This is a genomic window from Aestuariimicrobium sp. G57 (assembly GCF_050110855.1).
In the GTDB taxonomy this organism is placed as follows: Bacteria; Actinomycetota; Actinomycetes; order Propionibacteriales; family Propionibacteriaceae; genus Aestuariimicrobium.
Map to the genome: position 1 here is coordinate 25,352 of NZ_JBNINW010000003.1, position 55,684 is coordinate 81,035.

Below are 55,684 nucleotides of genomic sequence, written 5' to 3' on the forward strand. Positions count from 1 at the left end.
AGGGGGGGGGGGGGGGGGACACGCTCACCCTCCCCCCCCCCCCCCCTGTCCCCCCCCCCCCGCGGCGTCGTGTTCAGCGCATTACTGTGTCAGCGCATTACTGGGGGAGCTTCAGCTCCGGGTCCTTCAGACAGGCGAGCAGCGCCGTCGCCTCTTCTGCATTGAGTTCAACAACCAGTCGTCCACCGCCGTCAACGGGCACGCGCATGATGATGCCGCGGCCCTCCTTCGTGACCTCCATGGGTCCGTCACCAGTGCGTGGCTTCATTGCTGCCATGTGGCTACTTCCTTCTCTGAGCTGCGGGACTGACAGGTTCCATTATTCCGCATCGGGTTCAACGGCGCCCGTGAGGGCGGGCGGGCGGTCGAGCTGCCAGGCCAGCCGGTCGATCACCAGGTCGACCTGGGCCATGTGGTAGCCGCGCCCGACGACCGAGAAGCTGGCCTGCTGCAGGTCTGCCCCGGTCACGGGCCGAGCCAGGCTGGTGCCGTCCAGGTGGGCGGCAACCCGGTCGAGCACCTCATCGACCTGGTGCGGCGCATAGCCGCGCAGCACCTGGGCGAACCTGAGCTCGTGCACGTCCTGCGCGGTGAAGTCGCCCTCGGGCAGGCGTGGCACCGGCTGGTCCTCGACCAGTTCGGGCATCGAGCCGAACTTGTCCGAGGCCAGGAACACACCGGTCGCGATGATTGCCACCGCGATCACTCCGAGAAGCCACATCATGGGGTCAGTCTATCGGTCGGTGGCGCGAAGGCCCTGCGGTCACATGGGCCAGCGCCTCGTCCATGTCGTCGGTGACGATGAACGCGTCCAGGTCGCCCTCATTGATGTAGCCCTCGCTGAGCACCCGCTCGCGCAGCCAGTCGACCATGCCCGACCAGTACTCGCTGCCGAACAGCACCACGGGAAAGTGCCGGATCTTGCCCGTCTGGGCCAGCGTCATCGCCTCGAACAGCTCATCGAAGGTGCCGAGCCCGCCGGGCATCACGATGAACCCCTCGGCATACTTCAGGAACATCACCTTGCGGGCGAAGAAGTAGCGAAAGTTGATGCCCAGGTTGACGTGTTCGTTCAGGGACGATTCGTAGGGCAGTTCAATGCCGAGGCCGACCGAGACGCCACCTGCCTCGGCAGCGCCCTTGTTGGCGGCCTCCATGATGCCCGGCCCGCCGCCGGTGATGACGGCATAGCCGAGGTCAACGAGCCCGGCGGCCAGCTGCCCCGCGGCCTGGTACATCGGGTGGTCGGGTCTGGTGCGCGCCGACCCGAAGATCGAGATGGCGGGCCCGAGGTCGGCCAATGTGCCGAAGCCCTCGACGAATTCCGACTGGATGCGCAGCACCCGCCACTGGTCGCTGTGCACCCAACTCGCGTCGCCGCGGCTCTGCAGCAGCCGCTGGTCGGTCGTGCTCGTCTGCAGCTGGTCGGACCGGCGCAGCACCGGCCCCTGGCGGGAGCTGCGGCCGGTGGGCACGGGGGCGTTGTCGACAGGGACAGGCTGGCTGGCGGGCTGGTCGTTCATCGCATGCCTTTCGGGGGGATCAGTCGCAGAGCCAGCGGGTCAGCACGGTGTGGCACGCTGTCAGGTCGGATGCCGGGCAGGACTCGTCGTCGGCGTGGGCCTTGTTGGGGTCACCGGGGCCGTAGTTGACGGCGGGGATGCCGAGGCTGGTGAACCGGGCGACGTCCGTCCAGCCGTACTTGGCGCGGGGTTCGGCGCCGACGGCCGCGACGAAGGCCGCCGCGGCGGGGCGGTCCAGGCCAGGGCGCGCCCCCGGGGCCATGTCATCGAACACCAGCTCCCAGCCGCTGAAGTGCTCGCGCATGAGGCGCTCGGCGTCCTCGGCCGACTTCTCGGGCGCGAACCGGTAGTTCACCTGCACCTCGGCCACATCGGGGACGACGTTGCCCGCGATGCCACCGCTGATGGCAACGGCGTTGAGGCCCTCACGGTAGAGCAGCCCGTCGACCTCGATCTCGCGGGCGTCGAATTCGGTGATGCGGGCCAGCACCGGCGCAAGGTCATGGATCGCATTGTGACCGCGCCACGACCGCGCAGAATGCGCCGCCACGCCCATCGTGCGGATCGAGAACCGGCACGAGCCCTGGCAGCCGCCCTCGATGCCGGCGGACGTGGGCTCCATCAGCACCGCGAAGTCACCCGCGAGCAGGTCGGGCCGGTCACGGGCGACGTGCACCAGCCCGTTGCGTGCCGAGTCAACCTCTTCGCAGTCATAGAAGATCCAGGTGAGGTCACGGTTCGGCGCGGCGATCTCGACGGCGCACTTCAGGGCGACGGCCACCCCGCCCTTCATGTCGACGGTGCCGCGGCCGAAGATGCGCAACCCCTCGGGGGATTCCTCGACCCAGCTGGGCAGGTTGTCGGCGACCGGCACGGTGTCGAGGTGCCCCGCGATGACGACCCGCTCGGAATGCCCCAGGTTGGTGCGTGCGATCACCGTGTTGCCCAGCCGGTCGACGGTCAGGTGGTCGCAGGCACGCAACAGTGCTTCGACCTGGTCGGCCAGCACGGCCTCGTTGCCGCTGACGGATTCGATGTCGACGACCGCGCGCAGCAGGGTGACGAGGTCGGCATGGGGGTCGATGACGGTCATGGGAGCGAGCCTATCTGCCGGGCAGGCTGTCCTAGGATGGAACACATGACCGAATCGCATGACTTCGCCCGCCCCGCCTGGGGTTGGGGCCTGGCCACCGTTCACGACTCCGGACAGGTGCTCGACACCTGGTACCCCTCCCCTGCGCTGGGCTGGCCAGACCAGGACGCACCGGCCAGCCTGAAGTCAGCCGAGACCAACGACAGCCTGCGCAGGGTCGAGATGCAGGTGGTGCGCACGGTCATCGACCTGGATGCGGCTCCCGCCACCACTGCCGATGCCTACCTGCGCCTGCACCTGCTGAGCCATCGCCTCGTCGCGCCCCGCAGCATCAACCTTGACGGCATCTTCGCCGCCCTGCCGAATGTGGTGTGGACTTCGGCCGGCCCCTGCGCCGTCGAGGGCTTCGAGGCGACCCGCATCGCCCTGCGCGGCTCGCGCGGCCAGGTCACGGTCTATTCGGTCGACAAGTTCCCCCGCATGACCGACTACGTCGTGCCCTCGGGCGTGCGCATCGCCGACGCCGACCGGGTGCGGCTGGGCGCCCACCTGGCCCCCGGCACCACCGTGATGCACGAGGGCTTCGTGAACTTCAACGCGGGCACCCTGGGCACCTCGATGGTTGAGGGACGGATCTCGGCCGGTGTCGTCGTCGACGACGGTTCCGATGTCGGTGGCGGCGCCTCGATCATGGGCACCCTGTCGGGCGGCGGCAACGAGGTCATCAGCATCGGCAAGGGCTGCCTGCTGGGCGCGAACGCCGGCGTGGGCATCTCGCTGGGCGACAACTGCGTGGTCGAATCCGGGCTCTATGTGACCGCCGGCACCAAGGTCAGCCTCGACGACGACCGGGTGGTCAAGGCCCGCGAACTGTCGGGTGTCGCCGACCTGCTGTTCATGCGCGACTCGGTCTCGGGTGCCGTGCGGGCAAAGAGCCGCTCGGGTCGCACCGTCGAACTGAACGAGGCGCTGCACGCCAACGACTGAGCAACCACCGACCGAGCACCACCGACCGCAGCCGGCTCACTCCAGCAGGCTGCGGTCGGACAGTTCGGCGCCGCGCAGGCGACCGAACTCGGCCATCAGGTCTTCTGGGGTGCGCCTGGCCTTCTCGTCTGCATCGAGGTCGAGCACCACCCGGCCGTCGTGCATCATCATCAGCCGGTTGCCGTGGGCCAGCGCCTGCGACATGTTGTGGGTCACCATCAGCGTGGTCAGGTGACGGCGCTCGACGCCCTCGTCGGTCAGGCGCATGATCAGTGCCGCCCGTTCGGGGTCGAGCGCGGCGGTGTGCTCGTCCAACAACAGCACCTTGGGCGCGACGAAGGTGGCCATCAGCAGGCTCAGCGCCTGGCGCTGGCCGCCGGACAGCAGGCCGACTTTGAGCGTCAACCGGTTCTCGAGCCCGAGCTCGAGGCGGGCCAGCTCTTCGCGGAACAGGGCCCGCCGCTTGCCGCTGACAGCCTGGCGCAGGGTGCGGGTGCGGCCGCGGTCGAGCGCGACAGCCAGGTTCTCTTCGATGGTCAGGTGCGGGGCCGTGCCCGCCATCGGGTCCTGGAAGACCCGGCTGACGATGCCCGCGCGGCGGTGCTCGGCCATGCCGGTGACGTTGCGCCCGTCGATGGTGAGCGTGCCTGAATCTGGACGCATGCGCCCCGAGATGATGTTCAGCAGTGTGGACTTGCCGGCGCCGTTCGACCCGATCACGGTGACGAAGTCGCCGTCCGCGAGGGTGAACGACAGGTCGCGCAGCGCAACGCGCTCATTGACGGTGCCGGGGAAGAAGCTCTTGGTGAGGCGGTCGACGGTGATCATGCGGGCTGGCCCACCTTCGGTTCGGGCGGGACGGCCGCGCGCCGCTTCATGCGCCAGCGCCGCACGGGCGCCCACCGCGGAATCAGCAGCGCCGCGATCACGATCAGCGCAGAGATGAGCTTCATGTCGTTGGGGTTGACCCCGTTGTCGAGGGCCACCTGGATGGCGAGCCGGTACAACACCGAACCGAGCAGCGCGGCCAGGATGGCCTGCCACAGCCGGCTCATGCCAAAGATCGCCTGGCCGACGATCACCGAGGCCAGGCCGGCGACCACCAGGCCGATGCCCATCGAGATGTCGGCATAGCCCTGGTACTGCGCCACCATGCCGCCGCAGAAGGCGACCATGGCGTTCGACAGCGCCACGCCGGTGATCTTCGTCCAGGCGGTGTTGATGCCCTGGCTGGCCGCCATGGCCTGGTTGTCACCCGTGGCGCGGATGGCCACGCCGAACGCTGTGCGCAGGAACCAGAACAGCACCACCGCACCCACCAGGGCCACGGCCGCGAGGATCGCGACCGAGGCCCAGGTGCCGAGGATGCCCGCTTCGCGCAGCGGCGTGAACAGGGTGTCGTGGCGCAGCAGGGGCAGGTTGGCCTTGCCCATGATGCGCAGGTTGACCGACCACAGGCCGATCTGGGTCAGGATGCCCGCCAGCAGCGGGTTGATGCCGCCCCACGCGTGCAGGGCGCCGGTGACGAACCCGGCCACCACCCCCGCCCCCGTGCCGGCCAGCAGTGCCAGCGCGGGGGTCGTCCCGCCCACGATGAGCACCGCCGTGGTGGCGGCGCCCGTCGTGAACGAGCCGTCGACCGTCAGGTCGGGGAAATCCAGCACGCGATAGGTGAGGTAGACCCCCAACGCCATGACGGCGTAGAGGAAACCCACCTCGAGGGCGGTGATCATGCGAGCTCAGCCCACCTTCTTGTCGGCCTTGTCAAGCACGGCCTGGGGGATGTCAGTGCCCTGCTTGGTGGCTGCGGCCGGGTTGACGACCAGCTTCAGCTTCTGCTGGAACGAGACCGGCAGGTCAGCCGGCTTCATGCCGTCCTTGAGGATCTGGACGGCGAGCTTCGCGGTGTCCTTGCCCTGCTGGTAGTAGTCGATCGAGATGGCTGCGGTGGCGCCGCGGCTGACCGAGTCCTCGTCCGAGGTGACGACGATGGCCTTCTTCTTCTCGGCCTCCTGGATCAGGGCTTCGAGCGCCGAGACGACGTTGTTGTCGTTGCCGACATAGAACGCGTCAACATCGAGCGACGCAGCGGCCTGCTGCACCTCGTTCGAGTTGGTCACGGTCGCGACCTTGACCTCGAGGCCGAGTTCCTTGGCGGCCTCCTGGGCCTGCTTGGTCTGCACCTCGGAGTTCACCTCGGAGCTGGTGTAGACGATGCCGATGGTCTTGGCGGTGGGCTTGATCTCTTTGATCAGCTCGAGCACCGCCTTGGGCGGGTTGGCATCCGAGGCGCCCGTGACGTTGGCGCCGGGGGCGTCCAGCGACTTCACCAGGCCGGCGGCGACCGGGTCGGTGACGCCCGAGAAGATGACCGGCTTGTCTGTGATGGCGTTGGCCAGTGCCTGGGCGGGCGGGGTGGCGATCGCGACGAACAGGTCGTTGTCAGAGTTGGCGAACGTGCTGGCGATCGAGTTCAGCGTCGACTGGTCGCCCTGCGGGTTCTGGAAGTCGTACGAGACGTTCTTGCCCTCTTCGTAGCCGGCCTCTTTCATACCGTCCTTGAAACCGGCCCAGATGGCGTCGAGCGAGGGGTGCGACACGATGGTGACGCCACCGATCTTGGTGACATCGTCCGACCCGGCACCGTTGCCGCAGCCGGTCAGCACCAGGGCGCTGGCGACGAGTGCCGCCAGGGCTGCCTTGAAGCGCATGGGAGTTTCCCTTCTTCGGGTGTGCCCGGGCGGGTTCACCGGGCGGGGGTGCGAAGAAATCTAGTAGGGACGCACACCCGGGCCCTCGACGCGCCACGGACTGGACGGCGCGAGGCCCCACCTACACTGGGGGCGTGCGTTCCCTCCCCGGCCGAATGGCGATCCTGGTCATCTGCCTCGTCGTGCTCGTCGGCACGCTGTTCGCGGGCGGTTGGGTGCTGCGGCGCCTGCTGAGCACTGAAGAGCCGGTCATCGAGCCGCCGCCCGCCGCGCAGGGCTGCATCGCCACGTCGAACGGGCAGTCGGCCTCGCTCACCCCCGAGCAGAGCAAGTGGGCCTCGATCATCGTGGCCGAGTCCATCCGGCGCAACCTGCCGGCCCGGGCGGCGACGATCGCCCTCGCGACGGCGATGCAGGAATCCAGCCTGCGCAACATCGACTACGGAGACCGGGATTCGGTGGGGCTGTTCCAGCAGCGTCCCAGCCAGGACTGGGGCACCGTCGACCAGATCATGGACCCCTGGTATTCGAGCGGCAAGTTCTACGATGCCCTGGTCAAGGTGGACGGCTGGCAGACCGGTGACATCAACGACGTCGCCCAGAAGGTGCAGCGTTCCGGGGTTCCCGACGGCTACCGCAAGCATGTCGAGAACGCCAAGGTTTGGGCCTCCGCCCTCACCGGTCACTCCCCCACGGGCTGGACGTGCGTCTCGCGCGAGCAGACCGCCGAGTCGCGCGAGACCCTCACCCAGGTGCTCACCAAGGGACTCGCGGGCAAGGTCACCGTCGCCCAGAACGCCGGGTCGTGGACGATCACCGCCAAGGACGCCACCACCGCGTGGGCCGCCGCGAGCCTGTCGATGGCCAACCTGCGCGATGCGAAGGTCGTGGGCGTCCAGGTGGGATCGAGCGCGTGGGCACATGACCCGAAGAAGGTGGCTGCATGGACGACGACCACGCCGGGGGCGGCGGGGGCTACCGCTGTGGTGCTGAGCTTCTGAGTCGCTGGGACGCGCGCAGGTTGCCCCGCGCATGCTGACGGCCCCGCGGGCGCCTGATGGCGGCGGGGTGCTCAGCGTGGGTGCCTGGTGGTCAGGCGGCGGCGAGCTCGTTCTGGTTGGCGAGGATGCGGCCAGTGGGGTCGTCGACCATCCAGGTTTGGGATGGGGTGACCAAGTAGGTGAACCCGAGCGGGGATCGCCACAGGAACACCCCGGGGATGGGTTGGGCAAGCTGCCAGCCGCCGTGGGTTTTGGCCCGATGGACCTTCCGTGACAAGGGCCCGAGGTTCTCAACCCGAGTCGGTTTCTGGCCGTGGGGCTGATCAGCACCCCACGGAATGGTGTGGTCCAGATCGATCCCGCGACCGGTGGAGCTCTTCGCGGACCAGGGGAATACCTCAGTGGGGTTCCGCAGGGTCACCGCCCGTCGCATAGCGGCAGGGACTTCGTAGGAATCGGTGGGCTGGACCCCATTGCAGTCCAGAACCGGGCGCACCGTGATGCGGCTGTGTCCCACGAGCTCCTTGATCCAGCCGGCCAGGATGGGCCCGATCTTCTCGGCCCTCGCTACGCCTTCGCCCGTCCCTGCCGTGTCCTCCGAAAGGTGCACGATGACCTCGGAGCGCGGCAGCAGGCGATCGGGGTCGACGGTGATCTGGCCGCAGGTGTGGCCAGACATGCCCGCAGCCGGGCAGTCCTGCGCCAGCCCCTCAGGAAGTTCTTCGACCAGGGAGGCCTGCAACAGGGACAGGGCGTAGGCGGGCGACGCGAGGATCCCGAGTGCGGTGGCGCGGCGGACGTCGTGGGATTCCTCGTTGCCGCCCTGCCCGAGGATCGTGGCGATCCTGTTCAGCGCGGCGTTCAGGTGCACCCCATCAGCAGCCAGCAACCGCGCATGCACGTCAGTGACCCCGAGGTGGGGTTGCCCGATGTCAACCCTCCGGCTCGCCAGTGCCTGCTCGTGGTCGTCCTGCACCTTCCCGGTCTGCATCTGCATCACCCGTGCGCGGGCGTACTTCTCATGGCGGGAGAAATGCCCGGTGGCGATCATCGGGGCCAACTCCTCATCCAGCTGCAGGGCCTGCTCGAAGGTGAGGGGGCTGCCAATGACGGCGATGGTGGTCGCCTTGAACGCCCGCAACCTGCCCTGCATCACCATCTGCCACAACCGGGGGAACCGGTACTTCGTGGCAACCGCATGGAACAGTTCCACATGTGCGGTGTCCACGCTCATCCCCAGAGCGCCAGCCACCTCCATGGCAGTGAACTCGGCAATCTCCGGTGTCCCATCACCGCCGGCCCGCACCATCTGCTCCCCGTGCAGCACCGGTCCGTCCCCGTCTTCGGGAACCCACTGGTACTGCTCCGCCAACTCCGCGTAACAGCGTAGTTCAGTGGCTTCCGCCATGAACCTGGCTTGCCGCGCTTCGCGCAACGAGACGAGTCGCTGTCTCGCGGCGTCCTTGTCGAAACCCACTCTGATCAGCCCTTTCATGCCTCTATTCGATGACATGTACTAATCTAGGCGGGGGGTCTGACAAACTGCACGGTCAGGTCGGGCGCACGTCCGCTCCTCAGCCCCTCAACCGCTCAGCCGCCGCAGCGATGCGTTCGTCGCTGGCCGTCAGCCCGACGCGCACATGCCCTTCACCGGCGGGGCCGTAGAAGTCACCGGGCGCGACCAGGATGCCCCGCTCGGCCAGCCAGTCGACCGTGTCGCGGCAGTTCTCGCCCCGGGTCGCCCACAGGTACAACGAGCCCTGCGAATGGTCGATGCGAAACCCTGCGTCAACCAGCGCCGCAGCCAGCACCTGCCGGCGGGCGCGATAGCGCTCCAGTTGCTCGGCGACGTGCGCCCGGTCGCCCAGCACCGCTTCGAGGGCCTTCAGCAGCGGCGTGGCGACCATCATGCCGAGGTGCTTGCCCAGGCCGAGAAGTTCGGTGACCACGCGCGGGTCGCCGGCGACGTAGCCGACGCGGTAGCCCGCCATGTTCGACTCCTTCGAGGTCGACATGGCCACGAGGATGTTCTCGGCGGTGCCGCCATTGAGGTCGCGGTCGAGCATCGAGTGGTGTTCACCCTCATAGACGAACTCGGCATAGCACTCGTCCGAGGCCAGCAGGGCACCGACGCTGCGGGCGTAGTCGATCCAGGCCTTCATCAGCTCGGGTGGCATCACGGCACCGTGCGGGTTCGCCGGGGTGTTCACCCAGATGAGCTTCGGGCCCCCCGGGTCGCCGGCGGGCGGCAGCTCGGCCGGGTCGTCACAGGCGACGACCTCGACACCGGCGTAGCGGGCGCCCACGAGGTAGGTCGGGTAGGCCGTGGTCGGGATGACCACCACGTCGCCCGGTACCAGGTCAATCAGGTCGGGCAGCATCGCCACCAGCCACTTGGTGCCAATGACGGGCAGCACGCCGGTTTCGGGCAACTCGACGGCATTCCAGCGCGTGGTCAGATGGGTGGCGATCGCCTGGCGCACGGCCGGGTAACCCCACACCTGCGGGTAGCCGTGGGCATCGGCCGCGCTGATGAGTGCGTCCACTGCGACCTGCGGCGTCGGGTCAACAGGGGTGCCGACCGACAGGTCGACGATGCCTCCGGGGTGCTGGGACGCCCTCGCCTTCGCAGTGGCGAGGGTGTCCCACGGAAAGACCGGCAGGCGCTCGAGCCGGCTCACTCGCCCTGCGGGGGCAGTGCGGCGACGTACGGGTGGTCCTTGTCGATGACGCCGAGCTTGGCGGCGCCACCGGGCGAGCCGATGCCGTCGAAGAACTCGACATTGATGTCGAAGTAGTTCTTCTGGTCCTCGGGGATGTCGTCCTCGTAGTAGATCGCCTCGACGGGGCACACGGGCTCGCAGGCGCCGCAGTCGACACACTCGTCGGTCTGGATGTACAACATCCGGTTGCCCTCGTAGATGCAGTCAACGGGGCACTCGTCCACGCAGGCGCGGTCCTTGATGTCCACGCACGCTTCACCGATGATGTAGGCCACTTTCAGCTCCTCGACTTATCGCATCGCCCATGGTTTGTTGGTCGCGGGCGGTGATCGCCACCATGCTAGCGCTGTCGACTAGCCCTTGGAGCAGGTCACCTTCGGGGTGGCCGAGTACTTCCAGCTGAAGGGCTCCCGCTTGACGATCTGGCCGCCGCGATAGAACAGGCGTTCGTAGTTGACCGTGAAGCCCGGTGAGGCCGCCTGCGGTTCGCAGTTCTCGGCGTCGCTGGTGATCGGTGCAGTGTCGTAGGGGTCGGTCTTGTTCAGCGCGGTCGACTCGACCTTGTCCCAGGTCTTGGTCGACCAGATCTTGACGGTGATCGAGCCCATGGTGCCCGGGGCGGCCTTGTTCACATAGGCCTGGATGACGACGCCGTAGCTGGTGTCGTTCTGGAACTTCAGGTCGAGCGAGCCGTAGTACAGGGTGGCCTCACGGCCGGCCGGGTACCGCGAGAAGTACAACGTGTGCGGGTGGTGCTCGACGTCCTTGAGACCGGCGAAGAAGATCGCATTGAAGACGGTGGTGGCACTCTGCGAGACGCCGCCGCCCGTCTCTTTGACCAGCCGGGGGCCCTGGATGACGTAGCCGTCGACGTACCCGTTGGCGGCGGTGCGCTGGCCCAGCGTGTCGTTCATGCTGAAGATCTCACCGGGCTTGACCAGCTGGCCGTTCAGCCTGGCTGCGGCCACCGACAGGTTGGTGTTGCGGTATTCGGCATAGGGGAACTCGGTGGTGAATTCACCGATGACCTCTTTGACGCCCAGCTTGTTCGCGGCATCGGTGCTGAGTTCAGGCGTCTTCTTGGTGACCGGCACGGTCACGGTGCGCTGGGCTCCGGTGGCGGTCAGTGCGGGCTGCACGAGCTTGAGGAAGGCGTCCTTGTCGACGCCCACCCCGTCGGCCGAGGGCACCACGACCGGACGGCCGCCCTCGAAGCGGAAGCTGGCCTCTTTGCCCTTGTCAAGACCGAGGTCATCCATGGACTTCTGCGCCGCGGCCCAGATCTTCTGCATGTCGGTGGCTGCCGTGACATTGCCGTCGGCGCTCTTGAAGCTGGTGGCACCGGCGATGGTCTTGACGTCGATCGGGAACGACTTGTCACCGACCTTGACGGTGACCGGCCCCGACAGCGCCTTGTCGGCGTAGTCGGCCTTGACCTTGTTGACCTCGTCGGTGGTGACGGCCGGGTCGGTCTTGACCAGCGGGGCGGCGACGGTGTCCTGCGTGCGCCAGGCGTCGGCGACGGCCGTGGTGGCGGCCTTCTGGTCGAGCTCGACCTTCTGGGTCGACTCGGTGGTGACGACCTTGACGCCGTCGATGGCGATGGTCGCGTCCTTGCCTGCGACCGCGAAGGTCGGTGCCGCCTTGGCCACCGCAGCGGCCACCTTCGTCTCGTCCACCTCGGTGACGGGCGCCAGCGCCTGGCCGCCGGAGAGCACGTTCCAGATGTGGGCGGGGTTCCACGACTTGCCGGCCCCGGCCTTGTCAACGGTGGCATCGAAGTCGACCGTCATACCGGCCTCACTCGGCGTGATCTTGACCGATTTGCCGTCGGCGCTCAGCGTGATCGGGGTGTTGAACGAGGCACCGAGCTCGGTGTTGAGCTTGGTCACGGCCTGCTCATGGGTCAGGCCACCGATGGCCACCCCCTGCACGCTGGCATTCTTGGGCGTCTTGTCCCCCGCCATCGCATACCCCGCCACATAAGCGGCACCGGTCAGCACGATCAGGCCACCCACCACGCTGCCGATGACCAGGCCCTTGCGACCCTTCCTGGCGGGCCGCTCGCCGCCGTCGCCGGCCGCCCCATCAGCGACGATCGGGAACTCACGGGTCGGGTCGTCGGCCGACGTGCTGGGCTGGTTCGTGCTGGGCTTGTCAGTCAAGATGGTTCTCTTCCTGGCGCGAAAAGGGTGATGTGCCTCATCCCGCGCCCGAGGGGCGGGTACGGCTGGACGTGGGCACACGACGCGCCCCGATTCTACGTCACCGATGCATCCCGGCCCCATTCGCGCTGGTCAGACCGGGAAATGTTCGGCTGATCCTCAGAGTGCGACCCCTCAGGACTGCTGGGCTGCCACGATGCGGTCGACCTTGGCGAGGGTCTCGGAGATGGGCCGCACCAGCACCGGTGAGAGGTCGTCGGCCCCGGCGAGCTGGCGCAATGCCAGGCCCAGCTCGGACGAGGCATGCGACAACGGCGCAGACGCCTTGACCACCCGAGGCAGCACCCAGCCGTGGCGGGTCTCAGCCAGTGCCAGCACGCCCCGCAACCAGTCGTCGACCATGTCGGCGGTCAGGTCGTCCTGCTCGGGCAGGAACAGGTTCTCACCGATCGCATACAGCTCGTAATTGCCGAGGTCCTGGCCCGCCACCAGCAGGTTCAACGCCTCGCGCTTCGAGGTGGCGTCGGGCACCGCAGTCAACGCCCCGCGCTTCGCGACAAGACCTGTCGAGGTATGGTCGCGCGCGAACTCGTCGTTGATCAGCACCGGGTCTTCGCCGAGCATCACGAGCCGGCGCACCACCTGCCAGCGCAGGTCCTGGTCGAGTTCGAGGCCTTCAGGCAATGCCTGTCCGACCAGCAGCCGGGTCAGCGCCTCGGCGTCGTCGGTGGTGGTCAACCACGCACGCAGCGCCGACAACTGCTCATCCGACCCCGGGCCCGCCGCCTCGAGCAACTGGCCGGCCACCAGGGCCACGCGACCGCGCGCCTCGCGGCGGCGGGCGGCAGCGTGCCAGGCGCCTGACAGCTCGATGGCCACCCCCAGCACCGTGGCCGCCACCCCGGGATCGGTCTCGCCGGGCAGGCTGGCGAGCACCATGTCGAGGGCGCTTGCTGAGCCGAGTTCGGCGTGCCTCACGCCGTCCCGCACCGCGTTGTACAGCACTACGCGGGTGGCGACGTCGCTGACCTGCGAGATCACCGGCCACTCGGCGAAGGGCAGCGACGGACGCACCCGCGCCCACGTCTGGTCGCCCGCATCGGGGACGAGCATCGCCGCAGGTCGGGCATCGGGCACGGCGATGCGCCCGGCATCGACCAGCACCGGCACGCGGAACAACTCACTCCCCCGGCCATCCAGCCCGGCCACCTCAATGGCATGGGGGCGCTGCGCCGGGTGCGCCTCGGGGTCTTCACGGACGATGGCCGATGCCTCGGCCCGCAGCACGTCCATGTCCTGGGTGAGCAACCACTGCTCGGCCCAGGCGTCCAGGCCGTCGGCGCCGGCACGGGTGAAGCAGTCGAGCAGTTCGGCGGCGGTGGCATTGCCGAACTCGTAGCGGGCGAAATAGTCACGCAGCCCCGCCAGGAACACGTCGTCGCCCATGAACGCGACCAGCTGGCGCAGCGCCGACGCGCCTTTGGCGTACGAGATGCCGTCGAAGTTCTCGAGCGAGGAGTGCGCATCGTCAGCGCCATTGCCGGCCACCGGGTGTGAACCCGGCCCCTGGTCGGCCTCGGCACCCCAGTTCTTGCGGGTGATCCCGAAGTCGGTCCACAGGTCGGCCCGGCCGCTGTCGGTGATCACGCGGTGGGCCATGTATTCGGCGAACGACTCGTTCAGCCACAGGTCGTCCCACCAGCGCATGGTGACAAGGTCGCCGAACCATTGGTGGGCCATTTCATGGGCGACCAGTCCGGCGCGGCTGGCGACCTCGGCCCGGGTCGCGGCGCCGCGGAAGAGCACCTGGTCACGCAGCACGATGCAGCCGGGGTTCTCCATGGCACCAGCGTTGAAGTCGGGCACGAACGCCTGCACGTAGTCACCGAACGGGTAGCGCACCCCGAACAGCCGGTGGTAGGCATCGAACGAGTCCCGGGTGACCGAGAACAGGTCGTCGGCCGAACGGTCCAGTTCCGCGGCCAGCGAGGCTCGGGCCAGCAACTCGAGCCGGATGTCGTCGTGGTGCTGCTCGCGCGCGGCATACGGCCCCGCGACCAGGGTGACGAAATAGGTCGACAGCGGATGGCTGCGGATCAGGCGCCAACGCCGCTCGCCCAGGCGTTCGGCAGGGGTGTTGCCGCGGACGACCCAGTCATCCTCGGGCACCTCGACGCTGAACTGGTACGTCGCCTTGAGATCGGGCTGGTCGAAGCAGGTGAACCAGCGCGGGGCCGCGTCCAGGAAGCTCATCGCATACAGGTAGGTGCGCCCGTCCGAGGCGTCGACATGCTTGTGCAGCGCCTCGCCGTCGTTGGCATAGCGCATGGTGGCATGCACCTCGAGCACATTGTCGGCCGCCAGGTCGTCCAGCGCAATGCGGCCGTCGACGATGGCCTCGGGCGGCAGCGCGACCCCGTTGAGCACCGCGGTGACGTCCTCGCCACCGCAGTCGGCGAAGGTCGTCGCGCCCGGGGTCGCCGCGAAGCGCAGCACGGTGTGGCTCGAGAACTCCTGCCCCAGCGACAGCACCAGGTCGACCTCGGCGCGGATGTCACGCACGACCCCCGCGCGGTGGTTGGCTTCGTCGCGGCGCAGGCTGGTGCTCATCGGGCTCCCCAGTAGTGGTGGGTGTTGATGTCGGCGATGAAGGCATACTCGTCGGCCAGCGGGTCATCGGACGAGAGGCTGGCCAACCAGCGCCACAACTGGCCCAGCGTCGGCGCGGTGGTGGCACCACCGGGCTTGGCGACCGTGAGCGAGGCCATGGCGACGGCCAGCTTCAACCGCTGGGCCAGCGGCCAATCGGTGAGCAGGCCGGCGGCCCACCCGGCGTTGAACACGTCACCGGCGCCGGAGGCGTCCATGAGGGTGACCGGCAGCCCGGGCACCCGCACCGGGTCGCCGCTGACCAGGTCGAGCGCGATCGCGCCGTCGGCGCCCAGGGTGACGGCGGGCTCCTTGACGTAGTTCGCCAGCGCCAGGACTGCCGCCTCGGGGGTGCTGGTGCGGGTGTAGTGCAGGGCCTCGGTGAGGTTGGGGGTGAACGACCAGCAGTGGCGCAGGTCGACCAGGGCATCGAGGTCCCAGACGCCCGACTCGTCCCATCCCGAATCACCGATCACCTTCGTGCCCGCGCCGGCGGCCTCACTGACCCACGGCATCGTGAACGGCTGCAGGTGGGCGATCGAGACGCTCGCCCGCGGATGGGCCCGCTGCCGCAGCACGCAGGCACCGGGGTGGGGCGTCTCAGCCGTGACCATGGCGCGGTCATCGGCGTAGTTCAGGATCACGGTGAGCGGGGTCTGCCAGTCGCGGTGGATGAGGCAGTTGCGGGTGTTGACGCCCTCGCGTTCGAGGGCCTCGAGCATGCCTCGTCCCAACGTGTCATCGCCGACGTCGGCGACCATGCCCACATTGAGCCCAATCCGGGCGGCGGCGATGGCGGAGTTCGAAATGCCGCCGGGCACACCGAGGTAGGGCGCGGTGCGCAGTTCGACGCCGGGCTGAGGGCCGGTCGGCGGCAGCCCGGCGAAGACGAGGTCGTTGAAGAACAACCCGACGGCGAGCAGCTCGAACTCGGGGGTGACAACGTCGTCCATCAGGCCACTCCTGTGTGATCGGAGCCCGGGCTGTGGCCGGGCAGCAGGCACAACGCTACCCCCGCCCACCGACATGATTGGCCGAGGACGGGGGCAGCTGTGGAAAACCCTGTCAGCCGACGCTGACCGACATCACTTCTCGCCGCCGAAGAACGTGCTCCAGGGCAGGTCGAGCGGGGCGTCATGCTCGATGATCTCGTACAGGTAGCGGCAGAACGGGAAGTCCTCGGGCTTGATCACACCGCGCTCGGTCAGCGGCGCCAGCGCCGCACCGACCACGCGGATCGCGGCGACACCCTCGAGCGTCACGCCCAACATGTGCACGTCGCGCACCTCGCTGAACTTCACGCCCGACCCGACGAAGGTGCCGGCCTTGACGTTGCGGCCGCCCATCGAGGTGACGAACATGTCGCCGACACCACACAGGCCGGTTGCCGTCTCGCCACGGCCACCCAGCAGCTCGATGAACTGGCGCAGCTCAACCGAACCCTGCGCAAACAGGGCCGCGCCGTAGTTGAACATGCCGTAGCGGTCGTTCTCCTTGCCCGCAGCCTGCAGGATGCCCTTGGCGAAGCCCGCACCGAACGCATAGATGTTCTTGGCCGCGGCGGCCACCTCACAACCGACCCAGTCGGTCGAGGTCCACACGTGGTAGTAGTCGGTGCGGAACAGGTCGGCCAGCCAGGTCACGTACTCCTGGTCGACCGAGGTGAACACGACCGCGGTGTCGTGGCGCACGGCCAGCTCACCGGCGATCGAGGGGCCGGTGATGGCAGCCCACTTGCACGAGTCGGCCAGTTCGGCGCCGACGCGCTTCTTGATGACCTCGGGCAGGATGTGCAGGGTCCCGTCCTCGTCGGCCTGCATACCCTTCGTGATCGAGATGACATTGGTGCCGGGCTTCAGCAGCGTGGCGAACTGGTCGGCGACCCAGTCAACGCCGAAGCTGTTGACACCGCTCATCACCAGGTCTGCGCCCTCGAAGGCCTTGGCGGCGTCGGCCAGCTGGTAGGCGGTGACGCCCTCATTGACCTTGAGGTCGAGGTTCGGGTGCACCCCAGTCGTCTGGATCGAGGTGATGATGTCCTCGTCCAGGTGGGTGCCGACGAGCGCGACCTCATGGCCGTTGTCGGTGAGCGGCCAGGTGAGTGCGGTCGCCATGATGCCTGCGCCGAGGACTGCGATCTTTGCCATGGTGTTCCCTTTCGTGGGGTGTGTGCGTGGGTTACTGGTCTGGATTGGACTGGTCAAGGACTGAGGTGGCCACGTCAGTGTCGGTGATGAGCGTGGTGCACATGCCGGTGCGCAGCGCCGCGAGTGTGACCGGCACCTTCTCGGTGCCCGTCACCACGGCGATGCTGTTGGGGCAGCGCCGCAGGTCGGCGAGTTTCATCGACAGGGTGCGTGCGTCGAGGTCGGCATCGACGATGCGGCCCTCGGCATTGATGAAGTGGCTCAGCAGGTCGCCGACGACGCCGCGGCGGTGCAGTTCGGCCACCTCGTCCGCCGTCAGGTAACCAGAGTCGACCAGCACCGACGTGGACGTGGCAGTCCCCGGCGAGAAGACGAGCGCGCGGGCGGCGGAGGCCGCCGCGATGGTGGTGGCGACCGCCGGTTCGGCCATCAGCGCGGCCCCGAGCGTGGCCGACTGCACGATGGTGGGCGCAGGCATCAGCCGCACCTGCCCCGGTCCGCGTTCGGCCATGGTCCGCAGGGCCTGGCCGACCAGATCGGTGCCCGACGCCAGCCCCCCGTTGGTCTGGGCAATGGTCACCCCGGGGTTCCACCCCTTCGGCAGCTGCCGGGCTACCCGCGAGGTCGTCCGCCCCCACGACACGCCGATGACAGCCGGACGAGGCCGCAGCGAGGCGAGGTACTCGGCGGCGGCATGGGCCACGGCGTCGGCAGTGGCCTCGGCGTCAGCCTGGCTCGGCACCACGATGGCGTCACGGATGCCGAAGCGTTCACGCAGCACCACCTCGAGGTGGTGGTGGCGCGCCATCGGGTGCTCGATGCTGATGCGCACGATGCCGACCTCGCGGGCACGGTCGAGCAGGCGTCCGACAGTCCAGCGGGAGGTGCCGAGCTGTTCGGCGATCTGCGCGTGGGTCTGGTCTTCGTAGTAGTAGAGCTCAGCAGCGCGCAGCATCGACATCTCAGTGTCGACATCGTGAGCCATGCTGCCCTCCTGCACTTGTGCGCACCCTCGAGGCCTGATCCCCGGAGCTCTCACTCGATGGGATCAGCCTACGACAGCCCCGCACGCAGGTGCAGCCCTTTGCCAGCAACTGCACTTTAGTGCACTACCGACAGCCTCAGCGCACGCTGAACTGCCACGGCATCGCGAGCGCACCCACCTGCAGCCCCGACCCGCCGGACGTCAGGCCCAGCGCCGACAGCCCTGCAGCCGAGAGACAACGCGCGAGCATGGCCTCAGGTCCGACCTGGGGCAGCACCACCCCCTGCCCACCCAGCGATTCCGAGCTGTTGGCCGGCTGGAACCGGGCCAGCATCCCCAGCGCCGGCAGTTGCTTGGTCTCGGTGCCCTCGCGGCGCAGGCCGGCCAGCTCGCACGCCTGCTGCACCGCCTGCTCGAAGCCGCCCAGTTCGTCGACGAGGCCACGCTCATGGGCATCGCGTCCGGTCCAGACACGGCCGCGCGCCAGCGGCTCGAGCTCGTCGACGGCCATGCCACGGCCCTCGGCGGCCTTGGCCACGAAGTCGGCATAGACCTGGTCAAGCCAGGCATTGAGCAGTGCCCATTCCTCGTCGCTGAGGCCACGGTCGCTGGCCAACATGCCCGCATGCCTGCCCGCGTCGAGGCCCTCGTGCACCAGGCCGAGCAGGTCATAGGTGCCCGACAGCACGAACTTGCCGGCCACCACGCCGATCGAGCCCGTCAGGGTCGCAGGCTGGGCGACGATGCGGTCGGCCCCCATCGCGGCGTAGTAACCACCAGAGGCCGCCACCGGCCCCATCTGGGCGACCACGGGTCGTCCGCTGGACCGCACCTGCTTGACCGCACGCCAGATCGAATCGGATGCCACGGCCGACCCGCCGGGTGAGTTGATGCGCAGCACGACCGCCTTGATGCGGTCATCGCGGCAGGCGGCGCGCAGGTGCTCGGTGACGACGTCGGCACCGGCGTCCTGCCCGCCCGGGCCGCCGGGACGACCGCGGCCGGTGACGATGCCGCCCCTCAGAGTCACCACCCCGACCAGCGGTGCGTCGCGGTGCAGCAGCTTCTGGGCCTGGCGACGGGGTGCGGTGGCGTTCTCGTAGCGGTGCACGAACTGCAGGTCGTCGCGCGCGGCATTCACCTGGTCGAGGAAGTGCGCGTAGACCTCGTCGCGGTAGCCGATGTGGTCGACAAGACCCGCCGCCAATGCCTCGTCCGGGGTGAACATCGCTTCATCGACGAGTTCGCGCACACGGTCGGCCCCGAGGTGGCGGTTGGCTGCGATCGTCTCGACGCACTGCTCGAGGATCGAGTCGGCAAGACGCTGGGTCATCTCACGGTTGGCGTCGCTGACTTCGTGCGCCGAGAACTGCTCGCCCGCTGACTTGTACTCGTGGCGCTGGGCGAACTGCGGCTCGACGCCGCCCTTGTCGAGCAGTCCGCGCAACAGTGTGATGCCCACGTGCACACCTCCCAGCCCGACTCCGCCCGAGGGCTGCACCCAGACGCTGTTGGCGTGGGTGGCGAGGGTGTACAAGCCCATCGCGTTGCCGAGTTCACCGAACGATTCGGCCCACGCCACGGTGGGCTTGTGGGTGCCGAACTCGCTGACCAGCTGGCCGAGTTCCTGCAGTTCTGCCAGTCCCAGCCCACCATCGGTGACCCGGACGACCAGACCGGCGACGCGTTCGTCCTTGGCTGCGGCCCTCAGGCCATCACGCAGGGCGTGCATCGAGGCGGCATTGAGCATCCTGAGTGCCGCGAGCGGGTTGTCCGGCGGGGCGGTGAGCACTCCCCTGCCGAGGTCGATTTCGAGGACGGTCGGACGATGGCGACGCTGCATCATGGCATCAGCCTAATTGTCAGGGGCAACCCTGACCCACCCCCTACTGGCGGGCCTGCCCCTCGGCGACGACGGGGTCGACCGCGGCTGCCCTGGCGCGCACGTCAAGGTGCGGCGGCCACACGGGCCGCAGGCGCACCTCGAGGTTGTCGCGGCGCACCAGCACCAGTGCGACCCCGACGGCGGTCAGACCGGTGACGATGCCACCGAGGCCCAGGGCGCTGCGCGCCCCCCACTGCTCGGCGACCCAGCCCAGCAGCGTGGCACCGATGGGTGAGCTGCCCATGTTGACCGCCAGGTAGACCGACAGCACCCGGCCCCGAAACGCCGGATCGGCGGTCATCTGCACCATGGCATTGCAGTTGGTCAGCACGGTGATGGCGCACAACCCGAGCGGGATGAGCATGACCATGTAGAACGTGTAGCTGGGTGCCATGGCAGCAAGCACCAGCGAGACCGCGAACCCGGCCAGCGCCACCAGCATCACCTGGAAACGCGGCCGCGCACGACGGGCGGCGAGCAGCGCAGCGCCGAGGGTGCCGATGGCCATGGCCGAGCCGAGCAGGCCGAACTCCTCGGCACCCTTGCCGAAGACGGTGGTGGCCATCAGCGCGTTGGTGAGCGGAAACTGCATGCCGAACATCGACAGTGCCGAGACCACCACGAGCACGACCAGGATGTCCGGGCGCCCGGCGACGTACTTGATGCCGTCGAGCACCGCACCCCGCCCCCCGGCGGTCTTCGGCGACTCGATCAGTTCATGGGGTCGCATGAACGCGAGCCCCGCGAGCACGGCGGCGAACGAGATGCCGTTGATCAGGAATGCCGGCCCGATGCCGAATGCGGCGATGACGAGGCCGGCCACTGCGGGGCCGAACAGCCGGGCGGCATTGAACTGGGCCGAGTTGAGCCCGATGGCATTGGGGATGAGCCTGGCGGGCACCATGTCAGAGACGAAGCTCTGGCGCGCCGGCATGTCGAACGCATTGATGCAGCCGGTGATGAATGCCATCAGGAACGAGACCCACAGCTTCATCTGCCCGGTCTCGTAGATGCCCCAGACGGCGAACGTGGTGAGCGCCAGGAGCGTCTGGGTGACCAGCAGCATCTTGCGACGGTCGAGGCGGTCGGTGAGCGCCCCGGCGGCTGGCGCCAGCACTGCCATGGGAGCGAAGTTCAGCGCGGTGACATAGCCCAGCGCCGTCGCGGAATGGTCGGTGAGCTCGGTGAGCACCATCCACTGGTTGGCAACCGAGAACATCCAGCCACCGACGTTGCTGACCAGTGCGCCGATCCAGAACAGGCGGTAGTTGAACACACTGAAGCTGGCGAACATCGACACACGGTCGGTGGGGTTCGCAGGTTTCGGCACATGGTTAGTCTAGCTAACTTTTTTGGGCCGGGGTCAGGTTTCGCTGCCGGCTCAGAGCTGACCGATCACGTAACCCCTGGCCCGGATGCCGTCAATGACCTCGCCCAGGATCGCCACGTTGGTGCTCGAGACAGTGTGCAGCAGCAGCAACGAGCCGGGGTGCAGTTGGCCCAGGATCTTCTGCCGGGCCGCGGCGGGGTCGGGCTGGTTCGCAGTGTCCCAGTCCGCGTAGGCGAAGCTCCAGAAGACAGTGGTGTAGCCGAGGTCCTGGGTGATCTTGAGGCTGCGTTCGCTGTAGCCGCCCTCGGGTGGTCGGTAGAGCCTGGCGATCGGTCGTCCCATCATGGCGAGGTAGTCGCGTTCGAGGTTGCGGACGTCGTTGACGAACGTGTCCGTGGACGAGTCCAGCGCCAGCGGCGGGCGCAGGTGCCGCTCGCTGTGGTTGGCGACCTGGTGGCCCTCACGCAGCATGCGCCGCACGAGGTCGGGGTGGGACTTCAGGAAGCCACCGGTGATGAAGAAGGTGATCGTCACGTTCTTCGCTGCGGCGATGTCCAGGATCCTCGTGGAGTTCTGCTCGAACTCATAGCCCTCGTCCATGGTGAGGAAGACGACCTTCTGGCTGGTGGTGCGCCGCCAGATGACGTCGTAGTCACTGATCAGGTCGGCCACGTCGGCATCGATGGCGGCGGGCTTGTCCTGGCTGGTCGGGCTGCCGGGCAAGTACCACCAGCTGAGGTTGGTGTTCGAGTAGCGGGAGTAGTCGGGGGTGGTGGGCGGACGCGTGGTGGTCGGCTGGGTCGTGGTCGGGGCCGCCGACGTGGCGCGCGTGGACGCCGCGGGCGTACTCATGGGCGGGCTGGGTGGGGCGGGTGTCGCGGTCGAACTGGCCGCGGACGTCGTGGAGGTCCCGGCGGCGGGCGCGCTCGTCGTCCACGCGGGCGGGCTGACAACGCCCCCTCGGGAACACGCGGCGAGCACCACTGCGAGCGCCAGCGCCAGTGCTGGACGACACGTCACGGCCATGCCCCAGTTTACGCCCGCGGCTCGGGCCGCAACCACTCACTGTCGGTCAGGTTCCGCAGGCAGGACATGCCTTCGGGTAGCCCTGCCACCCGCACTGGCGCAACACCCGCGCCACCAGGCCGCCACGCCACACGGACAGTGCAGGATGTCGAGCCAGCCGAAACGCATCGTGCCCAGCCCCATCGCCAGGTGCTCGGCATCACGCCACGCGTCACGCACCTCACCCTCACCCCGGTGGCCCAGCTCGCCATCGAGCTCCACGAGCGTGTTCCATTCGGCATAGACGACATCGGTGCGCTTGCGTTTGCTCATCGAGCGCTGCCGTTCCCCCGCCGGCAGCGAGTGCGCTTGCTCGACATCGCGGCGATACCGCAGCTCCAGCGGGCTCTCGATGCCGCCGTCCAGCCACTCGACCAGCTGCACGACCGAGGCTCGTCCCTTGAAGCGTGTCGACCCCTCAAGTGCCGCCCGCAGCCGGGCCGGGGTCGTCCGGCGCTTCACGAGCGCACCGGTCAACCAGCCGGCCTGCTCATCGATGCCCGCCCCAGCACACAGGTCGAGCACGGTCTGTTCCACCGGCAGGCGTGCCGGTGCACCGATGCCCAGACGATCACCGCGGCGGAACACCCAGCCGGGCTGACTGCGCACAGCACTCGCCGACGGCGGCACCCGCACCTCGACGAGGTCGACGGGGCCCCGGTGCAGACCGTGCAGCTTCGCCGCTGCCAGTCCGCCCAGCGTGGCGCGTGGCCCACCGGCCAGCACCCCGGCCCAGGCCCGCTGCTGCCAGCCATCACCGGCGCAGGAGTAGACCCCGCGCAGCAACCGTTGCCACCCCCGGTCCGGCAGTCGCTGCAGCTGGGTGCGGCTCAGCCCGCCCGCCAATGCCTGGGTACGCGTCATCACCCCGTCCTGCGACTGGACGAGCTCAGCGAGTTCAGCAGGAAGCCGAGGGGCAGACATGCAGCCAGTCTGTAGTGCCCGGGGGCCAGCTGGGCTCACTGTCGCCGGGTCTGGCGCAGCATGCCCGACAGGTAGACCAAGCAGCCGATCCAGACCACCACCAGCCCGGCCCAGTAGCCGGCGCTGACATGCTGGCCGAACACGAACAGCCCCAGCAAGAACTGGCTCGTCGGCGCGATGTACTGCAGCACGCCCACTGTGCCGAGCGGCAGGCCCTTGGCAGCGATCGCGAACAGCCACAGCGGCACCATGGTGAGCAACCCGCCCAGCATGAACAGCCACCACATGTTCGGCGCGGTCCAGTGGCCCTGGCCCCGTGACTCGAGCACGAACAGGTAGATCAGGCTGGGCACGAGCATGATGCCCGACTCGACCAGCAGGCCCGGCAGCGCCGGAATCGTGAGCGACTTCTTCAACGCACCATAGGCCCCGAAGGTGCCCGCCAGCAGCAGCGAGATCCACAGGGTGCGCCAGCTGCCCGCCGCGATGATGACCACGCCTGCGAAGGCCAGCGCTGCGCCAACCTTGCCGCGGGCATCGAGCCGTTCGCCGAACACCACCCGCCCAAGCACCAGGCTGACCAGCGGATTGATGAAATAGCCGAGCGACGACTCGACCACGTGGCCCGAGTTCACCGCATAGATGAACCCGCCCCAATTGAACGAGATCACCACTGCGGCGGCGACCAGCAGCAGCCAGCTGCGGCCGCTCAGTTGCTTGACCCACCCCCAGGGGTGGCGGACCACCAGCATGACCACCAGCGCCGAGGCACACGACCAGACCATGCGGTGGGCCAGCACCTCGACCGGCGAGGCCGCATCCAGCAGGGGCCAGAACAGAGGGAAGCCACCCCAGATGACATAGCACGCGATCCCGGTGAGCAGCGCCAGGTTCGTGCCCCGCGGCAACCCGCCACCTGTGGCCGATTCAGCAGTCGTCGATTCAGCAGGGTTGGCGCGAGCTTGGGTCACCGGCACAGCCTAGACCCCGGACGCAGCGCAGGGCGCCCCCATCCGGGGACGCCCTGCGGCAGGTCAGTTCAGGTCAGCTCAGCGGTTCAGAGCACGCCCTTGGCAGTGGCCACGACGTTGTCGACGGTGAAGCCGAACTCTTCGAAGCACTTGTTGCCCGAAGCCGAAGCACCGAAGTGCTCGATCGAGACGCTGGCGCCGGCGGGGCCGACGTACTTGCTCCAGCCCAGGGCGATGCCGGCCTCGACGCTGACGCGCGCGGTGACCGCAGCCGGCAGCACCGACTCCTTGTACTCATCGCTCTGCTCCTCGAACCACTCCTGCGAGGGCATCGAGACGACGCGGGTGGGCACACCCTCGGCCTCGAGCTTCTCGGCAGCGCCCACGGCCAGCTGCACCTCAGAGCCGGTGCCGATGATGATCAGCTTCGGCTCGGCCGAGGCCTCCTTGAGCACGTAGGCACCCTTGGCGACACCGTCGGTGCTGGCGAAGCCGGCCGCACGGTCGACGATCGGCAGGTCCTGGCGCGACAGGATCAGGCCGGCCGGGCGGTCGGTGTGCTCCAGGATCGCCTTCCATGCGGCAGCGGTCTCGTTCGCGTCGGCCGGGCGCACGATGTCCAGGCCCGGGATGGCGCGCAGCGCGGCCAGGTGCTCGATCGGCTGGTGCGTGGGGCCGTCCTCGCCCACACCCACCGAGTCGTGGGTCCAGACGAAGGTGCTCGGCACCTTCATGAGCGCGGCCAGTCGGACGGCCGGGCGCATGTAGTCGCTGAACACCAGGAAAGTGCCACCGTAGGGACGGGTCAGGCCCGACAGGGTGATGCCGTTGACGATGCCGCCCATTGCGTGCTCGCGGATGCCGAAGTGCAGCGTGCGGCCGTAGGGGTTGCCGCTGAACTCGTGGCTCTGGCGCTCCTCGGGCAGGAACGAGGGCTCACCCTTCATGGTGGTGTTGTTCGAACCGGCGAGGTCGGCCGAGCCGCCCCACAGCTCGGGCAGCTGGCCGGCCAGCTTGCTCAGCACCTCACCAGACGCCTTGCGGGTCGACATCTTGGGCTGGTCGAAGACCGGCAGCTCGAGGTCCGCGGGCAGCTCGCGCTTCGACACGCGGTCGAGCAGGGCGACGCGCTCGGGGTTGGCGGTCTTCCACGCCTCGAACTTCTCGTTCCAGGCATCATGCAGCGCCTTGCCGCGGTCGGCAGCGCTCTTGCGCGAGTAGTCCACGGCGGCCTGGTCGACGGCGAACGGGGTGTCCTCGAAGTTCAGCACCTTCTTCAGCCCGGAGACCTCTTCGGCGCCCAGCTTCGAACCGTGCACCGAGTGGTTGCCCGCCAGGGTGGGCAGCGGCCAGCCGATGACGGTGGTCACGCGAATGAACGACGGCTTGTCCGTGACCTTCTTGGCCTCTTCGATGGCTGCGAAGAAGGCGTCGATGTCCTCGCGGTACTCGGTGCCACCGTGCGTCCAGTCGACGTGCTGGGTGTGCCAGCCGTAGGCGTCGTAACGGGCCTGGACGTCTTCGCTGAAGGCGATCTTGGTGTCGCCCTCGATCGAGATGTGGTTGTCGTCGTAGATCAGGATGAGGTTGCCCAGGTTCTGGGTCGCCGCCAGCGAGCTGGCCTCGGAAGCGACACCCTCCTGCATGCAGCCGTCGCCGGCGATCGAGTAGACGAAGCGGTCGAACGGGCTTTCGCCTGCGGGGGCCTCGGGGTCGAACAGGCCGCGCTCACGGCGTGCCGCCATGGCCATGCCCACGGCGTTCGAGATGCCGGAACCCAGCGGGCCGGTGGTGGTCTCGACGAACCGGGTGTGGCCGTATTCCGGGTGGCCGGGGGTCTTCGAACCCCAGGTGCGCAGCGATGCGATGTCGTCCAGCTCGAGGCCGGCACCGGCGAGGTAGAGCTGGGTGTACTGGGTCAGCGACGAGTGGCCCGCCGACAGCACGAAGCGGTCACGGCCCAGCCACAGGTCGTCGGCCGGGTCGAAGTTCATGATCTTCTGGTACAGCGCATAGGCGATCGGCGCCAGCGAGATGGCGGTGCCGGGGTGGCCGTTGCCAACCTTCTCGACCGCGTCTGCGGCGAGGATCCGCGCGGTGTCAACGGCGCGCTGGTCCTGCTCGTTCCAGCTCACTCCATTGGTGGGATTCTCAGTCACGGATGTGATCCTTCCTGTGGCGATGACGGCCCTCATGTCCGGCGGGACAGCCCGATGTCCTGCAGAGTCTATGGTGCAGGCACAGTCATGGGGTCGCCGGGTCACGGATTGGTAAAGGAAACGCCCGACGCCGCACAGATGGTCTGGCGGCGCCGGGCGCGTGTGGTCAAAGGGTCACTTGCTGCGCCTCAGCGCGATGCGACGTGGTCGACGATCTCGTGCACGGTGTCCTGCACCTTGGGGAACAGTTCGGTGTACTTGTCCAGGTAGAACTGGTACGCGTCGTTCACGTCGGCGCGCGGCTCGAGGGTCTCGCGGGTGGTCACCATGTTCTCGGCGGCCTGCTGCAGCGACGAGTAGACCCCTGCCCCGACCGAGGCCATCATGCACGAGCCGAGCACGACCGCGTCGCCCACCTCGGTGAGCGTGATGGGGACGCCCGTGACGTCAGCATGCATCTGCATGAAGTCGCGACCCCGGGTGGCGCCACCACAGGCGACGATCTCGTCCGCGTGGAAGCCCTGTGCCTGCATCACCCGCAGGTTGTGGGCGGTGCCGTAGCAGATGCTCTCCTGGATCGCGCGGTACATGTGCTCGGGGCCGTGGTGCAGCGACAGGCCATAGATGTTGCCGCGTGCCTTGCCGTCGACATAGGGCGTGCGGTTGCCCTGGAAGTACTCGTTGATGATCAGGCCATCGGCGCCGGGGGCGAGGTGCTTCGACTGGGCGTTCATCAGGTCATAGGCGTTCTGGCCGGTGCGCTCGGCGGCCTGCACCAGGTCGCGGGCAAAGTTGTCCTTGAACCACTTCATCACCGAGCCGGTCGAGACCTGGCCACCCTCGACGGTGTACTGGCCCTTGACGACACCGTCGGTGTACGAGCCGAAGAAACCGGCACCGTGGATCGGGGTGGCCGACTGGCCGGTGATCACGTGCGACGAGCCGGTGATCAGCGCCATCTTGCCCGGGGTGACCACGCCGAGGCCGATCTGGCCGGCCCACGCGTCGGCCGAGCCCTGCGAGACCGGGATGCCGGGCAGCAGGCCCATGAGCGTGGCAGCGCGAGGCGACAGGCTGCCGACGCGGGTGCCGAGGTCGAGCACCTCGGTGGGCAGCTTGTCGAAGATGTCGCCGATGCCGAGGTGCTCGTAGAAGTCGGTGGGCCAGCCGCCCTGGTCGCGGTTGTAGTACATGCGCTGCGCGGCGGTGTTGATGCTGAGCGTCCACTCGCCGGTGAGCATGTGGGTGACCCAGTCGGTGGCGTCGACGATGCGGAAGGCCTTGTCATAGGTCTCACGCTCGTTGTTCTTGAGCCAGGCGGCCTTGAACGGGAACCACTCCGCCGAGGCGGGTGCGGTGCTGTCGCCGTTGTACAGGCGCGCGACAGAGCTGGAGTGGTCGGCCTCGGCGGCCTCCTTGGTGGCGCGCACGTCCATCCACATGATGGCCGGGCGCAGGTGGCGGCCCTCGCTGTCGAGCGCCAGCACGGTCGTCGTGGTGGCGTCGTACGAGATGCCCAGGATCGAGGCGGGCGAGATGCCCGAGTTGGCCAGGGCCTTGTGGCTCGAGGCCTCGAGGCAGCTCATCCACTCGGCCGGGTCCTGCTCGGCCCAGCCGGCCCGCGGGTGGGTGGTCCTGTACGGCGTGGCGGCGAATGTGATCGGGGTGCCGCGGGTGTCAAAGATGGCGACTCGCACACTCTCGGTGCCGAAGTCGACACCCATCAAGTAGCCGTCGGCAGATGCTGGTGTGTTCGACATTGAACTGGGCCCTTTCGGAAGAGAACAGCGCGATGGCGCGCATTCGCCACACGCTAGTTCGGGGCCCCGCGGGTGTGAAGATGCTCACACCCGGTTCAGGCGAACGTGCAGCACCGCCCCCCTCCCGATGAACACTTGACCAGACATGTACAGACCTGATCAGACCAGCCCATCGCACGTGGGTTGACGCGCAACTGCCCGGACGAGCAGGCGCTCGTCCGGGCAGTCACGCAGTCAGAGCAGGGTCACTTCGCCGCTTCGTGGTCGACGCCCTTGTGGACCAGGTCGCGCAGCGCCGGGTAGGCGTCGCAGTACTGGTCGACGTAGAACTTGTACTCCTCGTGCACGTCGGCGCGGGGCTCGATGGTCTCGGTGACCTTGACCATGTTGTCGGCGGCCTCCTGGATGGACGAGTACACCCCGGCACCCACACCGGCGAGCATGCACGAACCGAGCACGACGGCGTCGCCGACCTCGGTCAGCGTGATCGGCACACCGGTCACGTCGGCATGCATCTGCATCCAGCCGCGGCTGTTGGTGGCACCGCCGCAGGCCACCATCTCGGTCGCCTTGAAGCCCTGGGCCTCCATGGCACGCAGGTTGTGCGCGGTGCCGTAGCAGACGCCCTCCTGGATGGCGTGGTACATGTGCTCCAGGCCGTGGTTGAGCGACAGGCCCCAGAAGATGCCACGGGCCTTGCCGTCGGTGTACGGGGTGCGGTTGCCCTGGAAGTACTCGTTGACGATGAGGCCGTCGGAGCCCGGCGGGATGTCCTTCGACTTCTGGTTCAGCAGGTCATAGACGTTCAGCCCGGTGCGGTCGGCCGCATGGACGATGTCGCGGGCGAAGTTGTCCTTGAACCACTTGAGCACCGAACCGGTCGAGACCTGGCCGCCCTCGACGGTGTACTGGCCCTTGACCACGCCATCGGTGTACGAGCCGAAGAAACCGGCACCATGGATCGGGTCGGCCGACTGGCCGGTCAGCACGTGGGACGAGCCCGTGATCAGGGCCATCTTGCCGGGGGTGACCACGCCGAGGCCGATCTGGCCAGCCCACGCGTCGGCCGGGCCCTGGGCGACGGGGATGCCGGGGCGCAGGCCGAGCAGGGTGGCTGCCCGGGGGGTCAGCGGGCCGATGACCTCACCCAGGTGCAGCACGCGCTCGGGCAGCTTGTCGAAGACGTCACCACAGCCGATGGCCTCGTAGAAGTCGTGGTCCCAGCCGCCCTGGTCACCGTTGTAGTACATGCGGTGCGCCGCCGAGTTGATATTGATGGTCCACTCGCCGGTGAGCTGGTAGGTGATCCAGTCAGGGGCATCGATCAGGCGGAAGGCCTTGTCATAGGTCTCGCGCTCGTTCTCGCGCAGCCAGGCGGCCTTGAACGGGTACCACTCCGCCGACGACGGCGCGGTGCCATTGCCGTTGTAGAGGCGCGCGAACTTGCCGGCACCCTCGGCACGCGCGGCCTGCTGGGTCGCGCGCACGTCCATCCACATGATGGCCGGGCGCAGCGAGCCACCGTTTTCATCCAGCGCGCACACGGTCATCGTGGTGGCATCGAACGAGATGCCCACGATTGACGCCGCAGGGATGCCGGCATTGCTGAGGGCCTTGTGGCTGGATGCCTCGAGGCAGCGCAGCCACTCGTCGGGATCCTGCTCGGCCCAACCGCCGCGCGGATGCGTGGTCTTGTAGGCCGTCGCCGCGAAGGTCACCGGGGTGCCCTTCGTGTCAAAGATGGCGACCCGGACACTCTCGGTGCCGAAGTCGATACCCATCAAGAAGCCGTCGCTGGAATCAACGGGGTTCGTCATTGAACAATGCCTTTCTGACTGCCCGGGCACCGGGCTCTACTGGTGGTGGCGCCCACGTGGCGCATCGGCCACGCGGGTGGCTGGGACGCCACCCGCCGGCCGGGTATTCAGTTGTTCAGCTCGCGAGGTGTCGCGTCGACGCTCACTCGTCGTTGTCGACGGTCCAGCCCAGTTCGTCCCAGATGTGGGCGGGGATGAGCTTGTCGATGCGGTCGAGGATGTAGGTCGGCTGCTCGGCCCCGGGAAGGGCCTGGGCCTCTTCAAGGGTCGAGTCGCCGGTCAGCACCAGCGCCGAGGTCATGCCGCCGTCCACGGCCATCTTGATGTCGGTGCCCAGACGGTCGCCGACCATCACGGCACGGTCCGGGGTGACCCCGAAGCCGCGCAGGGCCTCGGTCAGCATGATCGGGTCGGGCTTGCCGAAGTTGGCCTGGCACTTCACACCCGTCGATGCCTCGATGGCGGCAACGATGGACGCACAGTCCGGCTCACCGCGGCCACCCGGGAACGGGCAGTACTTGTCGGGGTTGGTCTGCACCAGGAAGGCACGCTTGTGGAACCACAGGGCATCGAAGGCGATCTGCAACTTGCGGTAATCGAAGGTGCGGTCGTACGAAGCGATGACGATGTCGATCTTCTCGGGGTCATCGCTCAGTTCGAAGCCCTCGTTGCGCAGGTAGTTGCACAGCGGCTCTTCGGCGATCGGGAACAGCACCGCATTCGGGTGGTTCTGCTTGAGCCAACCGGCCGTGGTGACGATCGTGTTGGCGATGTCCTTGATGTCGGTCGGCAGGCCCAGCTTCGCGAGCTTCGTCGCGTACTGCTCCGGGTCCTTGGTCGGGTTGTTGGACAGGAAGCGGACGCCAATCCCCCGGCGCCGCAGTTCGTTGATCATCCGGGCTGCCCCGGGCAACAGGTGGTCACCCAGGTAGATGGTGCCGTCCATGTCGAAGACATAGGCGTCGTACAGTTCGGTGGGCTCCGAAACAGCGGTCGCCGGGGTCTGGCTCATAGCAACTCGTCCTTCAGTTGTGGGGCGTCAGGCCTGCTCGGGCTTCTCATACGACGAGATGGCCTCGACCTTGGGGGCCGAGGGCGAGCTCTCATCGAAGGTGTAGTCGAGGAACTCGCTGGCCAGGCGGCGGGCAAGTTCGACGCCGATGACCCGCTGGCCGAGGGTCAGCACCTGGCCGTTGTTCGACTTCACCAGACGCTCGACCGAGAACGAGTCGTGCGCGACCGATGCACGGATGCCGGGCACCTTGTTGGCCGAGATGGCCACACCCATGCCAGTGCCGCAGACGAAGATGCCCCGGTCAGCCTCGCCGGCCGCGATCTTGCGGGCACCTGCGACGGCGGGGTGGGCATAGGCAGTGTTGTCGCCGGCCTCGACACCCACGTCGATGACCTCGTCAACCCGCGGATCCTTGGCCAGGTCGGCCTTGATCGCATCACGGTACTCAACACCTGCGCTGTCGCAGGCCAGAACGACACGGAATCCCATCATTGTCTCCTTGTGTGGCACGGTGCGTGGGGCGGCAGGTCGCTGCCTCACTCCCTTGTGATCAGATCCAAAATAACACGAACGACTATAGTTTGAACACGGCTACGTGTGAATTTCACGAAGTTGCACCACCCCCCAGCGGTGCGCTCACCATCACCCGGGCGTGGTGGCGGGCCAGCATCTGCAAGTCTTCCGCAGACGTGCGGTGGTCAACGAGAACGGTGTCGAATTCACCCAGGTCGGCGAAGGCATGCAGGGCCCGGCGGGCGAACTTGGTGTGGTCGAGCATGAGCACCTTGCGTCGTCCGGCCCGCAACATGGCACGTTTGACCTCGGCCACGTCCTGGTAGGGGTGGTACGCCACCCCGTCCTCGAGCCCGCTCGCCGAGAGCAGGCAATAGTCGGCCCGCACCGTCGTGAGCATCGCCAGCGCCGTGGGCCCGAGCATGGCATCGGCCCATGCCTGGTATTCCCCGCCGGTGAGCAGCAACTTCACGTCCGAGCGCGTCGAGACCTCACGCGCGACCAGCAGCGAGTTGGTGATGACGGTCAGCGGGGTCAGGTCGTGCAGTGCGCGCAACACCCACGCCCCCGACGTGGAATCGTCGAGCAGGATCGAGGATCCCGGTGCGATCATGCGCGCCACATGGGCCGCCATCTCGGCCTTGGCCTCGACATTGGTCTCGAGCCTGAACCCCGCCCCCGCCTCGTGCAAACCGGACGCCAGGGCGCTCACCTTGCCCCGGTGCCGGGTGAGGATGCCCGCTTCTTCCAACGCAGCGATGTCGCGGTACAGCGTCATCAGCGAGACGCCGACAGCGGTGACCAGTTCGTCCATGGACGCCGACCCGCGCCGGAACACGAGTTCGGCGATGGCGTGGCGCCGCGCCAGCTGAGCGGACTGGCCGCGCAGGGCAGCGCCGTCCGTCTCGATCGGTTCGGCGTCCGTGGGCGACTTGTCTGCCATGAAGTGATACTAGGACAGGGCTGTGACAGGCGCAGGGCAGCCCCGTGAATGGGGTCGGCCAGCGCTAGTCGACCAGTGACCGGTTCTTCTGCTCGGGCAGCGCGAGGGTCGCCAGTGCAGCCACGACGAACGCTGCGGCGAACACCCCGAACGTCAGCGGGTGCCCGCCGGCCTTGAGCAGCACCGGCACGCTGAGCGGGGCGATGATCGAGGCGATGCGCCCGAATGCGGCTGCCGCGCCAGTGCCTCGTCCACGCACCGAGGTCGGGTACAACTCGGGCCCGATGGCATACAGGGCGCCCCAGGCACCGAGGTTGAAGAACGACAGGGCGCAGCCGGTCGCCAGGATCTGCCACGGCGCGTCGGCCAGCCCGAACAGCGCTGCACTGACGGCCGAACCGACCAGGAACGTCGCCAGCGTGGGGCGCCGACCCCAGGTCTCGATCAGCCAGGCAGCCGCCGCATACCCGGGGATCTGGGCCAGCGTGATGATCAGCGTGTACTGGAACGACTTGACCAGGGTGTGACCGTCCTGGAAGAGCAGCGTGGGCATCCAGATGAACGCGCCGTAGTACGACAGATTGATCATGAACCAGACGATCCACAGGGCGGCAGTCCGTCGGCGCAGTGGGCGCGACCAGAGCGACGGCGACGCGTCGGCGGCATCGGCCTCGGTCGCCTCGACGTCGACAGGCGCCGGCGCGTCCGGGGTGTGGACGACGGGGCCGGCCTGCTCGAACTGGCGCACGGCGGCCTCGGCCTCGGCATCGCGGCCCTTCGACTCGAGGAAACGCACCGATTCGGGCAGCCCGAACCGGACGACGGCGGCGTACAGCGTGGGCACGAGCCCGACGGCGAGCGCCCAGCGCCAGCCGTTGTCGACGGTCGGGATCAACAGGTAGCCGAGCAGGGCCGCGAGGATCCATCCCAGCGCCCAGAACGCCTCGAGCGCCACCACCATGCGTCCGCGGATGCGCCGCGGCGCGAACTCGCTGACCAGGGTCGAGGCCACCGGCAGCTCGGCCCCCAGCCCCAGCCCCACGATGAACCGCAGGATGATCAGGGCCGCGACCGAACCCACCAGCGCCGAAGCCCCGGTCGCCACGCCATAGACCAGCAGCGTGATGGCGAAGACCTGACGGCGGCCGAGCTTGTCGGCGAGCAGCCCGCCCAGCGCGGCACCCACGGCCATGCCGACGAAGCCGATCGAACCGATCAGGCTGAGCTGCCCCTGCCCCAGCTGCCATTCGACTGCCAGCGCGGTCATCACGAAACTGATCAGCCCGACGTCCATCGCGTCGAGCGCCCAGCCAAGCCCGGAGCCCACGAGCAGGCGCCCGTGCCGGCGGTTGAACGCCAGCCGGTCCAGGCGCTCGGCCCTGGTCACGGCGGGCTGGGTGGTGCTCTGCTCAGTGGTCACATCCGTGAAGTCTGCCACGAGACGGCGCCCTGCAGCCGTCGTGTTACTGTCACCGCCATGCCGCTGACCATCCGCTCTGCCACCACCGCAGACATGCCGGCCATCACTGCCATCTACAACGAGAGCGGGGTCGGCACGACGGCCAGTTATGACCTTGCCCCCGTCAGTGTTGCCGAGCGGCTCGAGTGGTTCGAGGCCAAGCAACGCCACCAGTTCCCCGTTTTCGTGGCGGAATACGTCGCGGGCGACGCGGACCCACATGGCACCGCACCGCAGGTGGTGGGGTTCGCCAGCTACGGCGCCTTCCGCGACAAGGCCGGCTATGCCTTCACCGTCGAGCATTCGGTGTACGTGACGGCCGACCGACGCGCCGGTGGTGTGGGACGGATGCTGATGTCGGCCCTCATCGACGCAGCCCGGGGGCGCGGCGTGCACGTCATGGTGGGCGCGATCGACGCGAACAACGAGGCCAGCATCAAGTTTCACGAGCAGCTGGGCTTCACGGTCGCCGGACGACTCGACGAGGTGGGCCGCAAGTTCGGCCACTGGCTCGACGTGGTCTTCATGACCCTCACGTTCGAGGACTCGCGCATCGACTAGTGCCGCTGGTGGGTCTACTGTGCAAGCCATGAGTGCGGACACGACGGCGGCGACGACCGCCACCACCACGCCCGGCCTGGTCGAACACCAGGGCATTGATGTCATCGCCGAGGCCGACCGGACGGCGAAGCCGCGGGACCTGTTCATGCCCTGGTTCGCCGCCAATGTGAGCGTCTTCGGCATGAGCTACGGCGGGTTCCTGCTCGGCTTCGGCATCTCGTTCTGGCAGGCGACCCTGGTGGCCGTCATCGGCATCATCTTCAGCTTTCTGATCTGCGGCATCATCGCCATCGCCGGCAAGCGCGGTTCGGTGCCGACGATGGTGCTGAGCAGGGCTGCTTTCGGCGTCCACGGGCAGAAGGTGCCGGGCCTGGTCTCATGGATCACCTCCATCGGCTGGGAGACCAGCCTGACCATCGTGGCCACTCTCGCCACGGCCACGATCTTCGACCAGTTGGGCTGGAGCCACGGCACCACCACGAAGATCGTCGCCTGCCTGACCATCGCCGCCATCGTCGTGGTGGCCTCGGTGCTGGGCTATCACACGATCATGAAGTTGCAGTCGGTGCTCACCTGGGTGACCGGCGCCTTCACCGTGCTGTTCATGATCCTGACCATCCCGAAGATCGACTGGGCTGCCGTCGTCGCCAACTATCCGCACGGCCCCTGGCAGAACGCGATCGGGGCCCTGGTGATGGTGATGACCGGCTTCGGGCTCGGCTGGGTCAACATCGCCGCCGACTGGTCCCGCTACCAGAAGCGCACCGCCAGCGCGGGGTCCATCGTCTTCTGGAACACCTTCGGCGGGTCCGTCGCCCCGGTGCTGCTGGTGGTCTTCGGCCTGCTGTTGGTCGGCTCGTCGCCAGACTACGCGGGTGCGGTCGGCGCCGACCCCATCGGCGCGCTGGCCACACTGCTGCCGCGCTGGGCGCTGCTGCCATTCCTGGTGGTGGCGATCCTCACCCTGATCAGTGGCGCCGTGCTGGGCATCTATTCATCGGGGCTGACGCTGCTGAGTCTTGGCATCAAGGTGCCGCGCCCGGCCGCTGCGGCGGTGGACGGCCTCATCCTGACACTGGGCACCATCTGGGTCGTGTTCTTCGCGACCGACTTCATCGGGCCGTTCCAGAGCTTCCTGATCACCCTGGGTGTGCCGTTGGCGGCCTGGGCGGGCATCATGTGCGCAGACATCGCCCTGCGCCGCAAGCCCTATGACGAGAAGGCGCTGTTCGACGCCTCCGGCCGCTACGGCTCGTGGGGCTGGATCTCGATTGCCACGATGGCCGCCTGCGCCGCGATCGGTTGGGGCCTTGTCGTCAACTCCTTCGCCGCCGACGCCCCCTGGAACAACTGGCAGGGCTACCTGCTCGAACCGCTCGGGCTCGGCACCAAAGAGGTCGTCGACGGCGTGACCGCCTGGGGCGGCAACTGGCCATATGCGAACCTGGGCGTACTGGTGGCGTTGGCGCTCGGCTTCGTGGTGACGTGGTTCGCCCGTCGCCCGGTCGTGCGCCGCCAGGAGGCTGACCAGGTCACAGCCGGCCAGCAGGACGAGGCATGACCGCGCCGCCTGCACCCGGGTTGCCCCCGCCCGACCAGGCCTGGTTGGTGGTCGTCGACCACCAGCGCATCTTCGCCGACCCGGGCAGCGACTGGGCCGCACCGCGGTTCGCGGCCACCATCGAACCCGTGCGCGCACTCGCGGAACACTATGCGGGCCGCGTCGTGCTGACCCGTTGGCTGCCGGCCCGTGACCGGTCCGGGTCGTGGAAGGAATACTTCGAGGCCTGGCCGTTCGCCGATCTGCCCGACGACAACCCGCTGTTCGACCTGGTCGAGAGCGCCGCCGACATCTGGGCCGAGGGCCTCAGCGCCGCGACTGGCACGGGTGCCACCCTCGACCAGCGCACGTTCGGCAAGTTCGGGGCTGACCTGCTCGCCATCACCGGGCCGAATCCCCACCTGGTCGTGGTGGGCGTGTCGACCGATTGTTGCGTGATCTCGACGGTGCTCGCCGCTGCCGATGCCGGGGCCCATGTCACCGTGGTGGCAGACGGGTGCGCAGGCTCGTCCGACGAGAACCACCAGAAGGCCCTGGACATCATGGGGTTGTATGCGCCGCAAGTGCAGGTGCTGCTCGATTTGCACCGTCCCGGCAAGGCTATATGATAATCGTTATCAGTTACCTCGTCGTTCTGGAGCCTCATGTCTGTCACCCTCACCCGCCGCGGTCTGCTCGGCCTCGCTGCCACCCTCACGGCCTCGGCCACCGTGCTGTCGGCCTGCGGCACCACCACCACCAGCTCGTCCGGTGACAAGCTGTCGGTGGTCGCCTCGACCATCGTCTGGGGCTCGATCGCCGAGGCCGTCGGCGGTGACCTGGTGAAGGTGACCAGTGTGGTCAAGAGCCCCGACCAGGACCCCCACGACTACGAGGCCACGGCGCAGGACAAGCTGACGATGTCAACCGCCAAGGTGGCCGTCGTCAACGGTGGTGGCTACGACGCCTGGGCCACCCAGCTGGCCGGGTCGGCCGAGAAGAAGCCGACCCTGGTCGACGCCTTCGCCCTGTCCGGGCTCGCGGAAGGCGCCAACGAACACGTCTTCTATGACCTGGCGCTCGCCGTGACCGTGGCCAACAAGCTCGCCGAGACGTTCGGGCAGGCCGACACCGCCAATGCCACGACCTACACCGAGAACGCCAAGGTCTTCGCCGACCAGATCGCCGCGATCACCAAGCGCGCCAAGGACTGGTCGGCCACCCACCCCGGCACCAAGGTGGTCAGCACCGAATCGGTCGCCGAATACCTGCTCAAAGACCTGAGCCTCGACGATGTCACCCCGGCCGACTACATCCGCCAATCCGAGTCCGAGGCCGGGCCCTCTGTCGCCGTCGTCGAGAAGACCCGTCAGCTCATCGGCACCGAGGCCAAGGTGCTCGTCGTCAACGGCCAGACCGAGGACGCCATCTCGAAGTCCCTGGTCGACAGGGCCACTGCCACCGGATCGCGCGTGGTGAAGGTCTACGAAACGTTCCCCGAAGGTGTCAGCGACTACGTCACGTTCGTGGGCGACGCCATCAACGCGCTGACGGCCGAGAAGTGAGCACCACACCCGTGAGCCCTGCCGGCGCTGCCCCCGCTGTCCATCTTGAGAATGCCTGTGTGTCATTCAATGGACGACCGCTGTGGGACCACCTTGACATCGATGTGGCGCCCGGCGAATTCATCGCCGTGCTGGGCCCCAACGGCGTGGGCAAGACCACGCTGCTGCGGGTGCTGCTGGGCCAGGTACCCCTCGCCCATGGGCAGGCCCGCGTCGCCGGCGAGCCCATCCGGCTGGGGTCACGTCGCATCGGCTACGTGCCGCAGCAGAAGACGCTCGACGGGCGCGCCGCCATCCGGGGCCGCGACCTCGTGCGTTTCGGGCTGGACGGCGACCGCTGGGGGCTGCCCCTGCATTCCCGCGAGCGTCGGCGCAAGGTCGACGCCGCCATCGAGATGGTGGGGGCCTCATCCTATGCCGACAAGCCCATCGGCCTGCTCTCGGGCGGGGAGACCCAGCGGTTGCGCATTGCCCAGGCATTGGTGACCGAGCCCGCAGTGCTGTTGTGTGACGAGCCGCTGCTGAGCCTCGACCTGGCCCACCAGCAGCAGGTGGTCGATCTGATCGACACGATGCGCCGCGAACACCAGATCGCCGTGCTCTTCGTGACCCACGAAATCAACCCGATCCTGCCGATCGTCGACAGGGTCGTGTACTTCGCCGAGGGCAATGCGCGGGTGGGCACACCCGACGAGGTCATCACCAGCGAGTCACTGTCCGACCTGTTCGGTTCACCCATCGAGGTGTTGCGCCACCACGACCGCATCCTCGTGTTCGGTGCCGAAGAAGAGCCGCACCACGAACACGAGCACGCCCACGATGACCACCATGACCACTCCGACGAGGTGCCGCTCTCGTGAACCAGATCATCAACTTCGACAACTTCGCCCAGTTGGTGCCCCTGGTGCAGGGATCGCTGCTCGCCGGGCTCATCCTGGGCGTGATCGCCGGGCTCATCGGCCCCATGATCCACGCCCGCGACCTGTCGTTCGCCGTGCACGGCACCAGCGAACTCTCGTTCGCCGGTGCCGCCGCGGCGCTCTACCTGGGCTTCAGCGTCTCGGGCGGTGCCATCGTCGGCTCGGTGCTCGCGGCCGTCGTGCTCGGCCTGCTCGGCGCACGTTCGCGTGAACGCAATGCCGTCATCGGCATCTTCCTGCCCTTCGGGTTGGGCCTGGGTGTGTTGTTCCTGTCGCTGTACAAGGGCCGCTCGTCCAACAAGTTCGGTCTGCTGACCGGACAGATCGTGGCCGTCGAGAGCACCCAGCTCACCGTGCTCGCCGTGGTCGCCGTCGTGGTGGCCATCGCCCTGGCCATCATCTGGCGCCCGCTGTACTTCGTGTCCGTCGACCCCGAGGTCGCCGTGGCCAGGGGTGTGCCCCTGCGCCTGCTCTCGATCGTCTTCATGGTCGTGCTGGGCCTCACGACGGCGATGGCTGTGCAACTGGTCGGAGCGCTGCTCGTGCTGTCGCTGCTGATCACCCCCACCGCCGCGGCGGCGCGGCTGACCAGTCACCCGGGGTGGCTGTCGGTGCTGTCGGTGCTGTTCGCGGTCACGGCAGCCGTCGGCGGCATCCTGCTCTCGCTCGGCCCAGGCCTGCCGATCAGCCCCTATGTCACCACAGTGTCGTTCCTGATCTTCCTGGTCTGCCTGGTCATCGGACGCCTGCGCAGCGGCAGGGTCGTGCGGCTGTAGTCAGCCCTTGCGATGTGCGCCGCCCTCAGTGGCGCACCAGCGCCTCGAGAAGGTCTGAGACCGACCCGTCGAGCCGTACGGTTGCCAGGTCGTCGCCCCTGGTGGCGCCGTGGTTGATGATCACCACCGGCACTCCCCTGCCGGCTGCCTGGCGCACGAACCGCAACCCCGACATCACCGACAGCGATGACCCGGCCACCAACAGCGCATCGCAGTGGTCGACCCAGGCGCGTGCCTGGTCGACCCGTGGACGAGGCACGGTCTCGCCGAAGAAGACCACGTCGGGCTTGAGCGACCCGCCGCAGGCGAGGCAGTCAGGCACCACGAAGTCGTGCCAGTCCTCGACCACCGCGTCGCCGTCGGGACGAAGCTCGGGATGGCCCCGCCAGTCCTGCACCACCACGCCGGGGTTCGCCTCGGCCAGCCGGCGCTGCATGTCATCGCGGGTGGTCAACCCACCACAGTCCAGGCAGCTGACCTGGTGGATGCTGCCGTGCAACTGCACCACCCGCCGACTGCCTGCCGCCGGGTGCAACCCGTCGACGTTCTGGGTGATCAACCCCGCCAGGTGGGTGGGCCAGCCGCCATGTTCCCAGTTGGCCAGCGCCACATGTCCGCGGTTGGGCGTGGCCTGCCCCATCGCCGCCCAGCCCTGGTAGGCCCGGGCCCAGTACCGGCGCCGGTTCGCCGCATCGCCCACGAAGTCAGCGAACTGCATCGGGGTGCCGCGCTGGGCATCGCGCCCGCGGTAGTCCGGCACCCCCGAATCGGTCGAAAGGCCCGCCCCGGTCAACGCGACGCAGGACGAGGCCTCGCTCAACACGGTCCAGGCATCATCGGGGGTGCCACGCAGCACACGGGTCGGCTCCCACGACTGCAGGGCCCGGTCGAGTGGGCGGGGCACACCCGCGGCACGGGTTGGCGCGGCCGAGGTCACTTGCCGCGGCCCCTGCCCTTGTCACGGTCCGGCGCGCCCAGGTCGTCCAGCCACCGCACGAGGTCGCCGACGACCTCGACCCGGTTGGTCTCGTGGAACAGTTCATGGCGGGCACCGCGGTAGTTGACCACCTGCACGCGCTTGTTGCCCAGCGAGCGCAGCAGCGCCTTGACAGCTGTGGCGGCCCGATCGCCACCAATGGGGTCGGCACTGCCCGAGAGCACCAGCACCGGCAGCGATTTCGGGGTCTTCTTCATCTGCTTGCGCGAGTTCACCCGCGCCAGCCCACCGATGATGTCGACATAGAACTGGGCCGTGCAGGTGAAGCCGCACAGCGGGTCGGCGATGTAGGCGTCGACCTCGGCGGCGTCGCGGCTCAGCCAGTCGTACTCGGTGCGGGTGGGCTTGAAGGCTGCGTTGGCGGTACCGAAGTTCAACTGGTGAAGCAGCTGGCTGCGGTGCCGGGGCCCCCGGGAGCGCACGATTGCCGTGGCCAGCGCCTTGCCGGCAGTCCCGATCAGTCCGGCCGGCCTTCGGGTGCCGGTCAGCACGAGCCCATCCAGTGCCTGCGGGTACGAGGCGGCGAAGTCGCGGGCGAGCAGGCTGCCCATGCTGTGGCCCAGCATGACGACGGGCACGTCGGGGTGGCGTGAGGCGATGTGCAGGTTGACGGCCCGCAGGTCGTCGACGACGCTGCGCCAGCCGAGCTTGTCAGCGAAGTGGCCAAGGTTGCCCAGGGGGTCAGCGCCTACCGCGCTTCCGGCGGCGGCCGGCACCTGGGCTGTGCGACCGTGGCCACGCAGGTCGGCAGCCACGACGACCCAGCCGGCGGCGGTGAGGGTCTCGGCCAGTGCTGCGTAGCGCCCGCCGTGTTCGGCCATGCCATGCACCACCTGCACGACCCCGACGGGTGCGCCGGTATCAGGCATCCACTCATGGACGCCGATCACGATGCCGTTGGCCTGGAGGTCGAAGACGCTGCTCAGCATGGGGCCAATCCTAGATCTGGCCGAGCCCCCCGCCCGGAAATCGGGTCAGAGCACCGCGAGGGCGGCGTCGTAGTCGGGTTCCTGCTTGATCTCGGGCAGCAGTTCGCTGTGCAGCACCGTGCCGTCGACATCGAGCACGACCACCGCGCGGGCCAGCCGACCCACGAGCTTGCCGGTGAGCACCGTGACACCGTAGTCGTCGCCGAAGCTCGTGCCCAGTGCCGAGCCGACCACGACATTGTCGAGGCCTTCAGCGCCGCAGAACCCCTGCATGGTGGCCAGTTCGTCATTGCTCACGCACAGCACCACCGCGTTGTCGAGCGAGTTCGCGACCTCGTTGAAGTGACGCACGCTCATCTGGCAGATCGACGTCTCGATGTTGGGGAAGATGTTCAGGATCTGGCGCCTGCCGGCGAAGTTGGCAGGGGTCAGGCGCCCGCCGGTCGTGGCAAGGTCAAAGGCCGGGGCCTGCTCACCCACCTTCGGCAGTCCATCGGCAATCTGGATCGGTTCGGCTGCATGCGTGATCGTAACCATGGCCCCATTCTTGCCGGGTCGCCCAAGTGCCCGTGCCACACTGGAAGCCACGAGACGTCCCGGGAGGCGAGATGGCACCAGTGCAGCGACCGGCCGGCTGGCCGTGGTCGTGGCGGCACGCGACCGCGGTGGGCGTCGCCACGGTGCTGCTCGTGCCACTTGCTGCCTGCACCAGGGACGACGCCCTCACCGGGCAGCCAGTCGGCACCGGTAGCGGCGCGGTCGCCACGACGGGCGCGGCGCCCTCGGCACCCGCATCGGCCGAGCCCGAGACCTCGTCGCCCCAGACCTCGGCGGCGAACCCGCCGGCAACCACCCGCCCCACGGTGGGCGCCACCCGCCCCGCCACCAACAAGTCGGCCGTGGTGACGGCCTCGGCAACCGGCACCACGGGCGATGGCGTGCCGATCGGCGGTGCCCGGTTCGGCCAGCCGTTCCAGTTCCCGAGCGGGTTGAAGGTCAACGTCACCGCACCCGTCCGATTCACCCCGTCGTCCTCGGCTGACGCACCCCCCGGCGTGCGCCACGTCCAGGTGACGGTGACGCTGCAGAACTCGTCGTCCGCGCCCATCGACCTGGGCACCGTGGGCCACGACGCCACCAGCGGCGGGGTCGACGCCGTGCGGTTCTTCGACCCGGGTGCAGGGATCCCGGCACCCGCCACCGAGCGCGACCTGCTGGCGCCCGGTGCCGTGCGCACGTACCGCGTGGCCTTCGCCCAGCAGAACACCTCGCCGCTGGTGGTGCGCACGATGTACGCCTGGGACGGCGCGGCGCTGCACCGGTGAGCGGCATGCTAGACAGTCCTCATGCCGACACCGCAATTCATCCTCGACCTGCGTGCCTCGATCGGTCACGCGCCGTTGTTCCTGATGGGCATCACCGCAGTCGTGCTGCGTGAGAACGATGGCCGCACACGGGTGCTGCTGGTGCAACGGTCCGACACCGGTGAATGGACGCCTGTGTGCGGCATCGTCGAACCCGGCGAACAGGTGCACGAGGTGGCAGTGCGCGAGGTTCTCGAAGAGGCTGCCGTGGACGCCCGCATCGAGCGGCTGGTCTGGGTGAAGACCTACCCGATGATCACCTACCCGAACGGTGACCAGAGCGAATACGTCAACCACACGTTCCGCATGCACTGGACGGGCGGCGAGCCGACCGCGGCCGATGACGAGTCCGTCGCCGCGGCCTGGTTCGATGTCGACGCCCTGCCGCCCATGCGGGTGGAGTTCACCGAACGGATCGAGCAGGTGCTGCTCGACGAGCCCGGGGTGCTGTTCGGGCCCCTGCCGGGCGTGCGCGCCTGACCCGGGCTGCTCCACCCCGGAACTACTGGCGCAGCGGCAGGATCGTGTGTGGCGGCACCTCGTCGGGTCGCACCGGCCCGGGGGCCGTGCCGCCGGCAGCCCGGTTCCACGGGTCATCGCCGAGCGCCTCACGGCCATGCGGGGTCAGCCAGTTGGCCAGGTCGGGGCCCAGGGGCACGATCTGGCTCGGGTTGATGTCGGCGTGAACCACGTAGTAGTGCTGCTTGATCTGCTCGAAGTCGATGGTGTCGCCGAACCCGGGGGTCTGGAACAGGTCACGGGCATAGGCCCACAGCACCGGCATCTCGCTGAGCTTGGTGCGATTGCATTTGAAGTGGCCGTGGTAGACCGGGTCGAAGCGCGCCAGTGTGGTGAACAGCCGAATGTCGGCCTCGGTGATGTGCTCACCCATCAGGTAGCGACGGTCCGCGAGCAGTTCCTCGAGCCAGTCCAGCGCGGTCCAGAGCCGGTCGTAGGCGGCGTTGTAGGCCTCCTGGCTGCCGGCGAACCCGCACCGGTAGACCCCGTTGTTGACCTCGGTGTAGATCCGCTTCATCACCGGGGCCATCTCGTCACGCAGGTGTTCGGGCCACAGGTCGGGCGCACCCTCGCGGTGGTGCTCGTGCCACTGCGTGGCGAAGTCCAGCGTGATCTGGGCGAAGTCGTTGGTGACCACCTCACCCGTGGACTCCTCGACGATGGCCGGCACCGTGATGCCGCGTGGGTAGCCGGGGAAGCGTTGCTCGTAGGCCTGCTTGAGCTGGTGGATACCCAGCACCGGGTCGAGACCACCCTCGTCCAGGTCGAATGTCCAGGAGTCGGCGTCATGGGTCGGCCCGGGCAGCCCGAGCGAGATCACATCCTCGAGGCCGAGCAGTCGACGCGAGATGATCGTCCGGTTCGCCCACGGGCACGCGCGTGCCGCGACGAGGCGGTAGCGGCCGGGCTCGACCGGGTACTCGTCCTCGCCGGGGCGCGGGTCGGCCACGATCCGGGTGGTGATGTAGTTCGTGTCGCGGTTGAACTCCTTGCCCTTCTGGGAGTAGACCCCGCCGCGGTTGTGCCCCTCGTCCTTGACTGTCGCTGTCGCCATGTCACCAGCCTATGACCAACGTCACACCGGGGGTGATGAATGAGCATGCCCAGCACCACATGGCCGCATTCGTCCACGTGGCGCACGCATGTGCGTGCGCTACCGCGGTCTGGCTGACATCTGTGCAAATGGCCCGCGACAAGGCAAGACACGGATGTTCATTAACCCACCCCTCTGGTGATTTGATCGACGGGCATGTTAGTTTTCGGAGCGAAGGGGCCCCCGTCCCCTCGGTCAGGTCCACTGTGCTGTGGGCCTGATTTCCACAGCGGCGCCGCGTGCGCCCGTCTTGAATGGGAACAAGGATGTTCACTGCTTCACTTGGCATCTTCCTGTTGGGCCTGCTGCTTGCGGCCGCAGGAGGATTCGTCGGTGCAGCCATCGGCGGTAACTTCGCCTTCGCGCTCACCGGCTTCTGCGTGCTCTTTGCCTGGGGCATCTCGGTCACCCCCGTGGGTGACGCCCTTGGCATCGACCCTGCCATTGCCTTCAACTACGTTGCCTTCGGCCCGTTCATGGGCCCCCACATCACGTTCGCTGCCGGTGCGGCCGCTGCCGCCTATGCGGCACACAAGCGGTACATCCCCACCGGCAAGGACGCCACCAGCCCGCTGGCCGGCCTGGGCAAGGTCGACGTGCTTCTCGTCGGCTCGGCCTTCGGTATCCTGGGCTACCTCGTGCAGATCGGCCTCTCGAAGATCCCGTGGTTCGGCAGCCACACCGACTCGGTCGCCCTGACCGTGCTGCTGTCGGCCCTCACCCACCGCCTGCTGTTCGGCACCTCGGCTGCGGGCAAGGCCTCGATCTTCAACACCGAGAAGCTGCGTACCGCCCCCAAGGCCAAGGGTGGCTTCATGGGCAAGTGGGACACCGACGAGAACAACAAGTGGCTGCCCTACCAGGAGACCCCGGCCCAGTTCAGCGCCATCGGCATCTTCTTCGGTCTGTTCGCCGCTGGTGTCTCGCTGATGCTCGCCATCAACTTCCCGACCATGGCCGGCAGCGCGCAGACCTTCGTCTTCGGCATCTCAGCCATCATCGTCCTGTTCCTGATCCTCGGCTGGGACATGCCGGTTCAGCACCACGTGACCATCACCGCCGGTCTCGCGGCTGTGCTGTTCTTCCCGATCCTCGCCGGTGAGGCCGGCAAGGGCTACGCCTTCTACACCGGCCTCGAGACCATGGACAGTGGCCTGTGGCTGACCGCCATCGGCGCCGTCCTGATCGGTGCGCTCTTCGGTTGGGTCGGCGCACTGCTCGGTGAAGTCTTCCAGCGCCTGTGGTACGCACGTGGCACGACCCACGTCGACCCCCCGGCCTCGTCGATCTGGCTGAACACCACCATCATCTGGATCGTGGCCAGCATCGCCGGCTTCGGCGGTGGTTTCTGATCCACCCCGCGTGAACCCGCTCGGGTTCACCACTCCTGACGCGCATGGCCCGTCGAGCTCCGGCTCGGCGGGCCATGTCGTACTTTCTGCTGGTGGTGCGGCTCAATGCCAGGGCCGCCAACCACCATCCCCCAGTCCACCGGGCACGTCACTGGCGGGGTCATAGGGCTGGCGTGCATGGTGCAACCGGGCCAGCGTGAACCAGCGCGGATCGTCCGGGTGGTCGGGGTCAACCAGCAACTGCTCACCGAAGGCGAAGTCCTCGCTCGTGCCCAGCAGGTTGCCCCGGGCATCGGTCCGCACGATGGTGCGCCAGTCGGGGTCGTCAACCTCGGTCAGCACCACCTCGTCGTCGCGCACGACGACGTGCACGGGCTGGGTGCCGCGGTACCAGAGTCCCCCGATGGCCACGAGGTGTTCGGGCAGTGGACGCCGTGCGCCGTCACCGGCCGCGGCATCGTCGACGAGCGACGGCAGCCCGGCCGCCCACTCATCCAGCCACTGCTGCACCCCCGTCTGCCGATGGGTGGCGTTGCCACAGATGGCCAGCGCTGCACCGGTGCGCGGGTCGAGCGCCAGCTGGGCCGTGAACCCCGGCACCGACCCGGTGTGCAGCACGCGCACCCGGCCGTCAGGGTTCTGCAGTCGCAGGCCCAGCCCATAGGCCTCGTCCCACGGGTAGCCCTCGGCCAGCGCCAGCGCGGCGGGGTGGCGCATCAGCGCCAGGGTGTCGGGGCGCAGCACGCCGCGACCGTCACCCGCACCCGCCAGGAACGCGCCGAACACCGCCAGATCGCTGGGCGTCGACCACACCTCACCCGCCGGCCCCATCGCCAGGTACGGGGGCACCGGTTCGGGGTGGACGAGCTGCCGCAGCGGGTGCACACCCACCCCCACGGCATGGTCGTCCCCACCGGTGATGTCTGTCTGCGCCATGCCCAGCGGGGTCCAGACCACCTCGCGCAACACCTCGTGCCAGGTGCGCTCGTGCACCACCTCGAGCAGCCGGCCAAGCACCGCGTAGCCCAGGTTGGAATAGTGGAACCCGAGCCCGGGGCGGGCGATGCGCCCCTCGTGCCGGCCGAGCGGCATTGCGACGAGGTCGTCCCAGGTGGCGCCGCCGGCACGTTCCCACCAGGGACCGTCCGGTTCGGCGACCAGACCCGACGTGTGGGACAGGAACTGCGCGACACTGGCGTCGGCGGCGGGGGCATCGGGCAGCCAGGTGCGCATGGGGGCGGCCAGGTCGACCTCGCCGGCCTCGACCAGCGCCAGCACCGCGACGGCCACCTGGGGCTTGGTGATCGAGGCGACCCGGTACCGCGTCGTCGCCGTCGGCACCAGTGGCTGCCCACCCAGGGGGTTGGCATCGCCGACGGCTGCGGCCCAGACCACGTCGCCGGCGCGGGCTGCGGCCACCGACAGCGACGGCTGCCGCTCGCGGTGCAATCTTTCGACCAGCTCGTGCTGCCAACGGTCGAACGGCTCTGTCATGGCTCCCCCTGTACCGGTCAGTCCAAGAGTCCCAGTTCTCGTGCCCGGTTGGCGGCAGCGGTGCGAGAGTCGACACCGAGCTTGGCGAACGCCCGGACGAGGTGGGTTTTCACGGTCGCCTCGGTGATGAACAGCGTGCGGGCAATGTCGCGGTTCGAAGCCCCGACCGCGACCTGGGCCAGCACCTGCCGTTCGCGGCTGCTCAACTCGACCCGCGGGGCCCGCATCGTGTCGACCACCCGTTGGGCCAGGTCGTCGGGCAGCACGTCGAGACCTGCCGCGGCATCGGTGACGGCCCGGATGATGGTCTCGGGGTCGGCGTCCTTGAGCAGGTAGCCCGCCGCCCCGGCCTCGACGGCCCGGACGATGTCGCGGTCATGGTCATAGGTGGTGAGGATGACAACGGCCGGGCCGTCGCCGTCGGCACCGCCCGGGCGCAGCTGTTCACACAGCCACACCCCGTCGCGGGCCACGGTGTCCTGCTCCCCCACCCCGAGCCGCAGGTCGGTGAGCACCACATCGGGTGTCAGGTCGTGGGCCGCTTGCAATGCCTCGTCCACGGTCGCGGCCGCGCCGACGACGACAACGCCGGGGGCGGTGGCCAGCAGCGCGGCCATGCCCTGGCGCACCACGGGATGGTCGTCGACGATCAGCACCCGGGTCATGGCTGCCAGCGTATTCCCACGCCTCACGCCGCGCGCCGGGGCCACCACATCCGGTCGCCGAGCAGCCCGAACAATGCCGGGACGATGACCGTGCGCACGACCAGCGTGTCGACGAGCACACCGACGCAGACGATGATGCCCAACTGCCCCATGACCACCAGCGGCAGCACGCCCAGCGCCGCGAACACCGCCGCGAGCACGATGCCCGCCGACGTGATGACGGCACCGGTGTGGCGCACGGCCTCGATGGTGCCACGACGGGTGCCGTGGGTGCTGCTCTCGTGACGGATGCGCTCGATGAGGAAGATCGAGTAGTCGATGCCCAGGGCAACCAGGAAGATGAACGCGTACAGGGGCACCTCGATGGCGAGCGCGGGGCTGCCCATGATCCACTGGCTCAACATCCAGCCGGCGCCCACAGCGGCGGCGGCGCTGACCACATTGACGACCAGCAGCAGCACCGGTGTGACCACGGCCCGGGTGAGCACGAACAGCACCACCAGGCTCACCAGCAGCACCAGCGGTGCGATGACCAGGAAGTCGCGTTGCTGGGCGGCACGCTGGTCGAGGTCCTGCGCGATGGCCCCGCCCACGAGGGCATCGGGGTGGCCACCCTCGCCGAGCACGTCGCGCAGTGATTGCACGAGGTCGAGCGCCTGCTGGGTGCCGGGCGCCGGTTGGCCGACCACCTGCAGTGCCGACCTGCCGCGGGCGGCGTCGGTGAGGGTGGGTGTCACGCTGGTCACCCCGGGCACGCCACGCAGGCTGGCGGTGACCGCGTCGAGCTCGGCCGTCGGCACGATGACCTGGATGGGTGCGGCCGAACCCGCCGGGTAGTGCTGGGCGATCACGCCCAGCCCGTCGACCGATTCGGCCTTGAGGCGAAACTGGTCGGCCTGGTCGAGCCCGACCCGTACACCGAACAGCCCGGATGCCAGCACCGCCAGCAGCGCCAGTCCGCCCAGCAGTGAGCGGACGGGGTGGCTGACGACGGCCGAGGCGATGCGCCCCCAGACCCCGGGACGGTCCTCGGCGTCTGCGGTGCCTGCGCCCTGAAGCGCGCGCGGGATGAACGGCCAGAACGCGCCTCGTCCGACGACGGCCAGCGCTGCGGGCAGCACGACCACGACGCTCAGCATCGCCAGCAGCAGGCCGGCCGCCGAGGCCAGGCCCAGCCCACGGGTGTCGGGCAGCACGGCGAACAGCAGGGTGAGCAGGCCGATGACCACGGTCAGGTTGCTCGCCAGGATCGCACCCAGGCTGCCGCGCCACGCGACTCGCAGCGCGTCGCGGTGGTCGGCATGGCGGACAAGTTCTTCGCGGTAGCGGCTGATCAGCAGCAACGCATAGTTGGTGCCCGCACCGAACACGAGCACGCTGACGACGCCGCCCTCGGCATGCCACCCACTCGCCAATGACAGGGCGTTGGTCAGCTGGGTCGCGGCCTGGTCGGCGAGCCCGACCACAGTCAGCGGCACCAGCCAGAGCACGGGCGAGCGATAGGTGGCCAGCAGCAGCACCGCGACAATGCCGACCGTCACCAGCAGCAGGGTCACGTCGGCACCCGAGAAGCTGTCGGCGATGTCTGCGCCGAACGCCGGGCCACCAGAGACCAGCACCGTGAGGTCGGCCGGTGCCTGCGCAGCAATCGCCGCACGCAGCGTGGTGACCTCGTCGAGGTTGTCAGAGGCCGAATCACTGGCCGGCACCGGCACCAGCGCAATGACGGCCGCGCCGTCCTCACTCGGGATGACGGCGGGCTTGGTGGTGCCGGACAGCTGCGCTGCAAGACGGGCGAACTCACCGACCTGCTGTGGGCTGAGCTGCGCCCCATCGGCGCGGTGGGCGACGACCAGCACCGCGGACCTGTCGCTGCCGGGGAACTGCTTGAGTGCGTCCGCGGCGAGTTTCGATTCGGCCGTGGCGGGCAGGTTGGCCCCACGAGGGGCGGTGTCGAGCCGCCCCAGGCCGATGCTGAGCCCGGCCACCACGACCAGGAACAGCGCAAGCACCACCCATGCCGACCTTCTGCCGGTCAGCACCCTGGCCAACCCGGACCCTGCCTTGACGTCCATCACCACTCCTTCGGGCCGTCGGTCGGCCCACCTCAATCGAGGCTAGGTTTCGGGGGTGGTGCGACGCCTGCCGCCGGTGTCCATCAAGCGGATGACACCGGCAGCGTGGCCGTCACTGCGGTGCCCCCGCCGGGGGTGGACGAGACCGTGAGCGATCCCCCGGCCTGCTCGACGCGTCGGCGCATCAGGCCCAGGCCGAAGCCGCGGCCCTGCCCGGGGCTGGGCGCGTCCACGTCGAAGCCGCGCCCGTCGTCGGTGACCGCCAGGCTGACCTGGCTGCGGTCGTCGTCCGTGCTGAGCGCCAGCACCAACTGGTCGGCGTCCGCATGCTGCACGACGTTCGCGACCGCGGACTGGGCCACCCGCACCAGCACCGCCTGGGTGGCCACATCAAGCGCAGGCATCCCGTCAGCGACGTCGACGGTCGTGGCCGGTCCCCCGCGTGCCGTGGTGTTCCCGGCCAACCGGCGCAGGGCGTCGGCCAGGGTGCTGTGGGCGGGGGCTGTGGGGGCCAGGTCGGTGGGGGCCATGCCGGCCACCAATTGGCGCGCCTCAGTCAGGTTTTCGGCCGCCGTGCTGCGGGCCTGGTCGACCAGCCCCGCCGCCGCCGTCAGATCGGTGGGCAACACCCTTTGGGCGGTGCTGAGCAGCAGCTGGATGCTGGTGAACCCCTGCGCCAGGGTGTCGTGGATCTCGGCGGCGAGGCGTTCTCGTTCCTCGAGCCGGCCGGCCCGACGCTCGGCCTCGAGCAGTTCGGCCCGAGTGCCCTCGAGCTCGTCGAGCAGCGCCTGCCGACGCTCTGCCTCGTCCCCCAGCGCCTGGAAGCTGCGCATGGCCACGACGGCAAACCCGGCCCCGAGCAGGGGCCCCAGCACGATGCCCACGCTGAAGGCGCCGTTGCGCCACGCGAGCAGCGCCACGGTCGCGGCGAACGTCAGCCCCACGACCACGATGCCCACGCGTGAGCGCAGCAGGTACAACTCGATGAAATACAGCGGAAACGCGATGAATGCCGCGTTGGGCGAGACGAGGGTCAACCAGCACCAACTCGCGAGCATGGCGGTGAGCCACACCCCGCTCGGCACCTTGCGGGCCAGGCCCGCCGCGAAACTGGCCAGTAGCGCGGCGGCGCTGACGAAGGCCGACGCATGCCACCCGCTGCCGGGGGCGTGTGGGGTCGTGACCACGGCGAAGAAGGTCAGAAAGACGACGAGTGCCGAGGTCGCCCAGCGAATCATGGCGAGCACGTCGCCATCCTGTCACGGTCGCCGCGCGCCCCCACGCTGCCACTAGGCTCGACGCATGGCGAAGAAACCCCGCATCACGGTGCTGCAACCCGAGTCCGACGTGCCGCTCGACCGTTTCGAGCAGTGGCTGGCCCGCGGTGTGCGCACCTCGCTGATTGCGCTCGACCGCCAGGATGTGCCGGGCCTCGAAGCGGTCGGCGACGGGCTGATCATGCTGGGTGGGCGCATGAGCGCCCATGCCGACCTGCCGTGGATCGACAAGGTCAAGGACCTGATGGCCGACCTCGTCGACATCGATGTGCCGGTGCTCGGCATCTGTCTGGGCCACCAGGTGCTCGCCGAGGCGCTCGGTGGCAAGGTGCGGGTCGCCGACCCCCGTGGCCCCGAAGAGGGGGCCGTCAACCTCGAATGGCTGCCGGGTGCCGTGGACGACCCGGTGCTCGGCCAGGCGGCGCTGCTGGGTGGCCCGGTGCCAATGTCGCACAACGACGCGGTCTCGCGGCTGCCGGACGGTGCCGTCGAGCTGGCCCGCACCGAGGTGTATGCGAATGCGGCGTTCCGGGTGGGCAGCGCCTGGGGCGTGCAGTTCCACCCCGAGGCCTCGCCCGAGCTGATGCAGCACTGGTGGCGCCTCAAGGGCCACAAGGGCACCACCATGCTCGACCGCATGCGTGCGGTCGATGCCAAGGTGGCGCCCACGTGCCAGTCGGTGGCCGACGGCTTCACCGCGGTGGTCAACGGCGATGCCTGAGGGTCGTGCCGGTCAGGCTGCCAGCACCTGGTCGAGTCGGGCGTAGCCCGTCTCCATCCCGTCGACCATGCCGGTGCCCAGGATCATCTCGCGGGTCTCGGTGTCGGGGTAGGTGATGACGATGGTCACGAGCGTGCCGCCGTCGACCGCGACGAGCGAGAGTTCGTTGGTGGTGCTCGGACCGTCGGTGCCGATCATCCGCTCGGTGGTGACGCTGCGGTAGGGCTTCTCGATCTCGAGCGCCTCACCCGTGAACCCGAACTGCTCGCCCGACGCGTCGTTCTTCCATTCGTAGCGGTAGGTCTGGCCGACCTCGGTGGCGACCTCGGCAACCGGCAGTGACCAGCCGTCGGGGCCGAGCATCCACTTCTTGAGCAGTGCGGGGTCGTGGTGGGCGGCCCAGACCTGGTCGAGGGTGCCGCGGACGACGCGCGATGTGCGGGCCTGGTGGTCACCGAGGCGTTGCAGTTGCGTGGGCGCCTCGGCGGCGAATGCCTGCAGGTCGGCCAGCACATCATCGATCTGGCCCATCGCCGATTTCATGCCCTCCTCCATGCCCATGTCGAGCAATTGCTGAAGTTCGTCGGCGCTGTTGAACCAGGTGGTGGTGGTCAGCCGAGAGCCCTGGTCGGTGGGTTCGAAGGCGAACACCATGCGCATGTTGGGCATCTCGGGGTTGGCGTCGCCGTCAGGACCGGCGAAGCCGTCGCGCACCTCGAACGACCTGCCGGGGTCGACCTGCAGCCATTCCCAGTAGCCGGCCGACTGGTCGCCGTCGGGGCCGGTCATGACATAGCGCGACCGGCCACCCGGGGTGACGTCATGGCGGGTGAACGTGGCGGGCCAGCTCTCGGGGCCCCAGAAGCGCTCGAGCTGGCGCGGGTCGGTGTACGCGTTCCACAGCCGTGCGACGGGTGCGGCAAAGTCGGCGGTCACGGTCAGTGTGAGCGCTTCGGCATCCTTGTTGATGCTGGTGATGGGCATTGGAGTGTCCTCTCCGAAGGTGGTTGGTGGTGTGGGTGTGGGCATGGGTCAGTCGTCCTCGGCGAGCAGGGCGTCCAGCCGATTGACCCGTCCTCGCCAGAGTTGTTCGAACTCGTCCAGCAGCAGTTGCGCCTGCTGGATGCGCCCCGGGTTGCCACTCACGAGTCGCTCGCGGCCCTGCGGGCTCTTCGACACCAGTCCTGCGGATTCGAGGACGGCGACATGTTTCTGCACGGCTGCGAACGACATGTCGTACTCGGCCGCCAGGGCTGATACCGACACCGGGGCCTTGAGCGTGCGGCGCACGATGTCGCGCCGGGTCGCGTCGGCGAGTGCCCGGAAGATCCGGTCGATCTCGTCGTCGCTGAGCGGTTCATGTCGCTCGGGTGGGGGCTCCAGCTGATATACAACCATTTGGTTGTATATTATGCCGCCGTCAGCCCGGGGTCAAGGGGTCGTCGAAGATTCTTCGAACTGGTTCGTAACCTGAACTTTCCATCGGACGTATTTCTACCGGGGCAACCCGCTCTTCACTGATGGCTGGGCACCTGTGCGCGGCCGCCCGGCAGCATGTCCGGGAGAACATCACCCGAAAGGAGGCGCCGCGATGCGCAGTGCCTACAAGTACCTCGCCTACCTCGTCTGCGTGCTCGTCATGGTGCAGGCCTCATCCCACGCGTTCGCCTCGGCAGGCATCGCCAAGTTCCTCGAGAACGGCGGCACCATCGACGTCAACAGCACCGAACTGCCCGACTTTCCCGAAGCAGTCGGCCTGATGATCCACGGCATCAACGGCATGATGGTCATTCCGCTTGTCGCGCTCGTGCTTCTGGTCGTCTCGTTCCTCACCAGGACCCGCGGGGCGGTGGTCCGGGCGGCTGTGGTGTTCGTCCTGGTCGTCGTGCAGGTCACCCTGGGCCTGGGCGGCCACTCGATCACCGTCCTGGCCCTGCTGCACGGCATCAACGCCCTGTTGGTGTTCGGGGCGGCGTTCGTCGCCGCTCGATTCATGGGCAAGGCGTCACGTGAGACCGTCGCCGCCCCCACCCACGCCGCAGCCGGCGTCCCGGTCGGGTGAGCGCACGGTCGACCACCTGGGTGCGTCGCGCGGCCGCCCTGGTGCTGGTGGTGGCACTTGTCGCCGTCGGTGTGGCGTGGTGGCGCAGCCAGATGCCCGGCACCTACTCAGCGGCGGCGATGGGCCGACCGGACTTCGGGGGCGGCACGAGGTTCGGTGACCACCAGGGCGGTCACACGGGGGGCACGAGCGTGGTCGACCTGGTCGACCCGCACCGCCGCCCTGATGCACGCGTCGAACTCGTGGCCCGCGCCCAGCAGGTGACGTTGCCGTCCGGCCAGACGTTCGACGGCTACACGCTCAACGGCACCACCCCGGGGCCGACACTGCGGTTCACCCAGGGCCAGTACGTCGAGGTGGTGCTGCGCAACGAGAACGTGGCGGGCGGCACGACCCTGCACTGGCACGGACTCGATGTTCCCGCCGCCATGGACGGTGTCGCCGGCGTCACCCAGGATGCCGTCATGCCCGGCGGCAGCTTCACCTACCGGTTCACCGTCACACAGTCGGGCACGTTCTGGTACCACTCGCACCAGGTGTCGCACCGCCAGGTCGTCGGGGGGCTGTTCGGGGCACTCGTCATCGACCCGGTCGGCACCACGACACCCGCGCCCGACGCAATCGCGGTGACCCACAACTACGCCGGTGGCTCGCGCAGCATCAACGGCGTGGTCGGCGATGTGAGCCACACGGCCAGCCCGGGCCAGGTCGTGCGGGTGCGCGTGGTCAACACCGACAATTCCCCGCTCGGCGTGTGGGTCGTCGGCGCGCCCTTCAGGGTGCTGGCCATCGACGGCACCGACCTGGTCGGGCCGACACCGTTGACCGGCACCAAGCTGCTGCTCACCGCTGGCGCGCGCGCCGACCTCGAGGTGCGCGTGCCCCCCTCAGGTGCGGTGCGCGTCGCGATGCCGGGCGCGTCCATGGTGGTTGGGCCCAAGGGTGCGACTGCGCCGCCTGCCGGTGCCTCGCCCGGGCCGACACTCGACCTGCTCGGTTACGGCACCCCGGCCGCCACCGGCATCGACGCGACGGAGGCTGATCGGCATTTCCGGTACGCCATTGGTCGGCTCCCGGGTTTCCTGCGGGGTCGTCCGGGCTATTGGTGGACGATCAACGGGCGCATGGGTGACGACGTGCCCATGTTCATGGTGCGCAAGGGCGACCTGGTCGTGATGACGATCTCGAACAGTTCCGGGCAGGCCCACCCCATGCACCTGCATGGCCACCACCTGCTGGTGCTCTCGCGCAATGGCGTCACCGCGACGGGCTCGCCGTGGTGGGTCGACTCGCTGCACGTCGAGAACGGCGAGCGGTACGAGGTGGCCTTCCGCGCCGACAACCCCGGGGTGTGGATGGACCACTGCCACAACCTGCCCCATGCCCGCGACGGGTTGATGACCCACCTGATGTACGAGGGGGTCCAGACGCCGTTCCTGCTCGGCAAGAACTCGGGCAACGAACCCGAATAGCAGGTCAGGCCTCGGCGCGCGGCCCGTACATGATCACCGCCACCCCGACCAGGCACAGCACGGCCCCGATGGTGTCCCAGCGGTCCGGCCTGAAGCCGTCCATGACCATGCCCCAGACCAGGGAACCAGCCACGAACACCCCGCCGTAGGCGGCGAGGATTCGTCCGAAGTTGGGGTCTGGCTGCAGCGTCGCCACGAAGCCGTACAGGCCGAGCGCAATCACACCCGCGCCCAGCCAGGCCCAGCCCCGGTGTTCGCGCACGCCCTGCCACACCAGCCACGCACCCCCGATTTCGAGCAGCGCGGCCAGCACGAACAGCGGGATCGACCTGAGCACGTCCATGACGCCAGTGTGGTCGATCCTGCCCGGGCTCAGGGCCCGACAGCCCGGCGCGTGTCGTAGTGGGCCTCGAGCAATTGCGCGCACATGGCGACGAAGTTGGCCAGTTTGCCCTCGAAGGGACCGCCCGGTTGGAT

At 68.4% G+C, this 55,684-nt stretch carries 53 protein-coding genes (1 of these 53 only partly in view); 14 read left to right on the forward strand and 39 right to left on the reverse strand.

The window, feature by feature from the left end:
* Positions 1-97: 97 nt before the first annotated feature.
* Genes ACQCX5_RS07080 through dapE form a run of 4 tightly spaced genes read right to left on the reverse strand, consistent with a single transcriptional unit; the run spans position 98 to position 2,616 of the window.
* A complete protein-coding gene (locus ACQCX5_RS07080; protein WP_434539149.1) occupies positions 98-277 on the reverse strand; it encodes a DUF3117 domain-containing protein in 180 nt (59 codons plus the stop codon).
* Between the two features lie 42 nt (positions 278-319).
* Complete coding sequence (locus ACQCX5_RS07085; RefSeq protein ID WP_434541330.1) at positions 320-724, reverse strand: DivIVA domain-containing protein; 405 nt, start codon at positions 722-724, stop codon at positions 320-322.
* Positions 725-728: 4 nt separating this feature from the next.
* On the reverse strand, positions 729-1,523 hold the full coding sequence (locus ACQCX5_RS07090) for a TIGR00730 family Rossman fold protein (RefSeq protein WP_434541331.1): 795 nt from the start codon (positions 1,521-1,523) through the stop codon (positions 729-731).
* Positions 1,524-1,542: 19 nt separating this feature from the next.
* The gene (gene dapE / locus ACQCX5_RS07095; protein ID WP_434541332.1) at positions 1,543-2,616 is read right to left on the reverse strand and encodes a succinyl-diaminopimelate desuccinylase; all 1,074 of its coding nucleotides are present in this window, start codon (positions 2,614-2,616) and stop codon (positions 1,543-1,545) included.
* 45 nt (positions 2,617-2,661) lie between these two features.
* Here dapE and dapD point away from each other — a divergent pair, with 45 nt between their 5' ends.
* Entirely contained in the window at positions 2,662-3,603 is a 942-nt protein-coding gene (gene dapD / locus ACQCX5_RS07100) for a 2,3,4,5-tetrahydropyridine-2,6-dicarboxylate N-succinyltransferase (RefSeq protein ID WP_434541333.1), read from the forward strand.
* A gap of 36 nt (positions 3,604-3,639) precedes the next feature.
* Here dapD and ACQCX5_RS07105 read toward each other — a convergent pair whose 3' ends face one another.
* Genes ACQCX5_RS07105 through ACQCX5_RS07115 form a run of 3 tightly spaced genes read right to left on the reverse strand, consistent with a single transcriptional unit; the run spans position 3,640 to position 6,314 of the window.
* Positions 3,640-4,431, reverse strand: a complete 792-nt coding sequence (locus tag ACQCX5_RS07105; RefSeq protein WP_434541334.1) for an ABC transporter ATP-binding protein — start codon at positions 4,429-4,431, stop codon at positions 3,640-3,642.
* The gene (locus ACQCX5_RS07110; protein ID WP_434541335.1) at positions 4,428-5,336 is read right to left on the reverse strand and encodes an ABC transporter permease; all 909 of its coding nucleotides are present in this window, start codon (positions 5,334-5,336) and stop codon (positions 4,428-4,430) included. The genes ACQCX5_RS07105 and ACQCX5_RS07110 overlap by 4 nt, the downstream gene beginning before the upstream one ends.
* 6 nt (positions 5,337-5,342) lie before the next feature.
* Positions 5,343-6,314 carry an ABC transporter substrate-binding protein gene (locus ACQCX5_RS07115; protein WP_434541336.1) on the reverse strand — a complete coding sequence of 324 codons (972 nt, stop codon included), beginning with the start codon at positions 6,312-6,314 and terminating at the stop codon, positions 5,343-5,345.
* 134 nt (positions 6,315-6,448) lie between these two features.
* Between ACQCX5_RS07115 and ACQCX5_RS07120 the strand changes: the two genes are divergently transcribed.
* Positions 6,449-7,315 carry a hypothetical protein gene (locus ACQCX5_RS07120; RefSeq protein WP_434541337.1) on the forward strand — a complete coding sequence of 289 codons (867 nt, stop codon included), beginning with the start codon at positions 6,449-6,451 and terminating at the stop codon, positions 7,313-7,315.
* 91 nt (positions 7,316-7,406) lie between these two features.
* Here ACQCX5_RS07120 and ACQCX5_RS07125 read toward each other — a convergent pair whose 3' ends face one another.
* The 20 genes from ACQCX5_RS07125 to ACQCX5_RS07220 form a co-directional block, all read right to left on the reverse strand.
* Positions 7,407-8,810, reverse strand: a complete 1,404-nt coding sequence (locus ACQCX5_RS07125) for a DUF222 domain-containing protein (protein WP_434541338.1) — start codon at positions 8,808-8,810, stop codon at positions 7,407-7,409.
* Positions 8,811-8,889: 79 nt separating this feature from the next.
* Positions 8,890-9,996 carry a succinyldiaminopimelate transaminase gene (dapC, locus tag ACQCX5_RS07130; protein WP_434541339.1) on the reverse strand — a complete coding sequence of 369 codons (1,107 nt, stop codon included), beginning with the start codon at positions 9,994-9,996 and terminating at the stop codon, positions 8,890-8,892.
* Positions 9,993-10,313, reverse strand: coding sequence for a ferredoxin (gene fdxA, locus ACQCX5_RS07135; RefSeq protein ID WP_434541340.1), 321 nt, complete (start codon positions 10,311-10,313; stop codon positions 9,993-9,995). The genes dapC and fdxA overlap by 4 nt, the downstream gene beginning before the upstream one ends.
* Positions 10,314-10,391: 78 nt before the next feature.
* Positions 10,392-12,203: a VanW family protein gene (locus ACQCX5_RS07140; RefSeq protein WP_434541341.1), complete on the reverse strand. Its 1,812-nt coding sequence runs from the start codon at positions 12,201-12,203 to the stop codon at positions 10,392-10,394.
* 174 nt (positions 12,204-12,377) lie between these two features.
* Complete coding sequence (pepN, locus tag ACQCX5_RS07145) at positions 12,378-14,813, reverse strand: aminopeptidase N (protein ID WP_434541342.1); 2,436 nt, start codon at positions 14,811-14,813, stop codon at positions 12,378-12,380.
* Positions 14,810-15,805 (reverse strand): carbohydrate kinase family protein, encoded by a 996-nt coding sequence (locus ACQCX5_RS07150; protein ID WP_434541343.1) that lies wholly within the window; start codon positions 15,803-15,805, stop codon positions 14,810-14,812. The genes pepN and ACQCX5_RS07150 overlap by 4 nt, the downstream gene beginning before the upstream one ends.
* Before the next feature lie 132 nt (positions 15,806-15,937).
* Positions 15,938-16,999 (reverse strand): NAD(P)H-dependent glycerol-3-phosphate dehydrogenase, encoded by a 1,062-nt coding sequence (locus ACQCX5_RS07155; RefSeq protein WP_434541344.1) that lies wholly within the window; start codon positions 16,997-16,999, stop codon positions 15,938-15,940.
* A gap of 31 nt (positions 17,000-17,030) precedes the next feature.
* Positions 17,031-17,984, reverse strand: coding sequence for a sugar-binding transcriptional regulator (locus tag ACQCX5_RS07160; RefSeq protein ID WP_434541345.1), 954 nt, complete (start codon positions 17,982-17,984; stop codon positions 17,031-17,033).
* Between the two features lie 136 nt (positions 17,985-18,120).
* Positions 18,121-19,830, reverse strand: coding sequence for a signal peptide peptidase SppA (sppA, locus tag ACQCX5_RS07165; RefSeq protein ID WP_434541346.1), 1,710 nt, complete (start codon positions 19,828-19,830; stop codon positions 18,121-18,123).
* 40 nt (positions 19,831-19,870) lie between these two features.
* The gene (locus ACQCX5_RS07170; RefSeq protein WP_434541347.1) at positions 19,871-21,199 is read right to left on the reverse strand and encodes an MFS transporter; all 1,329 of its coding nucleotides are present in this window, start codon (positions 21,197-21,199) and stop codon (positions 19,871-19,873) included.
* 51 nt (positions 21,200-21,250) lie between these two features.
* Positions 21,251-22,051 (reverse strand): polysaccharide deacetylase family protein, encoded by an 801-nt coding sequence (locus ACQCX5_RS07175; RefSeq protein ID WP_434541348.1) that lies wholly within the window; start codon positions 22,049-22,051, stop codon positions 21,251-21,253.
* Between the two features lie 210 nt (positions 22,052-22,261).
* Positions 22,262-23,188 carry a hypothetical protein gene (locus ACQCX5_RS07180; RefSeq protein ID WP_434541349.1) on the reverse strand — a complete coding sequence of 309 codons (927 nt, stop codon included), beginning with the start codon at positions 23,186-23,188 and terminating at the stop codon, positions 22,262-22,264.
* Positions 23,189-23,223: 35 nt separating this feature from the next.
* Positions 23,224-24,159 carry an EamA family transporter RarD gene (rarD, locus tag ACQCX5_RS07185; RefSeq protein WP_434541350.1) on the reverse strand — a complete coding sequence of 312 codons (936 nt, stop codon included), beginning with the start codon at positions 24,157-24,159 and terminating at the stop codon, positions 23,224-23,226.
* Positions 24,160-24,245: 86 nt separating this feature from the next.
* Positions 24,246-26,318: a transketolase gene (gene tkt / locus ACQCX5_RS07190; protein ID WP_434541351.1), complete on the reverse strand. Its 2,073-nt coding sequence runs from the start codon at positions 26,316-26,318 to the stop codon at positions 24,246-24,248.
* Between the two features lie 188 nt (positions 26,319-26,506).
* A complete protein-coding gene (locus ACQCX5_RS07195) occupies positions 26,507-28,078 on the reverse strand; it encodes an FGGY-family carbohydrate kinase (RefSeq protein WP_434541352.1) in 1,572 nt (523 codons plus the stop codon).
* 245 nt (positions 28,079-28,323) lie between these two features.
* Complete coding sequence (locus ACQCX5_RS07200) at positions 28,324-29,895, reverse strand: FGGY-family carbohydrate kinase (protein ID WP_434541353.1); 1,572 nt, start codon at positions 29,893-29,895, stop codon at positions 28,324-28,326.
* Between the two features lie 142 nt (positions 29,896-30,037).
* Entirely contained in the window at positions 30,038-30,907 is an 870-nt protein-coding gene (locus tag ACQCX5_RS07205) for an HAD-IIA family hydrolase (RefSeq protein ID WP_434541354.1), read from the reverse strand.
* Between the two features lie 27 nt (positions 30,908-30,934).
* Positions 30,935-31,399, reverse strand: a complete 465-nt coding sequence (locus ACQCX5_RS07210) for a ribose-5-phosphate isomerase (protein WP_434541355.1) — start codon at positions 31,397-31,399, stop codon at positions 30,935-30,937.
* 115 nt (positions 31,400-31,514) lie between these two features.
* Entirely contained in the window at positions 31,515-32,366 is an 852-nt protein-coding gene (locus ACQCX5_RS07215; RefSeq protein WP_434541356.1) for a DeoR/GlpR family DNA-binding transcription regulator, read from the reverse strand.
* 64 nt (positions 32,367-32,430) lie between these two features.
* Positions 32,431-33,786 carry an MFS transporter gene (locus tag ACQCX5_RS07220; protein WP_434541357.1) on the reverse strand — a complete coding sequence of 452 codons (1,356 nt, stop codon included), beginning with the start codon at positions 33,784-33,786 and terminating at the stop codon, positions 32,431-32,433.
* Between the two features lie 57 nt (positions 33,787-33,843).
* On the opposite strand from ACQCX5_RS07220, the gene ACQCX5_RS07225 reads away from it, so the two are divergent.
* From ACQCX5_RS07225 to ACQCX5_RS07250, 6 genes are read left to right on the forward strand one after another with little or no spacing between them, the layout of a single operon-like run.
* The gene (locus ACQCX5_RS07225) at positions 33,844-34,386 is read left to right on the forward strand and encodes a GNAT family N-acetyltransferase (protein ID WP_434541358.1); all 543 of its coding nucleotides are present in this window, start codon (positions 33,844-33,846) and stop codon (positions 34,384-34,386) included.
* A 28-nt stretch (positions 34,387-34,414) separates the two neighbouring features.
* A complete protein-coding gene (locus ACQCX5_RS07230; protein ID WP_434541359.1) occupies positions 34,415-35,947 on the forward strand; it encodes a purine-cytosine permease family protein in 1,533 nt (510 codons plus the stop codon).
* Positions 35,944-36,555: a cysteine hydrolase family protein gene (locus tag ACQCX5_RS07235; RefSeq protein ID WP_434541360.1), complete on the forward strand. Its 612-nt coding sequence runs from the start codon at positions 35,944-35,946 to the stop codon at positions 36,553-36,555. The genes ACQCX5_RS07230 and ACQCX5_RS07235 overlap by 4 nt, the downstream gene beginning before the upstream one ends.
* A gap of 36 nt (positions 36,556-36,591) precedes the next feature.
* Entirely contained in the window at positions 36,592-37,491 is a 900-nt protein-coding gene (locus tag ACQCX5_RS07240; RefSeq protein ID WP_434541361.1) for a metal ABC transporter solute-binding protein, Zn/Mn family, read from the forward strand.
* A 59-nt stretch (positions 37,492-37,550) separates the two neighbouring features.
* Positions 37,551-38,351: a metal ABC transporter ATP-binding protein gene (locus ACQCX5_RS07245; protein ID WP_434541362.1), complete on the forward strand. Its 801-nt coding sequence runs from the start codon at positions 37,551-37,553 to the stop codon at positions 38,349-38,351.
* Positions 38,348-39,187, forward strand: a complete 840-nt coding sequence (locus ACQCX5_RS07250) for a metal ABC transporter permease (RefSeq protein WP_434541363.1) — start codon at positions 38,348-38,350, stop codon at positions 39,185-39,187. The genes ACQCX5_RS07245 and ACQCX5_RS07250 overlap by 4 nt, the downstream gene beginning before the upstream one ends.
* Before the next feature lie 25 nt (positions 39,188-39,212).
* Here the strand turns inward: ACQCX5_RS07250 and ACQCX5_RS07255 are convergent, their stop codons facing one another.
* Genes ACQCX5_RS07255 through tpx form a run of 3 tightly spaced genes read right to left on the reverse strand, consistent with a single transcriptional unit; the run spans position 39,213 to position 41,650 of the window.
* Positions 39,213-40,124: a Sir2 family NAD-dependent protein deacetylase gene (locus tag ACQCX5_RS07255; protein ID WP_434541364.1), complete on the reverse strand. Its 912-nt coding sequence runs from the start codon at positions 40,122-40,124 to the stop codon at positions 39,213-39,215.
* Positions 40,121-41,113, reverse strand: a complete 993-nt coding sequence (locus ACQCX5_RS07260; RefSeq protein ID WP_434541365.1) for an alpha/beta fold hydrolase — start codon at positions 41,111-41,113, stop codon at positions 40,121-40,123. The genes ACQCX5_RS07255 and ACQCX5_RS07260 overlap by 4 nt, the downstream gene beginning before the upstream one ends.
* A 45-nt stretch (positions 41,114-41,158) precedes the next feature.
* Positions 41,159-41,650 carry a thiol peroxidase gene (tpx, locus tag ACQCX5_RS07265; RefSeq protein WP_434541366.1) on the reverse strand — a complete coding sequence of 164 codons (492 nt, stop codon included), beginning with the start codon at positions 41,648-41,650 and terminating at the stop codon, positions 41,159-41,161.
* A 71-nt stretch (positions 41,651-41,721) separates the two neighbouring features.
* Here tpx and ACQCX5_RS07270 point away from each other — a divergent pair, with 71 nt between their 5' ends.
* Together ACQCX5_RS07270 and ACQCX5_RS07275 are read left to right on the forward strand one after the other, a co-directional pair.
* Positions 41,722-42,438, forward strand: coding sequence for a hypothetical protein (locus ACQCX5_RS07270; RefSeq protein ID WP_434541367.1), 717 nt, complete (start codon positions 41,722-41,724; stop codon positions 42,436-42,438).
* Positions 42,439-42,459: 21 nt separating this feature from the next.
* Positions 42,460-42,957: an NUDIX hydrolase gene (locus ACQCX5_RS07275; protein WP_434541368.1), complete on the forward strand. Its 498-nt coding sequence runs from the start codon at positions 42,460-42,462 to the stop codon at positions 42,955-42,957.
* Between the two features lie 22 nt (positions 42,958-42,979).
* Here ACQCX5_RS07275 and ACQCX5_RS07280 read toward each other — a convergent pair whose 3' ends face one another.
* On the reverse strand, positions 42,980-44,050 hold the full coding sequence (locus tag ACQCX5_RS07280; RefSeq protein ID WP_434541369.1) for a glutathione S-transferase family protein: 1,071 nt from the start codon (positions 44,048-44,050) through the stop codon (positions 42,980-42,982).
* Positions 44,051-44,355: 305 nt separating this feature from the next.
* Between ACQCX5_RS07280 and ACQCX5_RS07285 the strand changes: the two genes are divergently transcribed.
* Entirely contained in the window at positions 44,356-45,441 is a 1,086-nt protein-coding gene (locus ACQCX5_RS07285; RefSeq protein WP_434541370.1) for a hypothetical protein, read from the forward strand.
* Between the two features lie 102 nt (positions 45,442-45,543).
* On the opposite strand, the gene ACQCX5_RS07290 is transcribed toward ACQCX5_RS07285, so the two are convergent.
* The 4 genes from ACQCX5_RS07290 to ACQCX5_RS07305 form a co-directional block, all read right to left on the reverse strand.
* Positions 45,544-46,935: a serine hydrolase domain-containing protein gene (locus ACQCX5_RS07290; protein ID WP_434541371.1), complete on the reverse strand. Its 1,392-nt coding sequence runs from the start codon at positions 46,933-46,935 to the stop codon at positions 45,544-45,546.
* A 17-nt stretch (positions 46,936-46,952) separates the two neighbouring features.
* Complete coding sequence (locus ACQCX5_RS07295; RefSeq protein WP_434541372.1) at positions 46,953-47,600, reverse strand: response regulator; 648 nt, start codon at positions 47,598-47,600, stop codon at positions 46,953-46,955.
* Between the two features lie 23 nt (positions 47,601-47,623).
* Positions 47,624-49,675: an MMPL family transporter gene (locus ACQCX5_RS07300; RefSeq protein ID WP_434541373.1), complete on the reverse strand. Its 2,052-nt coding sequence runs from the start codon at positions 49,673-49,675 to the stop codon at positions 47,624-47,626.
* Between the two features lie 83 nt (positions 49,676-49,758).
* The gene (locus ACQCX5_RS07305; protein ID WP_434541888.1) at positions 49,759-50,913 is read right to left on the reverse strand and encodes a sensor histidine kinase; all 1,155 of its coding nucleotides are present in this window, start codon (positions 50,911-50,913) and stop codon (positions 49,759-49,761) included.
* A 64-nt stretch (positions 50,914-50,977) separates the two neighbouring features.
* Here ACQCX5_RS07305 and ACQCX5_RS07310 point away from each other — a divergent pair, with 64 nt between their 5' ends.
* Positions 50,978-51,673, forward strand: a complete 696-nt coding sequence (locus tag ACQCX5_RS07310) for a type 1 glutamine amidotransferase (protein WP_434541374.1) — start codon at positions 50,978-50,980, stop codon at positions 51,671-51,673.
* Between the two features lie 12 nt (positions 51,674-51,685).
* Here the strand turns inward: ACQCX5_RS07310 and ACQCX5_RS07315 are convergent, their stop codons facing one another.
* Complete coding sequence (locus ACQCX5_RS07315) at positions 51,686-52,657, reverse strand: SRPBCC family protein (protein ID WP_434541375.1); 972 nt, start codon at positions 52,655-52,657, stop codon at positions 51,686-51,688.
* Positions 52,658-52,705: 48 nt separating this feature from the next.
* Positions 52,706-53,071 carry an ArsR/SmtB family transcription factor gene (locus ACQCX5_RS07320; RefSeq protein ID WP_434541376.1) on the reverse strand — a complete coding sequence of 122 codons (366 nt, stop codon included), beginning with the start codon at positions 53,069-53,071 and terminating at the stop codon, positions 52,706-52,708.
* 193 nt (positions 53,072-53,264) lie between these two features.
* Here ACQCX5_RS07320 and ACQCX5_RS07325 point away from each other — a divergent pair, with 193 nt between their 5' ends.
* Together ACQCX5_RS07325 and ACQCX5_RS07330 are read left to right on the forward strand one after the other, a co-directional pair.
* Positions 53,265-53,735 carry a hypothetical protein gene (locus tag ACQCX5_RS07325; protein WP_434541377.1) on the forward strand — a complete coding sequence of 157 codons (471 nt, stop codon included), beginning with the start codon at positions 53,265-53,267 and terminating at the stop codon, positions 53,733-53,735.
* A complete protein-coding gene (locus ACQCX5_RS07330) occupies positions 53,732-55,207 on the forward strand; it encodes a multicopper oxidase family protein (RefSeq protein ID WP_434541378.1) in 1,476 nt (491 codons plus the stop codon). Before ACQCX5_RS07325 ends, ACQCX5_RS07330 begins: the two co-directional genes overlap by 4 nt.
* 4 nt (positions 55,208-55,211) lie before the next feature.
* Here ACQCX5_RS07330 and ACQCX5_RS07335 read toward each other — a convergent pair whose 3' ends face one another.
* A complete protein-coding gene (locus ACQCX5_RS07335) occupies positions 55,212-55,550 on the reverse strand; it encodes a YnfA family protein (protein ID WP_434541379.1) in 339 nt (112 codons plus the stop codon).
* Positions 55,551-55,579: 29 nt separating this feature from the next.
* Positions 55,580-55,684, reverse strand: the 3' portion of a protein-coding gene (locus ACQCX5_RS07340; protein WP_434541380.1) for a hypothetical protein. It continues 162 nt past the right edge of the window; only the last 105 of its 267 coding nucleotides appear in the window; the start codon falls outside the window, past its right edge — the gene reads right to left on this strand; the stop codon is at positions 55,580-55,582.

What these genes read in the sequence shown, in the direction of transcription:
- ACQCX5_RS07080 (WP_434539149.1), bottom strand. Translation starts at nt 277, where the DNA reads ATGGCAGCAATGAAGCCACGCACTGGTGACGGACCCATGGAGGTCACG.
- ACQCX5_RS07085 (WP_434541330.1), bottom strand. Translation starts at nt 724, where the DNA reads ATGATGTGGCTTCTCGGAGTGATCGCGGTGGCAATCATCGCGACCGGT.
- ACQCX5_RS07090 (WP_434541331.1), bottom strand. Translation starts at nt 1,523, where the DNA reads ATGAACGACCAGCCCGCCAGCCAGCCTGTCCCTGTCGACAACGCCCCC.
- dapE (WP_434541332.1), bottom strand. Translation starts at nt 2,616, where the DNA reads ATGACCGTCATCGACCCCCATGCCGACCTCGTCACCCTGCTGCGCGCG.
- dapD (WP_434541333.1), top strand. Translation starts at nt 2,662, where the DNA reads ATGACCGAATCGCATGACTTCGCCCGCCCCGCCTGGGGTTGGGGCCTG.
- ACQCX5_RS07105 (WP_434541334.1), bottom strand. Translation starts at nt 4,431, where the DNA reads ATGATCACCGTCGACCGCCTCACCAAGAGCTTCTTCCCCGGCACCGTC.
- ACQCX5_RS07110 (WP_434541335.1), bottom strand. Translation starts at nt 5,336, where the DNA reads ATGATCACCGCCCTCGAGGTGGGTTTCCTCTACGCCGTCATGGCGTTG.
- ACQCX5_RS07115 (WP_434541336.1), bottom strand. Translation starts at nt 6,314, where the DNA reads ATGCGCTTCAAGGCAGCCCTGGCGGCACTCGTCGCCAGCGCCCTGGTG.
- ACQCX5_RS07125 (WP_434541338.1), bottom strand. Translation starts at nt 8,810, where the DNA reads ATGAAAGGGCTGATCAGAGTGGGTTTCGACAAGGACGCCGCGAGACAG.
- pepN (WP_434541342.1), bottom strand. Translation starts at nt 14,813, where the DNA reads ATGAGCACCAGCCTGCGCCGCGACGAAGCCAACCACCGCGCGGGGGTC.
- ACQCX5_RS07150 (WP_434541343.1), bottom strand. Translation starts at nt 15,805, where the DNA reads ATGGACGACGTTGTCACCCCCGAGTTCGAGCTGCTCGCCGTCGGGTTG.
- ACQCX5_RS07155 (WP_434541344.1), bottom strand. Translation starts at nt 16,999, where the DNA reads ATGGCAAAGATCGCAGTCCTCGGCGCAGGCATCATGGCGACCGCACTC.
- ACQCX5_RS07160 (WP_434541345.1), bottom strand. Translation starts at nt 17,984, where the DNA reads ATGGCTCACGATGTCGACACTGAGATGTCGATGCTGCGCGCTGCTGAG.
- sppA (WP_434541346.1), bottom strand. Translation starts at nt 19,830, where the DNA reads ATGATGCAGCGTCGCCATCGTCCGACCGTCCTCGAAATCGACCTCGGC.
- ACQCX5_RS07175 (WP_434541348.1), bottom strand. Translation starts at nt 22,051, where the DNA reads ATGAGTACGCCCGCGGCGTCCACGCGCGCCACGTCGGCGGCCCCGACC.
- ACQCX5_RS07180 (WP_434541349.1), bottom strand. Translation starts at nt 23,188, where the DNA reads ATGTCTGCCCCTCGGCTTCCTGCTGAACTCGCTGAGCTCGTCCAGTCG.
- ACQCX5_RS07195 (WP_434541352.1), bottom strand. Translation starts at nt 28,078, where the DNA reads ATGTCGAACACACCAGCATCTGCCGACGGCTACTTGATGGGTGTCGAC.
- ACQCX5_RS07200 (WP_434541353.1), bottom strand. Translation starts at nt 29,895, where the DNA reads ATGACGAACCCCGTTGATTCCAGCGACGGCTTCTTGATGGGTATCGAC.
- ACQCX5_RS07205 (WP_434541354.1), bottom strand. Translation starts at nt 30,907, where the DNA reads ATGAGCCAGACCCCGGCGACCGCTGTTTCGGAGCCCACCGAACTGTAC.
- ACQCX5_RS07210 (WP_434541355.1), bottom strand. Translation starts at nt 31,399, where the DNA reads ATGGGATTCCGTGTCGTTCTGGCCTGCGACAGCGCAGGTGTTGAGTAC.
- ACQCX5_RS07215 (WP_434541356.1), bottom strand. Translation starts at nt 32,366, where the DNA reads ATGGCAGACAAGTCGCCCACGGACGCCGAACCGATCGAGACGGACGGC.
- ACQCX5_RS07225 (WP_434541358.1), top strand. Translation starts at nt 33,844, where the DNA reads ATGCCGCTGACCATCCGCTCTGCCACCACCGCAGACATGCCGGCCATC.
- ACQCX5_RS07230 (WP_434541359.1), top strand. Translation starts at nt 34,415, where the DNA reads ATGAGTGCGGACACGACGGCGGCGACGACCGCCACCACCACGCCCGGC.
- ACQCX5_RS07235 (WP_434541360.1), top strand. Translation starts at nt 35,944, where the DNA reads ATGACCGCGCCGCCTGCACCCGGGTTGCCCCCGCCCGACCAGGCCTGG.
- ACQCX5_RS07240 (WP_434541361.1), top strand. Translation starts at nt 36,592, where the DNA reads ATGTCTGTCACCCTCACCCGCCGCGGTCTGCTCGGCCTCGCTGCCACC.
- ACQCX5_RS07260 (WP_434541365.1), bottom strand. Translation starts at nt 41,113, where the DNA reads ATGCTGAGCAGCGTCTTCGACCTCCAGGCCAACGGCATCGTGATCGGC.
- tpx (WP_434541366.1), bottom strand. Translation starts at nt 41,650, where the DNA reads ATGGTTACGATCACGCATGCAGCCGAACCGATCCAGATTGCCGATGGA.
- ACQCX5_RS07270 (WP_434541367.1), top strand. Translation starts at nt 41,722, where the DNA reads ATGGCACCAGTGCAGCGACCGGCCGGCTGGCCGTGGTCGTGGCGGCAC.
- ACQCX5_RS07275 (WP_434541368.1), top strand. Translation starts at nt 42,460, where the DNA reads ATGCCGACACCGCAATTCATCCTCGACCTGCGTGCCTCGATCGGTCAC.
- ACQCX5_RS07280 (WP_434541369.1), bottom strand. Translation starts at nt 44,050, where the DNA reads ATGGCGACAGCGACAGTCAAGGACGAGGGGCACAACCGCGGCGGGGTC.
- ACQCX5_RS07285 (WP_434541370.1), top strand. Translation starts at nt 44,356, where the DNA reads ATGTTCACTGCTTCACTTGGCATCTTCCTGTTGGGCCTGCTGCTTGCG.
- ACQCX5_RS07290 (WP_434541371.1), bottom strand. Translation starts at nt 46,935, where the DNA reads ATGACAGAGCCGTTCGACCGTTGGCAGCACGAGCTGGTCGAAAGATTG.
- ACQCX5_RS07295 (WP_434541372.1), bottom strand. Translation starts at nt 47,600, where the DNA reads ATGACCCGGGTGCTGATCGTCGACGACCATCCCGTGGTGCGCCAGGGC.
- ACQCX5_RS07300 (WP_434541373.1), bottom strand. Translation starts at nt 49,675, where the DNA reads ATGGACGTCAAGGCAGGGTCCGGGTTGGCCAGGGTGCTGACCGGCAGA.
- ACQCX5_RS07305 (WP_434541888.1), bottom strand. Translation starts at nt 50,913, where the DNA reads ATGATTCGCTGGGCGACCTCGGCACTCGTCGTCTTTCTGACCTTCTTC.
- ACQCX5_RS07310 (WP_434541374.1), top strand. Translation starts at nt 50,978, where the DNA reads ATGGCGAAGAAACCCCGCATCACGGTGCTGCAACCCGAGTCCGACGTG.
- ACQCX5_RS07315 (WP_434541375.1), bottom strand. Translation starts at nt 52,657, where the DNA reads ATGCCCATCACCAGCATCAACAAGGATGCCGAAGCGCTCACACTGACC.
- ACQCX5_RS07320 (WP_434541376.1), bottom strand. Translation starts at nt 53,071, where the DNA reads ATGGTTGTATATCAGCTGGAGCCCCCACCCGAGCGACATGAACCGCTC.
- ACQCX5_RS07325 (WP_434541377.1), top strand. Translation starts at nt 53,265, where the DNA reads ATGCGCAGTGCCTACAAGTACCTCGCCTACCTCGTCTGCGTGCTCGTC.
- ACQCX5_RS07335 (WP_434541379.1), bottom strand. Translation starts at nt 55,550, where the DNA reads ATGGACGTGCTCAGGTCGATCCCGCTGTTCGTGCTGGCCGCGCTGCTC.